This window comes from [Clostridium] aminophilum (genome assembly GCF_900101295.1).
Classification (GTDB): domain Bacteria; phylum Bacillota; class Clostridia; order Lachnospirales; family Lachnospiraceae; genus Clostridium_R; species Clostridium_R aminophilum_A.
In genome coordinates this window covers 1-48889 of record NZ_FOIL01000022.1, presented here as the reverse complement: position 1 = coordinate 48889, position 48889 = coordinate 1, and the positions used below count along the sequence as shown (strand labels likewise).

The 48889-nt window shown below is 52.7% G+C and carries 39 protein-coding genes, 2 tRNA genes, 1 rRNA gene and 1 pseudogene; 7 read left to right on the top strand and 36 right to left on the bottom strand.

Annotation, left to right across the window (positions count from 1 at the left end):
• From BMW41_RS07425 to secA, 12 genes are all read right to left on the bottom strand, one after another.
• A 16S ribosomal RNA gene (locus BMW41_RS07425) occupies nucleotides 1–173 on the bottom strand; the annotation flags it as partial.
• Nucleotides 174–351: 178 nt separating this feature from the next.
• A tRNA-Ser gene (locus BMW41_RS07420) sits at nucleotides 352–440 on the bottom strand.
• Between the two features lie 37 nt (nucleotides 441–477).
• Nucleotides 478–563, bottom strand: a tRNA-Ser gene (locus BMW41_RS07415).
• A 332-nt stretch (nucleotides 564–895) separates the two neighbouring features.
• On the bottom strand, nucleotides 896–1615 hold the full coding sequence (gene ispD / locus BMW41_RS07410) for a 2-C-methyl-D-erythritol 4-phosphate cytidylyltransferase (protein ID WP_074649543.1): 720 nt from the start codon (nucleotides 1613–1615) through the stop codon (nucleotides 896–898).
• Nucleotides 1616–1675: 60 nt separating this feature from the next.
• On the bottom strand, nucleotides 1676–2713 hold the full coding sequence (tsaD, locus tag BMW41_RS07405) for a tRNA (adenosine(37)-N6)-threonylcarbamoyltransferase complex transferase subunit TsaD (RefSeq protein ID WP_074649542.1): 1038 nt from the start codon (nucleotides 2711–2713) through the stop codon (nucleotides 1676–1678).
• A complete protein-coding gene (locus tag BMW41_RS07400) occupies nucleotides 2694–3635 on the bottom strand; it encodes a ribonuclease Z (protein WP_074649541.1) in 942 nt (313 codons plus the stop codon). Before BMW41_RS07400 ends, tsaD begins: the two co-directional genes overlap by 20 nt.
• A gap of 16 nt (nucleotides 3636–3651) precedes the next feature.
• Nucleotides 3652–4182: a ribosomal protein S18-alanine N-acetyltransferase gene (rimI, locus tag BMW41_RS07395; protein WP_074649540.1), complete on the bottom strand. Its 531-nt coding sequence runs from the start codon at nucleotides 4180–4182 to the stop codon at nucleotides 3652–3654.
• Between the two features lie 160 nt (nucleotides 4183–4342).
• A complete protein-coding gene (gene tsaB, locus BMW41_RS07390; RefSeq protein ID WP_074649539.1) occupies nucleotides 4343–5110 on the bottom strand; it encodes a tRNA (adenosine(37)-N6)-threonylcarbamoyltransferase complex dimerization subunit type 1 TsaB in 768 nt (255 codons plus the stop codon).
• Between the two features lie 6 nt (nucleotides 5111–5116).
• Complete coding sequence (tsaE, locus tag BMW41_RS07385; protein WP_074649548.1) at nucleotides 5117–5548, bottom strand: tRNA (adenosine(37)-N6)-threonylcarbamoyltransferase complex ATPase subunit type 1 TsaE; 432 nt, start codon at nucleotides 5546–5548, stop codon at nucleotides 5117–5119.
• Between the two features lie 78 nt (nucleotides 5549–5626).
• A complete protein-coding gene (locus BMW41_RS07380; RefSeq protein WP_074649538.1) occupies nucleotides 5627–6841 on the bottom strand; it encodes a homoserine dehydrogenase in 1215 nt (404 codons plus the stop codon).
• Between the two features lie 177 nt (nucleotides 6842–7018).
• Entirely contained in the window at nucleotides 7019–8131 is a 1113-nt protein-coding gene (gene prfB, locus BMW41_RS07375) for a peptide chain release factor 2 (RefSeq protein ID WP_074649537.1), read from the bottom strand.
• On the bottom strand, nucleotides 8124–10790 hold the full coding sequence (secA, locus tag BMW41_RS07370) for a preprotein translocase subunit SecA (protein WP_083378828.1): 2667 nt from the start codon (nucleotides 10788–10790) through the stop codon (nucleotides 8124–8126). Before secA ends, prfB begins: the two co-directional genes overlap by 8 nt.
• 899 nt (nucleotides 10791–11689) lie before the next feature.
• On the opposite strand from secA, the gene hpf reads away from it, so the two are divergent.
• Nucleotides 11690–12220 carry a ribosome hibernation-promoting factor, HPF/YfiA family gene (hpf, locus tag BMW41_RS07365; RefSeq protein ID WP_074649536.1) on the top strand — a complete coding sequence of 177 codons (531 nt, stop codon included), beginning with the start codon at nucleotides 11690–11692 and terminating at the stop codon, nucleotides 12218–12220.
• 290 nt (nucleotides 12221–12510) lie between these two features.
• On the opposite strand, the gene glpK is transcribed toward hpf, so the two are convergent.
• The 6 genes from glpK to BMW41_RS07335 all read right to left on the bottom strand — a co-directional run bounded on the left by glpK (nucleotide 12511) and on the right by BMW41_RS07335 (nucleotide 20910).
• Nucleotides 12511–14013: a glycerol kinase GlpK gene (glpK, locus tag BMW41_RS07360; protein ID WP_074649535.1), complete on the bottom strand. Its 1503-nt coding sequence runs from the start codon at nucleotides 14011–14013 to the stop codon at nucleotides 12511–12513.
• 195 nt (nucleotides 14014–14208) lie between these two features.
• Nucleotides 14209–15498, bottom strand: coding sequence for a TRAP transporter large permease (locus BMW41_RS07355; protein ID WP_074649534.1), 1290 nt, complete (start codon nucleotides 15496–15498; stop codon nucleotides 14209–14211).
• A gap of 2 nt (nucleotides 15499–15500) precedes the next feature.
• Nucleotides 15501–15971, bottom strand: a complete 471-nt coding sequence (locus BMW41_RS07350) for a TRAP transporter small permease (RefSeq protein ID WP_074649533.1) — start codon at nucleotides 15969–15971, stop codon at nucleotides 15501–15503.
• 263 nt (nucleotides 15972–16234) lie between these two features.
• Nucleotides 16235–17368, bottom strand: a complete 1134-nt coding sequence (locus BMW41_RS07345) for a C4-dicarboxylate TRAP transporter substrate-binding protein (RefSeq protein ID WP_074649532.1) — start codon at nucleotides 17366–17368, stop codon at nucleotides 16235–16237.
• Nucleotides 17369–17875: 507 nt separating this feature from the next.
• Complete coding sequence (locus BMW41_RS07340) at nucleotides 17876–19051, bottom strand: DUF819 family protein (RefSeq protein ID WP_074649531.1); 1176 nt, start codon at nucleotides 19049–19051, stop codon at nucleotides 17876–17878.
• Between the two features lie 446 nt (nucleotides 19052–19497).
• A complete protein-coding gene (locus BMW41_RS07335; protein WP_177171190.1) occupies nucleotides 19498–20910 on the bottom strand; it encodes a C40 family peptidase in 1413 nt (470 codons plus the stop codon).
• A gap of 313 nt (nucleotides 20911–21223) precedes the next feature.
• Here BMW41_RS07335 and ymfI point away from each other — a divergent pair, with 313 nt between their 5' ends.
• Complete coding sequence (gene ymfI, locus BMW41_RS07330) at nucleotides 21224–21958, top strand: elongation factor P 5-aminopentanone reductase (protein ID WP_074649547.1); 735 nt, start codon at nucleotides 21224–21226, stop codon at nucleotides 21956–21958.
• A gap of 166 nt (nucleotides 21959–22124) precedes the next feature.
• Here ymfI and BMW41_RS07325 read toward each other — a convergent pair whose 3' ends face one another.
• From BMW41_RS07325 to BMW41_RS07300, 6 genes are all read right to left on the bottom strand, one after another.
• On the bottom strand, nucleotides 22125–23180 hold the full coding sequence (locus tag BMW41_RS07325; RefSeq protein ID WP_074649529.1) for an electron transfer flavoprotein subunit alpha/FixB family protein: 1056 nt from the start codon (nucleotides 23178–23180) through the stop codon (nucleotides 22125–22127).
• Nucleotides 23181–23209: 29 nt separating this feature from the next.
• On the bottom strand, nucleotides 23210–24001 hold the full coding sequence (locus BMW41_RS07320) for an electron transfer flavoprotein subunit beta/FixA family protein (RefSeq protein WP_031472575.1): 792 nt from the start codon (nucleotides 23999–24001) through the stop codon (nucleotides 23210–23212).
• A gap of 65 nt (nucleotides 24002–24066) precedes the next feature.
• Nucleotides 24067–25221: an acyl-CoA dehydrogenase gene (locus tag BMW41_RS07315; protein WP_031472573.1), complete on the bottom strand. Its 1155-nt coding sequence runs from the start codon at nucleotides 25219–25221 to the stop codon at nucleotides 24067–24069.
• A 97-nt stretch (nucleotides 25222–25318) separates the two neighbouring features.
• The gene (locus BMW41_RS07310; RefSeq protein ID WP_074649528.1) at nucleotides 25319–26155 is read right to left on the bottom strand and encodes a 3-hydroxyacyl-CoA dehydrogenase NAD-binding domain-containing protein; all 837 of its coding nucleotides are present in this window, start codon (nucleotides 26153–26155) and stop codon (nucleotides 25319–25321) included.
• Nucleotides 26156–26351: 196 nt separating this feature from the next.
• A complete protein-coding gene (locus tag BMW41_RS07305) occupies nucleotides 26352–27128 on the bottom strand; it encodes an enoyl-CoA hydratase-related protein (protein WP_074649527.1) in 777 nt (258 codons plus the stop codon).
• Nucleotides 27129–27374: 246 nt separating this feature from the next.
• Nucleotides 27375–28556 (bottom strand): acetyl-CoA C-acetyltransferase, encoded by a 1182-nt coding sequence (locus BMW41_RS07300; protein WP_074649526.1) that lies wholly within the window; start codon nucleotides 28554–28556, stop codon nucleotides 27375–27377.
• Nucleotides 28557–28816: 260 nt separating this feature from the next.
• Between BMW41_RS07300 and BMW41_RS07295 the strand changes: the two genes are divergently transcribed.
• On the top strand, nucleotides 28817–30163 hold the full coding sequence (locus BMW41_RS07295; protein ID WP_074649546.1) for a butyryl-CoA:acetate CoA-transferase: 1347 nt from the start codon (nucleotides 28817–28819) through the stop codon (nucleotides 30161–30163).
• A 113-nt stretch (nucleotides 30164–30276) separates the two neighbouring features.
• On the opposite strand, the gene BMW41_RS07290 is transcribed toward BMW41_RS07295, so the two are convergent.
• A complete protein-coding gene (locus tag BMW41_RS07290) occupies nucleotides 30277–32304 on the bottom strand; it encodes a VanW family protein (protein ID WP_083378826.1) in 2028 nt (675 codons plus the stop codon).
• Between the two features lie 368 nt (nucleotides 32305–32672).
• Between BMW41_RS07290 and BMW41_RS07285 the strand changes: the two genes are divergently transcribed.
• Entirely contained in the window at nucleotides 32673–33689 is a 1017-nt protein-coding gene (locus tag BMW41_RS07285; RefSeq protein ID WP_074649525.1) for a 4Fe-4S binding protein, read from the top strand.
• 137 nt (nucleotides 33690–33826) lie between these two features.
• Here the strand turns inward: BMW41_RS07285 and BMW41_RS07280 are convergent, their stop codons facing one another.
• From BMW41_RS07280 to rho, 10 genes are all read right to left on the bottom strand, one after another.
• Nucleotides 33827–35095: a 2-hydroxycarboxylate transporter family protein gene (locus BMW41_RS07280; RefSeq protein ID WP_074649524.1), complete on the bottom strand. Its 1269-nt coding sequence runs from the start codon at nucleotides 35093–35095 to the stop codon at nucleotides 33827–33829.
• Nucleotides 35096–35211: 116 nt separating this feature from the next.
• Nucleotides 35212–35739, bottom strand: coding sequence for a transcription elongation factor GreA (gene greA, locus BMW41_RS07275; RefSeq protein ID WP_031472557.1), 528 nt, complete (start codon nucleotides 35737–35739; stop codon nucleotides 35212–35214).
• A gap of 156 nt (nucleotides 35740–35895) precedes the next feature.
• A complete protein-coding gene (gene glmM / locus BMW41_RS07270) occupies nucleotides 35896–37251 on the bottom strand; it encodes a phosphoglucosamine mutase (RefSeq protein WP_074649523.1) in 1356 nt (451 codons plus the stop codon).
• 201 nt (nucleotides 37252–37452) lie between these two features.
• On the bottom strand, nucleotides 37453–38367 hold the full coding sequence (rfbD, locus tag BMW41_RS07265; protein ID WP_074649522.1) for a dTDP-4-dehydrorhamnose reductase: 915 nt from the start codon (nucleotides 38365–38367) through the stop codon (nucleotides 37453–37455).
• Between the two features lie 30 nt (nucleotides 38368–38397).
• Nucleotides 38398–38898, bottom strand: coding sequence for a deoxycytidylate deaminase (locus tag BMW41_RS07260; RefSeq protein ID WP_031472551.1), 501 nt, complete (start codon nucleotides 38896–38898; stop codon nucleotides 38398–38400).
• A gap of 54 nt (nucleotides 38899–38952) precedes the next feature.
• On the bottom strand, nucleotides 38953–40032 hold the full coding sequence (gene prfA / locus BMW41_RS07255) for a peptide chain release factor 1 (protein ID WP_074649521.1): 1080 nt from the start codon (nucleotides 40030–40032) through the stop codon (nucleotides 38953–38955).
• A gap of 165 nt (nucleotides 40033–40197) precedes the next feature.
• On the bottom strand, nucleotides 40198–41205 hold the full coding sequence (locus BMW41_RS07250; protein WP_074649520.1) for a N5-glutamine methyltransferase family protein: 1008 nt from the start codon (nucleotides 41203–41205) through the stop codon (nucleotides 40198–40200).
• Between the two features lie 133 nt (nucleotides 41206–41338).
• A complete protein-coding gene (locus BMW41_RS07245; RefSeq protein WP_074649519.1) occupies nucleotides 41339–42370 on the bottom strand; it encodes a DUF1385 domain-containing protein in 1032 nt (343 codons plus the stop codon).
• A 300-nt stretch (nucleotides 42371–42670) separates the two neighbouring features.
• On the bottom strand, nucleotides 42671–42877 hold the full coding sequence (gene rpmE / locus BMW41_RS07240) for a 50S ribosomal protein L31 (RefSeq protein ID WP_031472543.1): 207 nt from the start codon (nucleotides 42875–42877) through the stop codon (nucleotides 42671–42673).
• 174 nt (nucleotides 42878–43051) lie between these two features.
• Nucleotides 43052–44992 (bottom strand): transcription termination factor Rho, encoded by a 1941-nt coding sequence (rho, locus tag BMW41_RS07235; RefSeq protein ID WP_074649518.1) that lies wholly within the window; start codon nucleotides 44990–44992, stop codon nucleotides 43052–43054.
• Nucleotides 44993–45575: 583 nt separating this feature from the next.
• On the opposite strand from rho, the gene BMW41_RS07230 reads away from it, so the two are divergent.
• From BMW41_RS07230 to BMW41_RS07220, 3 genes are all read left to right on the top strand, one after another.
• On the top strand, nucleotides 45576–46250 hold the full coding sequence (locus tag BMW41_RS07230) for a uracil-DNA glycosylase (RefSeq protein WP_074649517.1): 675 nt from the start codon (nucleotides 45576–45578) through the stop codon (nucleotides 46248–46250).
• Between the two features lie 26 nt (nucleotides 46251–46276).
• Nucleotides 46277–47113, top strand: coding sequence for an undecaprenyl-diphosphate phosphatase (locus tag BMW41_RS07225; RefSeq protein WP_074649516.1), 837 nt, complete (start codon nucleotides 46277–46279; stop codon nucleotides 47111–47113).
• 126 nt (nucleotides 47114–47239) lie between these two features.
• Nucleotides 47240–48568: a replication-associated recombination protein A gene (locus BMW41_RS07220; RefSeq protein WP_074649544.1), complete on the top strand. Its 1329-nt coding sequence runs from the start codon at nucleotides 47240–47242 to the stop codon at nucleotides 48566–48568.
• A 79-nt stretch (nucleotides 48569–48647) separates the two neighbouring features.
• On the opposite strand, the pseudogene BMW41_RS14755 reads toward BMW41_RS07220, so the two are convergent.
• Nucleotides 48648–48889 (bottom strand): annotated as a pseudogene (locus BMW41_RS14755) (group II intron reverse transcriptase/maturase); the annotation flags it as partial.

Genomic DNA, 48889 nt, shown 5'->3' with positions numbered 1-48889 from the left:
TTTCCAACTGTTATCCCCCGGTACAGGGCAGGTTACCCACGTGTTACTCACCCGTCCGCCACTAAAATTACAAAATTCCATCCGAAAACTTCCTTCTGTAATTTCCGTTCGACTTGCATGTGTTAGGCACGCCGCCAGCGTTCATCCTGAGCCAGGATCGAACTCTCTCGTTAAAAGTTGGATCCGGTTTAGACTTAAGCTTGGCTTATTCTTAACCGTTATTACTGTTTAAGGTTTTGTTCTTGAAAATCTCTCGAACTTCAGGCCTCTACCTTATCGGCCTTTGTTCTTGGAATTTTCAGGGTTTTATATACTGTTCAGTTTTCAATGTTCCGACCTCCGAAGAGGTCACGCAGAAGGAGGGATTTGAACCCTCGCGCCGCTACTAACGACCTACTCCCTTTCCAGGGGAGCCCCTTCAACCACTTGGGTACTTCTGCAGTGCTTGAATCGATTGGAATATTCGATTATGTAAAGCGGAGAGAGTGGGATTCGAACCCACGCGCCCTTTCGGACAAACGGTTTTCAAGACCGCCTCGTTATGACCGCTTCGATATCTCTCCAAACGTGCTTTGCCATTATACAAGGCAGTGAACCTTTTGTCAAGGACTTTTTTAAGTTTCCTGGGCGTTAGAGCTCACACTCTGTTCACTTTCGTCCTGCAGCCCCCGGGCCGTTTGGCCTGTGGTTTTCAGCGACGTCCCTTATATTATCACTGTCGGTTCATCGTGTCAACGACTATTTTGATTTTTTTGAGGATTATTTTGCAATTGTTTTCACAACCACAACAATTTGTGCAAGAATGCGTCTCACCTCTATATATAGTCCTCCCGATTGTCTTCCATCGTCCTGGTGCTCTTATTCCGCTTCTCTTATTATCTTCCTGTCTCACGGATCATTCCTCAGCGCGCAGAAAAGCCGCGGCGATCATCAGATCCTCTGGCGTGGTCACTTTTATATTCCGATAGGAACCTTCGGTCAGACGGCATTTCACGCCCAGTACCCGTTCCATGACCATGGCATCATCCGTCACGCCGGCCTGCAGCTCCGGATCGGCATAGATCCCGTCATACGCTTTTTTGATCCGTTCGAAGCAAAATGTCTGCGGTGTCTGAATCACCCAGCAGGTGCTCCGGTCCGGCGTGCTGACCGCCTCATACGTGCCGTCTTCCAGTTTCCGGGAGATCTTTATGGTATCCTTTGACGGCATGGCGGCAATGGACGTTCCGCAGTTTCTTGCGTCCGCAAATGTTCTCCTGATGATCTCCGCATCGGCAAACGGTCGGGCACCGTCATGAATCGCAGCGATATCTTTTCCTCCGTAGCCCTGCTCTTCCAGCGCGCAGAGACCGCGGTAGACGGAATCATACCGCTCCTTACCGCCTGCCGTCACTTTGCGGACCCGGTCAAATCCAAAGTCCGACACCATTTTACGGCAGTATTCAATGTCATCCTCCCCCGTCACAAGGATAATGTCATCGGCTCCCGCTTCCGTAAAATGCTGCAGCGAATACCAGATTAGCGGCTTCCCGCCCACCGGTATAAACTGTTTTTTGACATCCGATTTCATCCGGCTTCCGGTTCCTGCCGCCAGAATTATTGCTCCAGTCCTCATTCTTACGCCTCCCGTTATGAGTGAGGAACAGTCCGCCCTCTCTTTTCAGCTCCGTCTTTCTCAGCGCTCGCCGAATTTCAGGTTCGGAATCGCGTTCAGATCCCAGCCTGCGCGAACGCCGTTGATATATTCATAGTAACCCGCCGCGCCGATCATGGCTGCATTGTCGGTGCAGAGAATCGGAGACGGACGGTAGAACCGGATATGGTTCTCCCGGCATGCCTCTTCCATCCCCGCCCGGAGTGCAGAGTTGCTGGCAACGCCGCCGGCGATGGCAAGCTGATCATAATGATATTCTTTGCATGCGGCAATCGCCCGGCTGACCAGAGCCTCAACCACCGCATTCTGGAAGGAAGCCGCAAGATCCGGCACGCAGATCTCCTCTCCGGTCATCTTCGCGCGGTTGATGTCATTCAGCACCGCGCTCTTGAGTCCGCTGAAGCTGAAATCATACGGATTCTCTCCGACTTTCGCCCGCGGGAACTCATAGGCATGCGGATCTCCGTCCTTTGCCGCCTTGTCAACCTTCGGGCCGCCCGGGTATCCGAGACCGACGGCGCGGGCCACTTTATCAAATGCCTCACCTGCCGCATCGTCTCTGGTCCGTCCGATGATCTCGAACTCACCGTAATCCTTGACAATGACAAGATGGGTGTGTCCGCCGGAAATGATCTCGCACACAAACGGCGGCTCCAGTTCTTTGTTCTCGATGAAGTTTGCCGACACGTGCCCCTCGATGTGATGCACCGGCACAAGCGGCTTCTTTGCCGCCCAGGCGATGGCCTTCGCCGCAGCGACGCCGACCAAAAGCGCGCCGACCAGACCCGGACCGTACGTCACCGCAACCGCTGTAATCCCGTCCAGTGTCATGTGCGCTTCTTCCAGCGCCTCTTCCACAACCTGATTTACTTTTTCAATATGTTTTCTCGACGCAATCTCCGGCACAACGCCTCCAAACTGCGTATGCAGGGCAATCTGCGAGGAGATGACATTCGAAAGAACTTCTCTTCCGTTTTTTACAACAGCCGCTGCGGTCTCGTCGCAGGAGCTCTCGATCGCAAGAATGTATACATCCTCATCAACACTGTGTTTTCTCATGATCTTCCGTTTCCTCTTCTTCAAAGTCGATGGTCTTTGTCCATCCGTCGCGCGCAGTCTTTGCCTGCGGGAAAATTTCCTTAATTTCATCCGCAAATTCTTCCGGATGAATGAGGGACGGACTGTAATGCGTCAGCCACATTTCCGCCGGTTGCGCCGTTTTTGCCAGATTTGCCGCCTCCTGCATGGTCATATGCTTCTTTTCCCGGGCGCTCTGTGCCTTTTCCTTCTCGCCGTACATGCCCTCACAGATAAAGAGATCCGCGCCCTCGGCAAACTCTGCGATCACCGGAACCGGGCGGGTGTCAGTGCAGTAGGTGATGTGAATGCCCTTGCGGTCCGGCCCCATAACCATATCCGGGGTGTAGGTCCTATCCCCTTCGGTCATCGTCTGTCCCTTCTGCAGCGGATTCCAGAATTTCAGCGGAATATCCAGTGCTTTCGCCCGCTCGGCGTCAAATCTTCCCTTCCTCAGAATCCGGATGGAATACCCGTAGCAGACTACATTGTGGTTGACACGGAAGGCATCAATCTCATAGGGACCGATGGAAAAATGTTCCCGTTGTTCATTTAATTCAATGTATTTGATCTTAAACGGCAATTCCGGTGTAATGACGCGCAGCGCACTGACCACCCGCTCCAAACCGCGGGGGCCGATCATGGTCAGCGGCTCGGTTCGGTCGCTGTTTGCCATCGAAAGCAAAAAGCCCGGAAGGCCGCTGATGTGATCCGCGTGATAATGCGTGAACAAAATGACATCCACCGGTTTCGGTGTCCATCCCCGCTTGCGCATTGCAATCTGGGTTCCCTCGCCGCAGTCTATCAGAAGGCTGCTGCCGTTGCACCGGCAGACAAGGGATGTCAGCCAGCGGTACGGCAGCGGCATCATTCCGCCCGTTCCGAGCAGACAAAGATCTAACATATTGATTTCTCCAATTCTATTCGTGTTTCCACATGATCAGCGCATCCTCCGTCGGATGCGTGTAATAATTTTTCCGGACGCCCTCGGTCCGGAAACCGTATTTTTCGTACAATCCCTTCGCCGGCTCATTGCCCGCGCGGACTTCCAGCGTGATATCGCCCACGCCGCGGTCTTTCGCGTATTCCAGCATGACGACGAGAAGCTTTTCTCCGAGCCTCTGCCCGCGGTATTCCGGCAGGACGCAGACGCGGTCGAGTTCTCCCTCACCCGCAATTTCACGGTAATTGAGATATCCGATGATCTGCGGTGCCGGTGCATTATCCGATGCGTCACCGATTCGGCCGTCCGCCGCAGAATCCGGATCCGTCCCGGTACAGGGTGACAGCAGCACCCAAAGGGTATCGAGCCTGCTCTCCAGAATACTCCGAAGCGTCGCATCGCTCCAGGGCTCCGTGAAGCAGGTTTTCTCTAAAGCCGAAACAGAGGGCAGATCCTCTGCCCTCATCCTGCGGATTTCATATTCCGGTCCGGTGCTGTTCTGGTCCATTTTTCTGTCCTTTCCATGGTTATCCGCCCGCAGCTTCTCTGTTCCGTCTGCGATCGGCCAAACTCCCCCGCAGTTGACACCATGCGGCTGTCTTTTCCGCCGGTCAGGAGCCGATCAGGGGTTTTGCCGCATAATCGCATCTCTGCTTCTTTTCCCGTCCTCACGCATCGGTGCCGTCCGGGTTGCGGACAACGATGCCGGCGGCAAGCTGATCCATGACGCCGAGTTTTTCCGCGACGTCGCGCTCACGCTCCGCCTGAGATTTGCGGAGGTAATCCGGTGCAAATTCCGCAGCGGATACGGTCTTTCCTTCCAGAAGGAGCTGTTCTCCCAGTGCAGCCACAGATGCGGCTCTCTGGCGGTTGGACGGTGCCGGCGCAAAGGCAAACGGAACCTTCACCGTCTCCTCAATCAGAGCACGGTTTGCATCCGCGCCGTCTCCGAAGAAAATAACTCTCTTCCCTTCCGACGAGGCGTTCAGTTCCGCGATCAGGTCTTTGACACTGCTCAGACACTGTTTTTTCAGCACGCGGAATTCATCGCGGTACTCATACAGCCCGGTGTATACATTTCCTCTCCGGGCATCCAGCATCGGGCAGAGAATTCCATCTGCTCCAAAGAGCCCAAACGCCATCGCGTCCATTGTCGGAACGCTGATGAGCGGTTTTTTTATCACAAGACCGATGCCCTTGGCCGTCGCCGCGCCGATCCGGAGTCCGGTAAAGGATCCCGGCCCGGCTGCTACCGCAATGCCGTCCAGATCCGCGGCTTCCATCTCCAGAAGTCCCAGCATCTGGTCAATCATCGGCAGAATAGTCTGCGAATGTGTTTTTTTCTGATTCAGTGTGTACTCCGCCGCCATCTCGCCGTCGACGCTTACGGCAACGGACGCGGTCAGCGAAGAGCACTCAATCCCAAGAACTTTCATACTGCTTTATTCTTCCTCACTTATCGTAATTTTCCGGTAGTCAAACCCTTTTTCCAGATTTTTTTCTATGGTCACGCGGTGAAGATGATCCGGCAGAATCTCCCGGACCTGATCCGCCCATTCGATCAGGCAGACACCATCTCCAAAGAAGTAATCGTCATATCCGATTTCCTCCATCTCATCCGGATCCTCGATGCGATACACATCAAAATGGTAGAGCGGGATCCGACCGTCGTGGTATTCCTGGACAATGGTGAAGGTCGGGCTGCTGACCGGCTCGGTGACACCGATCCCGGCCGCAAATCCCTGCGTGAAAACAGTCTTTCCAACACCGAGATCTCCGTCCAGCGTCCATACATCTCCGGCATGAGCCTCTTCTCCCAGTTTTTTTCCGAGCTCGTAGGTCTCTTCCGGGCTGTTTGTTTCTATTATTTTCATATTATATTCTCCCGGTTCAGACATGAGGCAGAATGTTCTGCCCGCGTATCCGATCCTCCGTATCGTTTTTGGAGTTTCTCAGCGCACGCGGATCGATGAGATCAGGCCGCGTACCGCCGGGGACACTCTCTGAAACCGCTCTTCTTCCATCTCGCCGGTCAGAACCGCAAATTCGCCGGTAAGTTCCGGAACCTCGATCACTTTCACCGAACCGAAGGCTGCTCTCACGCCGTCGATGTCTTCGGTCGGATCCCCCGAGATGCGGATATAATAACGGAATTTTTCCGTCTCGAAACTCTTCAGCGGGAATTTTCCTTCCTTCCATCCGAAGGCCGCATTTTCCGTCAAATGGCCTGCGATGTCCACAAGATCGCTGACAACCGCATTGGCCGTCGGAAGTTTTCCGGCGCCGGAACCGTAGAACATGATTTTTCCCACGGTCTTTCCGTCCACCACAACACCGTTGTAGACATCATTTACCCCGTACAGCGGGTTGTCGGCATCTACCATCACCGGGCAGACATACACGCAGGCCTTTCCTTTTTCAATATGGCTGGTGCCCACAAGTTTCACCGAAAAGCCGAGTTTTTTCGCATAGAGGAAGTCCTCCGCGGTGATATGGGTGATTCCTTCCACGTGAAGGTCTTCGAACTTTACTTCCTGTCCTGTTGCAAGAGCCGTCAGAATGGCAATTTTCCGGCCGGTATCATGGCCTTCCACGTCTGCCTCCGGATTCTTTTCGGCATAGCCGAGTTCCTGCGCCGTCAGAAGCGCCCGGGCAAAACTCTGGCCCTCGCGGCTCATTTTCGTCAGAATATAGTTGGTCGTTCCGTTCAGGATGCCGCTGATTTCCTGAATCGTCTCCCCCTTCAGCGATGTGGTGAGCGGTCGGATCAGCGGAATTCCGCCGCCGACAGCCGCCTCAAAGAGATAGTTCACGTGGTGCTCGCGGGCAATGGCCAGCAGTTCGGTGCCCTTCGCATCCACCACTGCCTTGTTGGAGGAGACAACATGTTTTCCGGCCTCCAGACAGCGTTTGGTAAAGTCGAACGCCGGATGAACGCCGCCCATTGTCTCGACGACGATCTGAACCTCCGGATCTTTGAGGATCACTTCAATATCATGGATGATCCTGTCACCGTAGGGGCTGTCCGGAAATTCCCGAAGATCCAGGATATATTTCACACCGATCTCCTGACCGGTCGCCTGAATAATGCCGTCTCTGTTGATGTCAAGTACTTCCGCCACACCGGATCCGATCGTGCCAAAGCCCATTACTGCCGCCTGAATCATGGGATATCCTCCTTTTTTCGACTAAGTTCAGTTTACATCAGCCGCTCTTTTTCGGACTGATGTAAATACGACAAAATCCCGCGCGCCATCGCCCGGGACTTGTCACTTATAAAATACCACTGATATGCGTTCCGCCATGGTTCCGCAGAAACCACAGCTCTCCCGCATATTATCTCATTATCGATTGATCCACTTCAGATATTCGCTGATGAACAGATCCAGATCCCCGTCCAGCACGGCCGAAATGTTTCCGGTCTCGGCATTGGTGCGGAGATCCTTAACCATCTGATACGGCTGCATAACGTAAGAGCGGATCTGGCTTCCGAAGTTGATGTCCGTTACTTCGCCGCGAATATCGGAAAGCTTGTCTTCATTTTCCTGCTGTTTCAGCATCAGGAGCTTTGCCTTCAGCATCTGCATCGCCTTGTCCTTGTTCTGGAACTGGGAACGCTCATTCTGACAGGTAACAACGATACCGGTCGGATAATGCGTGATTCGGATGGCGGACGATGTCTTGTTGATATGCTGACCGCCGGCACCGGATGAACGATAGGTGTCGATACGGATATCCTCCGGGCGAACCTCGATGTCGATATCCTCCTCGATGTCAGGCATGACATCACAGGATACGAAGGACGTCTGTCTCTTCGCATTTGCGTTGAACGGGGAAATGCGGACGAGACGGTGTACGCCTTTCTCGGACTTCATGAAGCCATAGGCATTTTCACCGTTGATCTGCATGGTGACAGACTTAAGACCCGCCTCATCGCCGTCCAGAGAATCCAGAATGTCGACGGAGAAACCGCGTTTTTCCGCCCATCTCTGATACATACGGAACAGCATGGAACACCAGTCCATCGCCTCCGTGCCGCCGGCACCGGCATTCAGCTTCACGATCGCATTCTCATGATCGTACTCGCCGGTGAGCAGTGTGGACAGACGGACAGATTCGATGGTCGATGTATAATCATCGAGCATCTCACTGATCTCATCCAGAAGGGACGGATCATCTTCCTCCGCGCCCATGTCGATCATCAGCTCAATGTCCTCGTGCTGCTGCTCCAGCTTAGCATATGTATCAACGGAGTCTTTCAGGCTCTTGTTCTCGCGAACATATTTCGCAGATTTCTCCGGATCATCCCAGAACCCCGGCTCCTCCATCATTTTGTCAAGCTCCGCGATTCTCTTCTTCTTAACATCCAGATTCAGGGAATCTTTTACCTCTGCAAGCGTGCTGTCGTATGATCCGAGGGTAGACTTAAATCCATCCAGTACAACGGGATCAAGCATTCGCGCTGCCTCCTTTCTCCTGAGACGCAGCCATCGCTGCGTTCTGCAGTGCCTCCGGCGACGGTTTCTCGCCTCTTGCGATGCTCTCAAAAATCGCTTTTCCGTGGCACTGTTTAAACTTCTTGCCGCTGCCGCACGGGCACAGGTCGTTCGGATAGATCTTTCTCGCTTTTCTCTTGACCGGTGTGTGCATCGTCTCACCGTCACGGTTGGTTCCGGTGATCTTCGCAGCCTGTTCTCTCTCTACTTTCTGTTCTACACGGATGTGCATCAAAACACGGACAGTGTCCTCTCGAACCGCTGCCATCATGTTGTCAAACATATCATAGCCGGCCATCTTGTATTCAACAAGCGGGTCTCTCTGTCCGTATGCCTGAAGGCCGATACCTTCCCGCAGCTGATCCATGTCGTCGATGTGGTCCATCCACTTTGCGTCGATGACCTTCAGCAGAACGACTCTCTCCACCTCGCGCAGACGGTCGACCGGATTGAACTCGGTCTCCTTCTCCTCGTAAAGGCGGGTTGCCTGCTCTTTGAGCATGTGCTTGAGCTCTTCGCGGGTCATATTCTGCTGATCCTCTGTGAGACGGATCGGCGGAAGCGGAATGATCGGCAACAGCAGGGTGGACAGCTCGGTGAGATTCCAGTCCTCCGGGCCCTGCTCGTCGGAAATGGACATGTCGACCGCATTTTCCACCACGCCGTTGATCATGCTCATGACAACGTCGCGCATGTTGTCGCCGTTCAGAACCTTGCGGCGCTCCGCATAGATCGCTTCACGCTGCTCATTCATAACCTCATCGTACTTGAGGAGGTTCTCACGGATTCCGTAGTTGTTGGTCTCGATCTTCTTCTGTGCGTTCTCGATGGCCTTGGACAGCATCTTGTGCTGGATCTGCTCGCCTTCCGGCACGCCCATGGCGGTGAACATGCTCATCAGCTTCTCGGAGCCGAACAGTCTCATCAGGTCATCTTCCAGGGAGAGGTAGAAAATGGACTCACCCGGGTCGCCCTGACGTCCCGCACGTCCGCGGAGCTGGTTATCGATACGTCTGGACTCATGTCTCTCGGTACCGATGATCTTCAGACCGCCGAGCTTCAGCGACTCGTCGTCCAGCTTGATATCGGTTCCTCGGCCGGCCATGTTGGTCGCGATGGTAACCGCGCCATGGATTCCGGCATCGGCGACGATCTGCGCCTCCAGCTCATGATACTTCGCATTCAGAACTTTATGGGCAATGCCTCTCTTCTTCAGCATTCTGGAGAGAAGCTCGGATGTCTCGATGGTGATGGTGCCGACCAGAACCGGCTGACCAGTCTCGTGGGTGCGGACAACATCGTCGACAACCGCCTCAAATTTTTCTTTCTTGGACTTGTATACCGCATCCTCGTGGTCGATACGCTGTACCGGACGGTTGGTCGGAATCTGGATAACGTCCATGCCGTAAATGTTCCGGAACTCTTTTTCCTCGGTCTGCGCCGTACCGGTCATACCGCCCTTCTTGTCGAACTTGTTGAAGAAGTTCTGGAAGGTGATGGTTGCCAGTGTCTTGGACTCACGACGAACCTTTACATGCTCTTTCGCCTCGATCGCCTGATGGAGGCCGTCGCTGTAGCGGCGTCCCGGCATGATACGACCGGTGAACTCGTCGACAATCAGGATCTCGTCGTCTTTTACCACGTAATCCTTGTCGCGCTCCATGAGGTAGTTTGCGCGCAGCGCCAGAATCATGTTGTGCTCGATCTCAAGATTTTCCGGATCGGCAAGGTTATTGATATGGAAATACTGCTCCACCTTGTGCACACCCTGTTCGGTCAGGTTTGCAACCTTGTCCTTTTCATTGATGATGAAGTCACCGGTCTCGGTAATCTCCTCACCCATGATGGCCGCCATCTTGGAGAACTCCGCAGATTCCTCACCTCTCTGAAGGGTGCGGGCAAATGCGTCGCATACCTCATAGAGCTTGGTGGACTTTCCGCTCTGTCCGGAAATGATAAGCGGGGTTCTCGCCTCATCGATCAGAACCGAATCGACCTCATCGATGATGCAGTAATGGAGATCTCTCAGAACAAGCTGCTCCTTGTAGATCGCCATATTGTCTCTCAGATAGTCAAATCCAAGCTCATTGTTTGTTACATACGTAATGTCGCAGTTATAAGCCGCCCGTCTCTCCTCCGGCTTCATCTCATTCAGAACGACGCCGACGGTCAGGCCCAGCCACTGATGGATCTGTCCCATCCACTCCGCGTCACGCTTCGCCAGGTAATCGTTGACCGTTACGATGAAGACGCCCTTTCCTTCCAGCGCATTCAGGTACGCCGGACAGGTGGATACCAGAGTCTTACCTTCACCGGTTCTCATCTCCGCGATACGGCCCTGATGAAGAACCATACCACCGATCAGCTGTACCGGGAAATGTTCCATTCCGACCGAACGCTTTGCGGCTTCTCTGACCGTGGCAAATGCTTCCGGAAGAATATCATCCAATGTCTCGCCCTGCGCCAGTCTCTCCTTAAACTTCGGAGTCTGCGCCTTCAGTTCTTCGTCGGACATCGCCTGCATGGTCGGCTGCAGATCAAGGATCTGCCGGATGACCGGCTGGATCAGCTTCAGCTCGCGCTCGCTGTGTGTTCCAAACAGTTTTTCTACCAGATTCATATTTTTAACCTCCAGGCTCTGGCCCGAGCCAGATTTATCCGGGCTCGTATCAGAGCCGCAAGTATAGTTTAAAAGTCTGCCTTCAAACCTTATCCCGCTGATTCTACAGGCAGGTCTCCCTGTCTCATGGAACCGCCGGTCAGGGTCTGAACATCTCCCTTCAAACGTATTCTTTCAATCCACAGAAACGCACACGTTTCCAATATAGTGACAGTTACACAATCTTAGTAATTTTAGCACTCGAAGCCGCGGTAATCAATGGATTCATAAAAAGTTTACATATATGCGGTCTTTTCCGGTACCGTTGCGGACGCGCGCGGGTAACGCAACCACCGCCATTTCGTCAAGAGTTTTTTTTCTCCGGCATCATTTTCTGCAAAATGTACAAAATCCACGATGCGTTTCAGAGTTATCCACTTTATCCACAGTATAGAACGCATTTTCGGTGGATAACCATCCTTTTCCCCAAATCGCGTATTTACAACATTTTTGACTTATGCACAAAGTTATCCACTTTATCCACACTTTTGTTACGCACCGCCCCCCTTTTGTGGAGGGAATACTCATTTCTAAAAATTTTGTGAATTTCTCATAAACTTCCGTTTATTGTGCTTATAAACGTGATCTCCCCTTGACAAATCCCATCTTTTTTACCTTGCACCGTGAAAGAAAAAAGTGCCGCAAATCCTTATTTTTACAGTGTTTCCGCGGTAACGACAGTCGAGTTTGTTCAATAATATTAAGTTTTTTGACAATTTACATTTTCTATTGTCTTTTTTCTATAAATGTGATAAACTACAGATACCAAACGAAGCGGAACCGGAAGGGATTCCCGATCCGTCCTCGTTAAAGATGATTAAATGATGTGAATCACATCATAAAGTAAAGGAGCGATGTCTATGCGTTATACCATCACCGGAAAAAACATCAATGTCACACCTGGACTCAGAGCTGATGTAATCAAAAAGATCGGCAAGCTCGAAAAGTATTTCAACGAAGACACTGAGGCAGTCGTTACCTTAAGTGTTGAGAAAGATCGCCAGAAGATCGAGGTTACCATCCCGGTTAAGGGAACCATCATCCGTGCCGAGCAGGTCAGCGATGATATGTATGTTTCCATCGATCTTGTAGAAGAGATCATTGAGCGCCAGCTCAAGAGATATAAATCGAAGATCGTCGATAAGAAGCAGTCCGCAGTTTCCTTCTCCGACCTGTACATCAATGAAGAGGAGACCGGCGAGGAAGAGGTTCACATCGAGAAGATGAAGAAATTCGCGATCAAGCCCATGGACCCGGAGGAGGCATGTGTACAGATGGAACTCCTCGGACACAACTTCTTCGTATTCCTGAATGCGGACACAGATGAGGTAAATGTCGTATATAAGAGAAAGAACGGCTCCTACGGACTCATCGAGCCGGAGCTCGCATAAGACATCCAGATTGCAAATCCATCATAATCATATGACCGCGCAAGCGGAAAGGGACAGCCGCACCGACACAAGTTGGTGTGGCTGTCCCTTTTGGTATGACTGTCCCTTTTTATAATGCCGCAGATCCTTTTTCTGAAATCCGAAAATGTGCCGCGCACCGGTTGATGGAGCAACGGATGCGACAGCACATTGATTATAAATCCATTTTTTATTACACAATTATATCATTCAGTCGTCATGCGGCTGCCCTTTCCGGATGAGCAGCCGCTTCCGCCGTTTTTCCGGATCTCTCAGTCCTCTTTGGCCCAGCCATAGGCATACTTGACCGCTTTATTCCACATACGGATCTTTTCCGAGCACACATCTTCGGTAATCTCCGGTTCAAAGGTCTTATCAATACTCCAGTTGCGGACCACATCGTCCATGCTCTTCCAGTATCCGACCGCAAGACCGGCAAGATAGGAAGCGCCCAGCGCCGTGGTCTCCACGCACTGCGGACGGTTGACCGGAACACGGATGAGATCTGCCTGCATCTGCATCAGAAGGTTGTTCAGGGATGCACCGCCGTCCACTTTCAGTGCTTTGAGGTCGATGCCGGAATCCTGCTTCATCGCCTGAAGGACATCATTGACCTGAAATGCCAGAGATTCCAGCGTCGCGCGGATGATATGGTATTTGTTGACGCCGCGGGTGATGCCGACAATGGTTCCCCTCGCGTACTGATCCCAGTGCGGCGCGCCAAGACCCGTAAACGCCGGGACAACATAGCAGCCGTTGGTATCATTTACTTTCTTCGCCATGTACTCGGAATCTGCAGAGGACTCAATCAGGTGCATCTCATCCCTAAGCCACTGAATGGCCGCGCCGGCAATGAAGATGGATCCTTCCAGCGCATAGGTGACTTTGCCGTCGATGCCCCACGCGATGGTCGTGACCAGACCGTTCTTCGAGAATACGGGCTTCTCTCCGGTATTCATCAGAAGGAAACCGCCGGTTCCGTAGGTGGATTTCGCCTCGCCCGGCTTAAAGCAAGTCTGTCCGAACAGTGCCGCCTGCTGGTCTCCCGCCGCGCCGGCGATCGGAATCTCTCCCCCGAGCACGCTCGGATCGGTCATGCCGTAAACGCAGCTGGACGGCTTGACTTCCGGAAGCATACATTTCGGAATGCCGAGAATCTTTAAGATCTCATCGTCCCACTCCAGAGTGTTGATATTGAACAGCATAGTACGGCTCGCATTGGAGTAATCTGTCACATGCACTTTCCCCTTGGTCAGTTTCCAGATCAGCCAGGTCTCGACCGTTCCGAAGAGGAGTTCTCCCCGCTCTGCGCTCTCCCGCGCCCCCGGCACATTGTCCAGAATCCATTTGAGTTTTGTGCCGGAAAAATACGCGTCGATGACGAGTCCGGTCTTCTCCCGGATCATGTCCGTCAGGCCCTGTGCCTTCAGCTGATCGCAGTATTCCGCGGTTCGGCGGCACTGCCATACAATCGCGCGGCAGATCGGTTCGCCGGTCTCTTTTTCCCACACGATGGTGGTCTCTCGCTGGTTGGTAATGCCGATGCCTGCGATCTCGTCCGCATTGATTCCAACTTTAGCCATTGCCTGGACACAGACACCGAGCATCGTGGACCAGATCGCATTCGCATTGTGCTCCACCCAGCCCGGCTTCGGGAAATGCTGCTGAAATTCCTGCTGCGCGACGCTGACCATCTCGCCTCGCTTGTTGAAAATGATACAGCGGTTGCTTGTCGTTCCGGCGTCAAGCGCCATGATGTACTCACCTTTTGCCATTTCGTTTTCCCCCTGAAGTGTATTTTTCCCTTCTTTTATTGTATCCGAATCCCCCGGATGTTCACCGGTAAAATCCAGACTATATTTGCGCAGGAAACAAGCCAAAATTCGTGTAATACCTCGCTAAGTGCTCTGCGCAAAAGTCCGCTCCGCGAAACCGCGGAACGGACTCATTTTCTCATATCCGTATCCGCCTTACGCTCCGAAGACAAGGTTCGGAATCAGCAGTGTCAGCGGCGGGAAGTAGGTAACAATCAGCAGCGCCACGATCAGTGCCGCGATAAACGGCAGAGCTTCTTTGACGAAATCCGGAATCGGACAGTCGATGATGCTGCAGACCGTAAACATCATCGATCCGAACGGCGGCGTCAGACCGCCGATCATAATATTGACAATAATAATCAGACCGAAATGAACCAGATCGACGCCCATGGTGCGGACAACCGGAATCAGGAGCGGCGCCAGAATAATCATGGCCGCACCGCCTTCCATGAACATGCCGACTACCAGAAGAATGGCGTTGATGATCAGGAGCATTGCGTACTTGTTGGAGGTTACACCGAGAAGGGCCTTGGAGATCATGCCCGGAATGCCCTGCCATGTCATGTACTGGCCGAATACATTGGCCGCGACAATGATCAGAACAACGCCGGCAGTACCTTCAACGGTTTCCTGAAGAATCGGGGCGATGTGCGCCGGCTTCAGCTCGCGGTAGATGAACGCGCCAACCACGATACAGTAGAGAACGGCGATGGCGCCGCACTCCGACGGAGTGAAGATACCGATTCTCATGCCGCCGATGATGCCGATGGGGAAGAAGATCGCCCAGATAGAGTCAAGTGCCTGTTTTCCCATCTCCAGCGGAGAAGCAATTTTATCCCTTGTCGGCATATATCCTCTCTTTTTGGAGATGAAGTGAACCACCACCATCAGGCAGAGCGCCATGAAGATGCCCGGAATATATCCGGCCATAAACATTTTGCCGACGGATACATTTGCGATCAGCGCATAGATGATCAGGTTGATGCCCGGCGGGATGACCGGTGTGACGGCAGAGGACGCCGCCGTGATCGCAGCGGAAAAACCTCTGTCATAACCGCGGCGCTCCATCTCCGGGACGAGCATTTTCGCCTCCATCGCCGCGTCGGCGTTCGCAGAACCGGAAACGCCGCCCATCAGCATGGACAGAAGAACATTGACCTGCGCCAGCGCTCCCGGCATGTGTCCGGTGAGCACATCGGCAAAAGCCATCAGTTTATTGGAAATACCGGCGTAGTTCATGATGGATCCGGCCATAACGAAGAACGGAATCGCCAGAAGGGAAAATGACTGCGCGCTGGTGATAAATTTCTGAAGAATGAGATACGCCGGCGAGCCGGTGTTCATGAAACCGAAATAAACCATGGTTGCGCCGAACAGTGCGTACGCAATCGGAATTCCGGTAAAGTACAGGAGCAGTACAATAAAAAGAGGTGCAAATCCCATACTTATGCCTCCTTTCCCGTGCGGCGGAACATGTTGACAAGGTGCATCAGCGAATAGACCGTTGTCAGTCCGAATCCGACAATCAGAGAAGAGCTGACCCATGCGCTCGACACGGCAAGAACCGACGTCGCGATGGTGTAAGTGCGCTGCACGTAGGTGATCGAAAGATACAGAACATATGCATTGATCAGAAGCAGTATGCACTGAACGATCAGTTTTACCGCTCTGGATGCGGAAGCCGGAAGCTTATTGACCAGGAGGTCGATGCCGAGCTGCGCACCGTTGCGGTAGGCTCCGGCCGCTCCGACGAACACGCTCCACACGAAGCACGTCGTCGCGACTTCTTCACTCCAGTAGATACCGGAGTTCAGGAAATACCGGAAGAAGACATTTAACAGAACGAGGCTTGTCGTCACGACGATCAGGATCGCCGCGATAAACTCCTCGGGATTTTCGCGAATAAATTTTTTCATACCCGTTGCTCTCCAAACTGGAAGTGCTTAATTCACTTAATTCATAAATTTCAAACCGGACAGCGGAATTTCCGTTCTGCCCAATACCGCAGTTTCCGTCAAATAAACGCCAAAATCGGTGGCGCGCACATCGCCGGACATATTGCAGTAAAAGAATGGGAGGAGGGGACACCTCCTCCCCGTGCCAGGCCGGCACATACATGGGAATTTCTAAGCTTTGCCGTTTTCAAAATTCCGTATTGTATTACATTTCATCAGGGCGATTACTTTACGTCCTTGATGTACTCCTGGAACTTGTCATACAGACCCGGAGTTGTGCCCTTCTTGGTCTCCATCTCTTTGTAGATCGGAGCAAGAGTTGCCTTGAATGCATCGACGTCAACATCGTTGAACTCGATACCGTACTTCTCGGAAAGGTTCTTCTTCTGAGCCTCTTCGTTCTCGGATACCTGCTTAACCATGTTCTTTGCGCCTGCATCGAACTCATCCTGAACCAGCTTCTGCAGCGGCTCCGGCATACCGTTGAATACGTTCGGGTTGATGTAAGCACCGCATACGCCCAGGAGATGCTTTGTGAGTGCCATCTTCTTTGCTACTTCCGCGGAACCGTTGGAACCGTATGCATCGATGGTACCCTCAAGACCGTCAACAACGCCCTGCTGTACTGCCGCGATGGTGTCAGCAAATCCCATCGGAGTTGCGGTAGCACCCATAGCATTCAGAGTGTTAACATAGAGCTCGGACTTCGGAGTTCTGATCTTCATGCCCTTCAGATCGTCCGGGGTCTTGATCACCTTGTTGGTCATCATGGAACGGAAACCGAAGATGTAATCCATGTTCAGGATCTTGATTCCCTTCTCCTCTGCCTTCTTGAACATATCCTTTACTTCGTCTGTCTCAAGAAGAGCGCCGAACTGATCATAGGATGTAACCAGCATCGGTCCTGCAAGTACGTTGAAGTCTGCAACGTAATCGCCGAGGTAGGACGGATCCTCTACGGAAATGAAGTTCGCACCGGCAACAACCTGTGCTACGCCATCCTGATATACCGGCAGCTGAGACTGCGGGAAGCACTGGATGTCAACCATTCCGTTGGACTTGTCCTTGATGGAGTCCGCAATTGCCTGCATGTTCTTTGTAAGGGCCTCATCCGGAGCAAATACATGGCTGAGCTTGAGCTCCAGTTTGTAGTTTGCATCCACACCGCTGAGATCAACCGCACCGTCAGCCTTGGACTCTGCTGTGTCCGCCTTGGATTCCTCTGCCTTTGACTCCGCAGCCGCTGCTGTGGTCGCTGCTGCAGTTGTCGTCTGTGCGGAGCTGCCGCCGCATGCTGCGAGGGATGCTGCCATTGCTGCTGTTGCAACAAGGCTTGCTGCCTTTACCATTTTCTTCATTTTTTTCTCCTCCTTTATATTCGATCGGGATGCGGTCATTCGCATGTCCCGGGTCGATTCACTAAAAAATCTTTCTTGACACAAAAAATAACAGCGGTCCGAAAAAAGAGCCTTTTCTTGCCGGCCTTGGTTTTTTCTGACGCTGCTCTCTGTCTCTGCATCACATATTTTGTTTATTCACGGTAGTATTTTATCATTATTTCCTGTTTAGTTCAAGCAAAACGATCAGTTTTCCCATCATTTTCACCAACTCATCGGCGCAAATCCTCTTTTCCTTTTGGTAAATATCGTTATTGTTTTAACGCAGGAAGTTTTTTGTCTCTTTGATCCCTCAGACAGCTCGTTACGTTCTCCGCGCAAAAACTCCGCAAGCAGATACCGCCGTTTTCCGGTCCTGCTTACGGAGCCTGATCAAATTTCGGAATTAAATTGTTATCTGAAACGCAGCATGAACTCCAGCGAGTTCCACATATCATGCAATCCCCATGAGTTCAGTGCTCGATCACGTTATCCAAATATACTCATCGCATTGGCGACAACCAATCCTCCTCCGGTACCGATGACATATCCCAGAAGGGCCATGACGATACCTACCGGAACAAGAGCGTCATTGTAGGATCCGGCGATAACCGGCGTTGTCGCCGTTCCTCCGATATTCGCCACCGAGGCAACCGCGCAGGTGAAGATATCCAGGCGAAGGAGTTTTGCCATCACAACCATAACCACAACATGGATCGCCATGGTCATAAATCCGGTGAGAATCCAGAGGTGTCCGTTGGTCACGCCGCCGAGGTCTGCTCTGGATGCAATCAGCGCGATAACCGTATAAAGAAGAAGATTGGAGAGTTCCTCAATCCCCTTCATACTGCCGAGCGGAGTCACCGCAAGTGCAGTTCCGAGAACCGTGACAAAAAGAACCGTCCATGTCGCTTTGTCAAAAAACGGGATCATCGAATTCAGATATACACCGACATACTGCGCCAGTGCAGACACTGCAAATCCAAGGCCGAGCAAAAATGCGAGGTTCTGCCATACGAGCGGTTTCTTGTTCGCCTCCGTCGCCTTGCGGAGAGACTCACCAACCTCATCGATCAGATGAGTGTCGGACTTTGTCCAGCGGTTAAAGGCTTCATTTCTCGTCAGCGCCCACAGAAGGAACGGAATGTAAATGTTGCAGCAGATGGTGTCCATGATCAGGGCGTATACCATGTTGCCCTCATCGACATGCAGCGCCGCCTGAATTGCCAGCATGTTGCCGGTTCCGCCCATCCAGCTTCCGCAGAGAGCGCCCAGCGGCCGCCATGCTTCGAGCCCCAGGAAATTATGCATCACCGCATAGCTGACAACAAAACCGATTCCGATGGAAATGCTTGCGCAGAAGAACGCGACCAGCATTCTCGGCCCGAGGCGTACAATTTTCTTCATGTCGCACCGGAGTAACATCAGAAATACCATCGCATAGAGAATCGGATTTTTCATGCTGCTGTAAAGTCCGGACGTGGATTCCAGATCCCAGAGTTTCACGGAACACAACAACATAAAGCCCACGTAGATGATGACGACAGGCGGTATGATACCGAAAAACTTCTGTGCGCCCTTGCCCTTGCATAGTTTGGGCAGCATCACGATTATCCCCATAAAAAGGACAAGAATTGAAAAGTAAACAAAGCCGTCTTTAATCATACTGTTTCCTCCCAAGTATTTTATACAAAAATTTTACCGTATTGAGAGGATTTTCTCAAGCTATTTAATGAATTATTTTCAATAAAAGGAATTATTTTTCATTAATTTTCAACAAGTTTCCATTTTCCTCTTTATCCGAAGCATCAAAAATCACCGAAAAAGATAAGATGCCGCCCGGCGTCCTATATCAAAGTCCGCAAGCGGACTTCGGCCCCCATCCCCTCAATCTTGCAGGGAGCGCCACGGACGATGTGCAACGCCGCTGGTCACCGAAAGGTGACATTTTCTATTTCAGCGGCATGCGCACCCCCGCGGAGCGTTTTTTTCACAGGAAATGCGGAGCACTTTCCTGTGAAATATAAAAAACGACAGATGCTTCCGGCTTTTTCGTTCAAAAGTATCTGTCGTTCGTTTTCATATTCTTCTGTATTACGGATATGTTTTACTTAATTCAGGAAAGTAACTGCCTTTACCGGTGTCTTGTAGTTATAGTTGGAAATCTTGATTCCGGTAGACGCCGTGCTCGCGTGGATAATCTCACCACCACCGATATACAGTGCAACGTGATTGATGTACCCCTTCGATCCGTAGAAGATCAGGTCGCCCGGCTGAAGATCCGAAATGGAGATTGTCTTGCCGTTTGCCGCCTGATCACGGGAGCTTCTTCCAATGGAAATACCGAAATGCTTATATATGCTCATGGTAAATCCGGAGCAGTCCGCGCCATTGGTCAGGCTGGTTCCGCCGTAAACATACGGATTTCCTTCAAACTGTTTCGCATAGGCGACAATCTCTGCTCTGGTTCCGGTTGCCTTCCCGGAATCGGTCGGCTTTGCAGCATTGTCCGATGCCTCATCGTTCGTTTCTGATCCGGTTCCAAAAGAACTTCCGCCGGTTCCCGGACCGTTTGCTGTGCCGTTCTCAGCCGTGGTCTTTTCACTGTTCTTTGCGGTGTCGCTGCCGGTCTTCTCCGAATTCGAAGAATCCGGTGCCGTCCCGGAAGAGGTATTCTCCGCCGTATTGTTTGCCGGAGCAGCTTCCTCCGCGTCAGCAAGCGTGATATACTCGGTTGCCACATATCCGATCACGGAATCGCTGATTCTGACCTTGGTAAATTCATTCTCTTCACCGAGAATCTCATAGGTCTCTCCCCGTTCCACCGAAGTCAGTTTCTCACTGTCGATGGAAGCGCTCTTGCGGACATTGAGGACGGCGACATCGACTTTCGCCACCTTCTTTTTTCCGTCATTCACCTTCGCTGTATCGGACGTTTCGGAAACAGCTGCCGGTTTTTCTGCCTTTGCCGTTTCTTCTTTTTTCTCCGTATCCGCAGTAGCCGCCGGCTTCGAGGTCTGCTCCGCCGGAGCTGTCACAGCAGGATTTGAGGTCTGTTCCGCTACCGGTTTTTCCGTCTCGGCTGCAGCGGCCGGTTTCGACGTCTGCGCATTGTCCGCCGGCTTTTCTGACAACGCTGAGTCCGTATTCGCTTCTGTCTTCGATTCTGTCTTACACAGTGATGCTTTCACATATCCGATGATGTCACCGGTCTGAATCTTATACCATTCTCCATCCTCGCCCTCTACAGTTTCAAGGATGTCCGCTTTCATATCGTTGTTCATTTTTCCCACAACAGAGCTGCTCGTATTCGCTTCTGCGCGGACATTTACATTATTGCGAACCTGCGGAACCGCTACGCTTCCGACACTCACCGTCGGTGCTGCAGTCTGCAGGGTATTGGTTTCAGTCTGTACGGTCTCCGGAAGAGGCTGCACCTTCTGCGCCGCCGCGGCACTGAAACTTGCCGGCATCAGCGTCAGAATCGCACCTGTCGCCACTACTAATTTCAAGAATTTCTTCATCCAGTCTTTTCCTCCGGTCAAACGTTTCCTTTTCATACTGTCCTTATTATACTACTCATAAGCCTTCACTTACACCGCTTTGTGTCAAATTTGTCTTACGGATTTATTACACAAATGTTATGGCAGGATCCCGGTTCCGAACAGATACAAGATTTGTCCTTTCATTTCATCGGCCGCAGGTTTGCGGCCTCATGTTACAATAGAATCGGTTGCCGTTTTCTTCGGCATATGTATCAATTCCTATGTTTATCCTTTTGAATGAACAATCCCAACGTTTATGCCGCAGTCTCAAAGCGGCGGAATGGAGTTTTTTATGAATAGAACCGTACTCATCACCGGCGCATCCCGCGGAATCGGGAGAGCCGCGGCCCTGAAATTCGCCCATGAAGGATATCAGTGTGTCATCACCTGCCTTCGGAGTACAGACCGTCTTGTGCAGGTACAGTCTGAGATTGAAGCCATGGGCGTTCCGTGCCTGTCGTTTACCGGCGATATCGGAAACTTTGAAGACTGCGAGCGCCTGTTCGGGGAGATACACTCCCGGTTCGGTCATATCGACGTTCTGGTCAATAATGCCGGCATCGCTTGGATCGGACTTTTTCAGGATATGTCTCCGTCGGAATGGGACCGGATGATGCACACGAATCTTTACTCGGTCTATAATACCTGCCAACAGGCGGTGCCTTCCATGGTGTCGCAGCATTCGGGCCGGATCATCAATGTTTCTTCCGTGTGGGGGATCAGCGGCGCATCCTGTGAGGTCGCCTACTCCGCGGCAAAAGGTGCTGTCAATTCATTCACAAAAGCATTGGCAAAGGAGCTTGCCCCGAGCAATATCCAGGTAAATGCCGTCGCCTTCGGCTGTGTTGACACCGAGATGAACTCCGAACTTCTGGACGGCGATGCGCTTCATGAGCTGGAGGAGGAGATCCCGGCCGGCCGTCTTGCCACTGCGGATGAAGCGGGGGAATTCATATATCATATCGCAACGGCGGGTTCCTATCTGACCGGCCAGATCATTCCCTTCACCGGCGGATGGATTGTATAAGAAGCCAGCAAAAGGGCCGTCCCGATAATTCGGGGCGACCCTTTTTATATACCCGTTCCGGTGACCGTCCGCAGGTGTGTGGTCCGCTTTCGATCCGCCGGAATCATTCTTCAATTGATACCGGATTCACAGCGCCGGTCTCGACTTGAAATACAGGTTTTCGCTATTAGTTGTTGTTTGCAGCCATAGCCTCTTTGAGCTTCTGAGTAAGCATCGGAACTACCTTGTTCAGGTCGCCTACGATACCAACGTCAGCAACGTCGAAGATCGGAGCTGTATCATCCTTGTTGATTGCGATGATGAGGTCAGACTCCTCCATACCAGCAAGATGCTGGATCGCACCGGAGATACCGATTGCAAAGTAAACCTGCGGACGAACTGTCTTACCGGTCTGTCCAACCTGAAGATCCTTCGGCTTCCAGCCAGCATCTACTACTGCACGGGAGCAGGAAACAGTTCCGCCAAGAACCTCTGCAAGCTCGTCAAGGATCTTGAAGTTCTCCGGAGTACCCATACCACGACCGCCGGATACAAGGATCTTTGCGTCCTGAATATCAACAGTCTCAGATACCTTCTTAACAACTTCCATGATCTGAACATACATGTTGTTCTCTGTGAAGCCCGGGTTGAACTCCTCAACCTCGCACTTGCGGCCAGCTTCCTTCGGAAGCTTCTGCATAACACCCGGACGAACGGTTGCCATCTGCGGACGGAAATCCGGGCAAGCGATGGTTGCGATGGTGTTACCGCCGAATGCCGGACGAGTCATAAGAAGCTGGTTGTGCTTCTGCTCATTCTCTTTGCCCGGGATAGCGTTGATCGGGAAATCACCGATATCGAGCTTTGTGCAGTCTGCGGTAAGACCTGTGTGGATACGTGCGCAAACACGCGGGCCAAGGTCACGGCCGATTGCTGTAGCGCCGATGAGGAAGATCTCCGGCTTGAAGTGATTGATTACTTCAGAAACAGCGTGTGTGTACGGCTCGGTTCTGTACTCTTTGAGTGCCGGATCGTCAACAACGATAACCTTGTCTGCGCCGTACTCTGCGAGCTGATCTGCAAGTCCCTTAACGCCGGAACCTACAACAACAGCTGTAACAGTCTCGCCGAGGTCATTTGCCAGGGATTTGCCCTTTCCAACGAGCTCGAAAGCGATGTTGCTGAGTTTGTTGTCTACCTGCTGTGCGAAGACGAATACGCCTTTATATTCTTTGATATCCATTCTATTCACCACTCTCTTCTATAGTCTGATCAGATAATATGCTTCTGTGCCAGTGTCTCAACGATCTTGTCAGCTGCAGCAGCCGGATCAAGCTCGAACTTCTGTCCAGCGCCCTTTCTAACCTTATCGGAAGCCTTCGCGATCTTTGTCGGAGAGCCTGCAAGTCCGAGGTTGGAATCAAGAACGTCCTTCAGATCTGCTCTGTGCCATACAGTGATGTCCTTTGCATAAGCATCGAAGATGCCGCCCGGAGTCATGTATCTCGGCTCGTTAAGCTCTGCGAGAGCTGTTACAAGGCACGGAAGCTGTGCCTTTACAACGTGATATCTGTCGTCGTACTGACGCTCAACAACGATGTACTTCTCAGCCTCGTTAACCTCTACGATCTTCTGAGCGTAGGAGATTACCGGGATCTGAAGATGCTCGGAGATCTGCGGACCTACCTGAGCGGTATCGCCATCGATCGCCTGACGGCCTGTGATGATCAGATCATATTCAAGATTTCTCAGTGCACCTGCGATAGTCTGGGATGTTGCCCATGTATCAGCACCGCCGAGAACACGGTCGGTAACAAGGATACCCTCGTCAGCGCCCATTGCCATAGCCTCACGAAGAACTTCCTCAGCCTTCGGAAGACCCATGGTTACAACGGTAACGTGTGCGCCGTACTGATCTTTCAGTCTAAGTGCTGCCTCAAGTCCTGCCTTGTCATCCGGGTTCATGATGGCAAGCATTGCGCCTCTGTTAAGAGTGCCATCCGGGTTAAACTTAACTCCGCCTTTGGTATCCGGAACCTGCTTAATGCATACTACAATTTTCACGGTATATTCACTCCTTATTCTTATGATTACATATCATTCGATACGTCGTCTTGTCGCTTGTTTTATCAGTCTTTCAGAATGTTACCGGAGATAACCATTCTCTGAACCTCAGATGTTCCCTCGTAGATCTCGGTGATCTTCGCATCACGCATCATACGCTCAACATCGTACTCCTTCATGTAGCCGTAACCACCGTGGAGCTGAACAGCCTTTGTTGTAACTTCCATAGCGGTCTCTGCTGCATAAAGCTTCGCCATAGCTGCCTCAACGGAGAATACCTTCTGAGTATCCTTCGCCATAGCTGCTCTGTAAACAAGCATCTGAGCTGCCTTTGTCTTTGTAGCCATGTCAGCAAGCTGGAACTGAGTGTTCTGGAACTGTGCCAGAGTTCGTCCGAACTGCTTTCTCTCCTTAACGTACTCGATGGTTCTCTCGAGTGCGCCCTCTGCAAGACCAAGCGCCTGAGAAGCGATACCGATACGTCCGCCGTCCAGAGTGTGCATTGCGATCTTGAATCCCTGTCCAAGAGATCCAAGGAGGTTCTCCTTCGGAATACGGCAGTCTGTGAAGATCAGCTCGTATGTCGCGGAAGCGTGGATACCCATCTTGTTCTCTTTTGTTCCGAATGTGAAGCCCGGAGTTCCCTTCTCAACGATAAATGCAGAGATTTCCTTCATCATTCTTCCGTGCTTCTCTACCTTACCGGTAACAGCGATAACGATGTAGATATCAGCCTCTTTACCGTTTGTGATGAAGCACTTGGAACCGTTCAGAACCCACTCATCACCGTCAAGAACAGCCTTTGTCTGCTGACCCTGAGCATCCGTACCAGCACCCGGCTCAGTAAGTCCGAAAGCGCCAAGCTTCTCGCCGGAAGCCAGCGGTCTGAGGAACTTCTGCTTCTGCTCTTCTGTACCGAACTCCCAGATCGGGTCGCCGCACAGAGAAGTGTGTGCAGATACGATAACTCCTGTGGTACCACAAACCTTGGAAAGCTCCTCTACACACATAGCGTAGGTAAGCTCATCAGCTCCCTGGCCGCCGTACTCCTTCGGGAACGGAATTCCCAGGAATCCGTATTTCTGCATCTTTGCTACTGTCTCTCTCGGGAATTCTTCTGTCTCATCGATTTCCTGAGCGAGCGGTTTTACCTCAGTCTCGGCGAAGTCATGGAATAACTTTCTCGCCATTTCATGCTGTTTGTCCAGTGTAAAATCCATGTTTCTTGTCCTCCATCATAAAATATATACCTTTTAAAGGGCGGCTGTAAAAACCGCCCCAGCGGCCACATTCAGAACTCGCATGCGAGTCCGCGGATCAATACTTGTAGAAACCTTCTCCGGTCTTGCGTCCGAGCTTTCCGCCGCGAACCATCTTTCTCAGAAGCGGTTCCGGACGATACTTCGGATCACCAGTCTCAGCCTGCATTACTTCCATAATAGCAAGTACAACATCCAGACCGATCAGATCGCCGAGTGCCAGCGGGCCCATCGGGTGGTTTGCGCCAAGTTTCATAGCGGTATCGATACCCTCAACAGAAGCGATTCCCTGTGCATAGATACCGATTGCTTCATTGATCATCGGAATCAGGATACGGTTGACAACAAAGCCCGGTCCCTCGTTGACCTGAACCGGAGTCTTGCCGATCGCTTCACTGATCTCTACAATCTTATCGACAATTTCCTGCGGAGTATTAAGGCCTGCGATAACTTCAATTAATTTCATTACCGGAGCCGGGTTAAAGAAGTGCATACCGATAACCGGTCTGTTAACGCCCTTGGAAACCGCAGTTACGGAAAGAGAAGATGTGTTAGTCGCAAAAATGGTCTCCGGCTTGCAGATCTTGTCCAGTTCCTGGAATGTCTGCTGCTTAATGGCAAGGTTCTCGATTGCAGCTTCTACAACGAGATCCGCATCTCCGCAGATATCCTTCAGTCCTGTCTTGATCTTTGCGATGATCGCATCAGCCTGTGCCTGCTCCATCTTGCCCTTGGAAACCAGTTTCTCCAGGTTCTTCTGGATCTTAGCCTTGCCGCCGTCAGCAAATTCCTGCTTGATATCGCAGAGATATACGGTATCGCAGCCTTCATACTGTGCAAATGCCTGTCCGATTCCTGAACCCATAGTTCCAGCGCCAATAACAGCAACCTTCATTTTGAAATCCTCCTACTTAATTAAACCGGATACTCACGATGAATCATCAGATCGTGAGAGGATCCGTAACACACAACTGTCATTTCTGTTAGTTAAATCTGTGTCAATAGATCCGCCAATAACTATAATAATAGAAACAATGTTAATTTGCAAACAATATCTGTAAAAATGTCATAAGAAGAATGAATACCATACATTAGTTGTTTGTAAATTTCTTCTCTTTTCTCTTCTCGAGGAATGCGCCCATTCCTTCCTGCTGATCGTGTGTCTCGAAGCAGATACCGAATGCTCTCTCCTCAACCAGCTTTCCGCCTTCGATCGGAAGAAGACGTCCTCTGTGGATTGCCTCCTTGGAAGCGCGAACCGCGATCGGCGCATTTGCCGCGATCTGCTTTGCGATCTTTTTCGCAGCATTCAGAACTTCGCCAACCGGATGTACGCTGTTTACCAGTCCGATGCGATATGCCTCGTCGGACTTGATGTTGCGGGCGGTATAGATCATCTGCTTTGCCATACCTTCGCCGACCATACGGATCAGTCTCTGTGTTCCGCCGAATCCCGGTGTGATTCCGAGGCCTGTCTCCGGCTGACCGAATACCGCATTCTCGGAACAGATACGGATATCGCAGGAAAGGCAGAGCTCACATCCGCCGCCAAGTGCATATCCGTTTACTGCTGCGATAACCGGAATCGGGAACTTTGCAAGGTTTTCAAAAACATTGTTTCCCTTAACGCTGAATTCCATCGCCTCTCTGGAGTTGAGATTCTTCATCTCAGCGATGTCTGCACCGGCAACAAAGGACTTATCGCCCGCACCGGTTACAATCAGACAGCGAACGGTATTGATATCAACTTTTCTGAGAACATCCCGCAGTTCATCCAGAACCGCAGAGTTCAGTGCATTCAGCACTTCCGGTCTGTTGATTGTGATGATTCCGACCGAATCTTCGACTTCATAAAGAACAAGACTCATTTCCTTTTTCTCCTCTTTGTCCTATCGCCATACCATACTTGTCGGCTCTGAGTCCGATCATACCTCACAAGGTTTATCAAAATTCAGAAACCTACGGATTCTGCCTTGCTGGAACACACAATCCGCCGCTCACAGCCCGGATCGGCTGATAGGCCCCGTTCCGTGCAAATGCTTTACTGTGTTAAAGTTCCATAAAGCAGAAAGGGCAGGTTCTGCGATACTCTGCAGAACCTGCACCGAATTATATTAGTCGCGCTCTACGATTGTAGCGCATCCCATGCCACCGCCGATGCACAGAGTAGCAAGGCCTCTCTTCAGATCCTTAGCTTCCATCTCGTGAAGAAGTGTAACAAGGATACGGCAGCCGGAAGCACCAACCGGATGGCCGATTGCGATTGCACCGCCGTTCGGGTTCAGCTTCTCGAGATCAAAACCGAGTTCCTTGCCTACTGCAACGGACTGTGCAGCAAATGCTTCATTTGCCTCGTATACATCAAGATCAGATACCTTAAGGCCTGTCTTTGCAAGAACTTTCTTTGTTGCAGCAACCGGACCGATACCCATGATGGTCGGATCAACGCCTGCAAGCGCACCGCCTACCCATGTTGCCATCGGCTTGATGCCGAGTTCTTTTGCCTTCTCTTCGCTCATAACAACAACTGCTGCTGCGCCGTCGTTGATACCGGAAGCGTTTCCTGCTGTGGTAACACCGTCTGCGTTGATCGGCTTAAGCTTTGCAACGGAATCGTATGTGCAGCCTACGCGGATGCCTTCATCGGAATCTACGACCGTAACAGCACCCTTCTTGCCCTTTACCTCAACCGGAACGATCTCCTTCTTGAATGCGCCCGCAGCCTGAGCAGCCTCAGCCTTGTTCTGGCTCTTTACTGCGAACTCGTCAAGCTCTTCGCGTGTAAGATTCCACTTTGCAGCAACATTGTCCGCTGTGCGGATCATGTGATAATCGTTAAATGCATCCCAAAGAGCATCCTTGATCATGGTATCTACCAGAACACCATTGTTCATTCTGTAACCGAAACGTGCCTTCATCAGCGCGAACGGTGCCAGAGACATGCTCTCCATACCGCCTGCAACCACGATATCAGCATCGCCTGCAAGGATCATGTCTGCTGCCATATTTACACAGTTAAGACCGGAACCGCAAACAACGTTGATGGTAACTGCCGGAACCTCGATCGGAAGTCCAGCCTTCAGTGTTGCCTGTCTTGCAACGTTCTGTCCCTGACCTGCCTGGATTACGCAACCCATAAGAACTTCGTCAACCATCTCCGGTTTTACGCCTGCACGGTTGAGTGCCTCCTTGATAACAACAGCACCAAGTTCTGCTGCCGGTACTGTGCTGAGCGCACCGCCCATCTTACCAACTGCTGTACGGCAAGCGCTTGCAATTACGACTTTCTTTGCCATAGTGTAGAATCCTCCTTAAGATACGTCCGCCGATCCCCTACCGGAATCGACACTTATTCATCATAGCTTCCTCATTATATCGCAATGCATAAAACGTGTCAAAGCATTCGGCGGATTATTATAGTTATTTTACAATTTATTATGTCGGTTTCTTTCCCTTCCATTGTGTTTAATTGACAATGTTTTTTCGCGATGTTACACTTGAACAGGCTATCTATAATAATTTGCCTACTATAATAAAGAAAGACAAGGTGAACAGAATGGATTTTCAGAAAATGTACCAGGAAAAGCTGGTTTCTGCCGCACAGGCTGCTTCTGTTGTAAAATCCGGTGACTGGGTAGATTACGGATGGACAACCGGAACTCCGGTGGCAGTAGACCGTGAAATTGCCAAGAGAATGCCGGAACTTCACGATGTGAACTTCCGCGGCGGTATCCTCTGCTGGGTACCGGAGATCTTCAAGATCGAGAATCCGGGTGAGCATCTGGCATGGAACTCCTGGCATCTGAGCGGTATCGAGAGAAAGGCTGTCAAGGCAGGCTATGCTTATTATGCTCCGATCCGCTACTGCGAACTCCCGAGATACTACCGTGACGGAAATGTTCCGACGCCGGATGTCGCCGTATTCCAGGTTGCTCCGATGGATGAGCACGGCTACTTCAACTTCGGTCCGAACGCCTCCCACCTGGCCGCTGTATGCGAGACAGCAAAAAAGGTCATCGTTGAGGTCAACACCAATATGCCGTACTGCTTCGGCGGAACCGAGTCCGAGATTCACATCTCCGACGTCGACATGATCGTGGAAGGTGAAAACCCGGCCATCGCAGAACTCGGCGGAGGTGGAGAGCCGACCGATGTGGACCGTGCCGTGGCAAACCTCATCGTTCCGGAGATTCCGAACGGTGCCTGCCTGCAGCTCGGCATCGGCGGAATGCCGAATACCGTCGGTGCCATGATCGCAGAGTCCGATCTGAAGGACCTCGGCGTTCACACCGAAATGTATGTTGACGCGTTCGTCGATATTTACAATGCCGGAAAGATCACCGGCGCCAAGAAGAACATCGACAAGGGCCGTCAGGCTTATGCGTTCGGTGCCGGCACCAAGAAGCTCTATGACTTCCTGGATCACAACCCGGGCTGCATGAGCTCCTGTGTCAACTACACCAACGATCCGTACGTTGTCGCTCAGCTTGACAACTTCATCTCCATCAACAATGCGGTTGACATCGACCTCTTCGGTCAGGTCAACGCCGAGTCCAACGGCTTCCATCAGATCTCCGGAACCGGCGGTCAGCTCGACTTCGTCATGGGCGCATACATGTCCAAGGGCGGAAAGAGCTTTATCTGCATGTCCTCCACCTTCCAGCCGAAGGGCGGCGAGCTGCAGTCCCGTATCCGTCCGACACTGGCGGAAGGTGCGACAGCCACCGATCCGAGAACCGCTACCATGTACGTGGTAACCGAATACGGCATGGTCAACCTGAAGGGCTGCTCCATGTGGCAGAGAGCCGAGCGTCTCATCAGCATCGCGCATCCGCAGTTCCGCGATCAGCTGATCAAGGATGCCGAAAAGATGGGCATCTGGAGAAACTCCAACAAGAGATAATTTTCATCTTAGCGAAGAAAGTCCCGGGGCATCGGATATCACCGACGCCCCGGGGCTTTTTTCGCTTTTTTTCTTATTTTTCTTTTTCCGGTTGATCCGGACGGTCCCGGCAATCAGTTCGCCGCGGTCGGCGCGCCGGCATGCTGTACCACCGCATGAGCGGTAGTTTCATCCGCCGGATGCTTGGCTTCCGCTTCCGTGGTAGCCGCTGCCGTCGTCTTGTGCTCACTCTCTGTGGAATGTGCAGCGGACGCAGCCGTTGTCTCGCTGCCCGGCGCCGTCGGCTCTGCCGTCTCTCCTGCCGATCCGGACTCGTTCTCAGCCGACTCACTCTCGGAAGAAGATTCCCCGGTTCCCTTCAGGAACGTCGGCGTATGGCCCTTATAATTGGTTGTGTGATCCAGCTTGCGGGACGACTCTTTTCCGTCTTTTGTCACCACTTTGTATACTTCCCAGACGCTTCCGGCGGTTCCCTTGGTCGGGGTTCCGGTTGTGATCTCCTGCGGCTCCGCCATCGGAAGATCCTTGACCTTTTTGGATTCCAGAGACCATTTTTCTCCGTCTTCCAGAACCGGCACTCCATAGATGGATACGGTGCAGGTGCGGTCCGAATAAGATGCGCGGATACCGATTGCATGGTCGGAATTGTTGACAAACCGGTAATCCGGCCCGCCCCAGGAAACGGTTGCGTCCATACCCGGTGTTACATAGCTCGGCTCAAAGGTGTGGGATCTGCGGTAGGTCGTGGTAAGACCTGCGCGGAATACTGCATTGAAGAGAGTCGAGGAAACCTGGCATACGCCACCTCCGATCTCCTGTACAACCTCACCGTTGTTATACGCGCCTGCCGCGCCGAAGCCCTTTGCCTCGGTCCGCTCACCGACCGTCGTGTTGAACGAGAATTCCTCACCCGGACGGAGCACGGTTCCGTCGATGGCCTGCGCAGCCAGCTTGACATTCTTGTTGCGGACTTCATTGGCCGTAGTGTGCGTAGTGAATGTCGCCATGGTCTTATACTTATCTTTGGAGGATGCAGCCGATCCGGAAACCACTTCTCCGTCCGCCTTGATCTCCGCGGAATAATCACCGTCCTTCATCGCTTTCGCAAGTTTTTCGGCGATCTTGTCGCTGTTGAATCTGTATCCGTCCTCAAATCCGCCGAACACCCACTTACCGGTCTCTTTGTTCAGGGAAGCGATGTCGCCGTTCTTTGGCTTGTCCTCCCAGATCACAGCCAGCTGGGAAGCATATTCCTTGGCCAGCTTATTAAATTCCGGAAGTTCCAGTGTATAGTCCGCTTCCTGCGCAGCAGTCTCCGCGCCGCTCTGCAGTTCTGCGGTCGCAAGAGCCGCATCGGTGGTGCGGTTGATCCGGATGCCGAGTTTTTCTTCATAGATTTTATCGAGAAGAAGATCGATCTCCTCTCCGATCACATCCGGAACTTCAAACTGTTCCTTCTCCGGCATGATGGTGACATTTGCCAGCGGATCATCGACTTCCACCTCGTAGACGGTACCCTCGGAATCCGCACCGGTCTCTTTCTCGGCTTCCGCCTTCCGGGAAATGGTCGGCATCTTGAAGTTATCCAGATCCGGGTTGGTGTTCAGAACCTTCATGGACCAGCTGTAAGTCTCTTTCAGTTTCTTTCCGGCTGTCTCCCGGTCGAGTCCCTTCAGGTTGAGAACCGCCTTATCGCCGCTTCCCTTGATCGCAGAATAATCGACGAGAACATCCACAGCCATCTTCTCTTTGGAAATCGTCTCCTCCGCACTGGTCTCCGAAGTCTCGCCGCCTCCGTGTCCCTTGACTGCCGCGATGGCAATGGCCACAATAATGAGAGCCGCCAGAACACCTGCCAGAATGAAAATACCTCTGTCGTTTCTGCGTCCCTTTCTTCCGCCGGATCTTCTGCCGGAGCCGCCTCTTCCGCCGCGGTAATGCTCACCGGATGTTCTGCGATCATAATTCCGGGTGGAATGGCTCATTCCGACTCCGTTTCTTGACGATGACCGTCCGGAGGACCTTGCGCCTCTCGTCTCTCCGTTCGCGTTTCTTCTCGCCCCGCTGCCGGCTCTGCCTTCTGATCCTGCATGTCTGTAATTTCTCTCTGATGAATCCCTGCGCTCGCTGTAATTAGACATTATTCTCCCTTAAATCCGCTCCGCATCCGACCCGAATGCAATCCCATACGGTTCATTTTTCCGGTTAGCGGATTAAAAACTACATATTTATATTATCGGGTCTTTTTTAAGCCCGTAAATAAAATAATAATCTTTTTAATCGTCCCGTGCAACCTGTTTTCAGCATGAAATCCATGACAAAAAAATGAACATGCGCAGGGCGAAAACGGTCATTATCCCCAAAAAGGCGAAGCGCCCTTGACTTTGCATTTTCCCCATAATAGAATCACTGCGTGGCTGTCCTAAAATATGTCACGTAATGAGCCACATTTAAGATTTTTTACTGATTTTTACGTTTTCGTAAGCTTTACTCTGTTTCTGAGGTAGACATGCAGGCAAATATTTTCCGGATTCACTCCGTTCCGCTGCCTGACGGCGGTCTGAATACCATTATATCCTTCCACGGGTGTCCGCTTCGCTGCTCATGGTGCAGCCGCACCGCACCGGCAAAACCCACCTCGATCCTCTGGGATGACAAGAATTGTCTTTACTGCGGTCTGTGTGAGCAGCTTTGCCCGACCGGAGCGATCCGTTTTCAAAAAGGAAACGGAAAGGGGAATTTTTCCTTTGATGCATCGAAATGCTGTCTTTGCCTTGCCTGTGTCAACAACTGTCCGACACGCCGTCTCGGCTTTGCCGAGGAGATGATCGATTCCGAAGAAATCATCGCGGCGATCCGGTCGCATGCGGTCGAATATCAGCGCGGCGGCGAGATCAGCTTCCAGAATGTCAACACCGACAATCAGGTGCTTTTCACCGTGGAAGTTCTGAAAAAATGCCGTGAAATGAATCTCCGCACGTCCGTCTATACGACCGGTTTCCTCCACTCGCTGCCCTTCACGACACTGGCGCGGTGGGCAGATTCCGTCTCCATCGACCTCAAACACTACGACGAGAAAAAACATATTCAGTACACCGGCGTCTCCACCCACACCATTCTGGCCAATCTGGATGCGGCGGTGATGATGGATCAGCTCTATGAAGTCCGCATCTCCATCATCAAAGGCGTCAACGACACGCTTTTCGATGCCAAACAGTTTGGAACGCTTCTGACCGAACACGGCGTCCGGAATGTCTGTCTGGTGGATTTTGTCATGATGAACACCCATCAGTTCACTCTGGAAAATGCGGCAAGCGAGCGCGCGATCCATGCAAGCGCATCGTTTCAGGACGGTGAGTCCAAGCCAAACGATTCCGATTTTACCGCCGCGCATATCCGGCTTCTTCGATATGCCGCCTTCCTCCGCGGCTACGGCCTGAACGTCCGGGTCGCAACCCCGCTTCCGAACCGGGAAACCAAATGTACCGAAGAACTGAAGATCACGCCCCGTCGAGAACACGCCTGATCAGGCGGAGCGTTTTATGTCCCGGGAGATTTCCTAATGAAATAAAAAACTTCCCGCAGAAAGACCATTCCTTGCGAATCCTCTTTCTGCGGGATTTTTTCTTTGCTCTTCTATTCTCTTCTTTTTCCCGGAATTTCTCACGGCATCATCTGGATGAGCACACCGCCGATCGTCAGCATAAGCGCACCGCAGGACCGGGTTACGATCTGCGCAAAGGGCAGAAGCTCCATGCGTCCCGAGCTGCTGAGAACGGCGACATTGCCCGAACCGCCCATGTTCGTCGTGCACATGCCGGCAGCAATCGCGGATTCAATGGGATAAAATCCCACCATTTTCCCGACGGCGGCTGCGGTAAGCGTAATCACCGTCTCCACCAGAATAATGATCACCAGATAGAGCGGCGTGATCGTGGAAAGAATGGTCCTGAGATCAATGAGTGTAAAACCGATGCCGGTGAGCGCCGCTGCGGTCCATGCTTTGATCGCAAACTGCCCCCATTCCCGGGTTGCATCCTCAATCTTCTCGCTCAGAAGACCGGTTCCCTTAACGAGAACCACCAGAATGATCATCCAGGCATAAGTGGGAATGATGGTCACAAACCGGTGGAGCACCGCACCGAGCTGATAGAATGCCAGCGCGATGAAAAGTCCGGTCAGAAGATTCTGAAAGGTCGGCTTCATCGGCGGTCTCTCCGGAACCGGCTTTCCGTCATTGACAAGATTCCCTCCGCCGGAAAGTTCCGGGCGCTTTTTCCCGAGGCGGTCCGCCAGCGCACCGTAGATAATCGCAATGACATTGCCGAGGACCGTCGCCGGAGCAATTCTGGTGAGAATCTGTCCCGCATCCGCGCCGGTCGCCTGCGCATACATCCCAGAGAGCGGGACCGCCCCTGCCGTCATGCCGCCGCTCGTCATGGGAATGCCGATATAGAGAAGACTCTCCAGAAAAGAATTGCCGAGAAACAGTCCCAGAATGCAGACAGCCGCCATGCCTGCGGCAATGGCGGTCACCGCGGTGGGGAGAATCTTTACCGTTGCCCGGAGAAGAAGCCCCCGGTCGATGTTAAAGAGGCTCCCCGTGATCAAGGCTGCGATATAGAATACCAGAAATCCCTGACGGTTGACGAACTCATCCATGATGGCCAGCGACGAATCCGGAATCAGACCGCACGCGCGGACCACCGCCGCGCCGAGAATGCAGATGACGGATCCTCCGAGATACGTCCGCACAACCGGAGCATGATTTCCGATGTAATTGAACGCCTCACCGAAAACCATCAGGGCGATCATGCCGCCCACCATTCCCTCCGGGAGCGCATCGGTATACATCGCGGCCACCGTCAGCCCCAGAATGATCAGATAGAGTCTGACCGGAAAGCCCGCAATTTCAGCCGGTCCTTTTTCCATACGTTTGTCCCTCCGGGATCAGAAAGGCTCCCGGTTCGTCCGGGTTCCCGTCTGATCCGCCAGTAAAGTCTGAATGTCACCCTTCAGACTTCATTCCTGTGATTTCCGTCAAATATTCAGTAGGTGCCGATCTCATCCGTCGGAAGATTTCCCGTCTTTTCGATCTTTGTGATCTCCACATCATAATCGTAAATGTGTTCTCTGCCCACGTTGTCCTTCGAGTGAACATGAACCGTCACGGTATCACCGACTTTGTGGCCTAACAGCGCACTTCCGATCGGAGAACCGATGGAGACGAGATGCTTGAGCGCATTGGCGCGGATACTGGTCACAATGCGGTAGGTCTCGTCTTCCTCTTCGTCGAGATTGTAGACGGTAACCGTGTCGTTCATGCCGACCTCATCCGGTTTGGACTCGTCCGAGATCACTTTGGCGAATTTCAGAACGTTCTTCAGATATTTGATCCGTCCCTCGTTCTTACCTCTCGCCTGTTTTGCGGCATGATACTCGAAATTCTCGCTCAGATCTCCCTGGGCTCTCGCCTCTTTCACTTCCTGAAGAATCTGCGGACGGACTTCCAGCTCGCGGTGACGGATCTCCGCCTCGATCTTGTCAACATCCGCCTGAATCAGTATTTCTCCCATAATCCAACCTCTTCCATTGATACAACGGGTAGGGAAGATACACTCTCCCCTACCCGATTTATTTATACAGCTAACTCGCCAAAGCCCACGCCCCGGTGAGCCCCCGACGACTGCCGCCAAACGCTCGAAACTCGCAGAGCGTGTTGCATCCCGATCTTATTCGATGGTCAGTCCGCGCTCTTTCAGCACCCTGATCACACTGTCCACATGCATATGGCAGATCTCATCCGTCTCCGCTTCCACCATGACACGGATCACCGGCTCGGTGCCGCTGGGGCGAAGAAGAATTCTTCCGGTATCACCGAGGGCTGCGGTTACATTTTCCACCGCTTTCTGCACTTCCGGATCCGCCTGTGCCTCATTCTTGTCCTTCACGCGGACATTTTTCAGAACCTGCGGGTAAATGGTGACTTCCGCCGCCATCTTCCCAAGGCTTTCTTTCTTCTCCAGCATCGCCTCCATCACCTTCAGGCTCGTCACGATACCGTCGCCGGTGGTCTCATACTTGCTGAAAATGATGTGGCCGGACTGCTCGCCGCCGAGAACATATCCGTTCTTCGACATATTCTCGTATACATATTTGTCGCCGACCGCCGTCTTCTCATAGCGGATGCCTTCCCGGTCCAGCGCCTTGTACAGGCCGAAGTTGGACATGACCGTGGTCACAATGGTGTTGCCCACGAGCATTCCGTTTTCTTTCATGTATTTGCCGCACACATAGAGAATGCGGTCGCCGTCAACCACCTCGCCGTTTTCATCCACCGCAAGGCAGCGGTCCGCATCGCCGTCGTAGGCAAAACCGACGTCCATGTGATGTTCCACGACGTATTTCTGAAGTCCCTCGATGTGGGTGGAACCGCAGTCGGTGTTGATGTTGAAGCCGTCCGGCTGATCGTTGATCGCATAAGTTTCTGCGCCGAGAGCGTCAAACACGTTCTTGGCAACCGAGAATGCGCTTCCGTTGGAGCAGTCGAGGGCAACGCGTTTTCCCTTGAAGGAGCGGGTTGCCAGAGAGATCAGATAGCCGATGTAACGGTTTCTGCCCGCCGCATAGTCAACCGTACGACCGATGCGGTCGCGCTCCGCCAGCGGAATCTCGCCGGACTCTCCGTCGAGATATGCCTCGATCTTCTCGATCACGGACTCCTCCAGCTTTTCGCCGCTGCCGTTGATCACCTTGATTCCGTTATCGTAATACGGATTGTGGCTTGCGGAGATCATGATTCCGCAGTCAAACTGCTCGGTTCGGACCACGTAGGACACGCTGGGCGTCGTCGTGACGTGAAGAAGATACGCGTCCGCACCGGATGCGGTCAGCCCCGCCACCAGTGCATATTCAAACATATAACTGCTTCGTCTGGTATCCTTGCCGATGACAATGCGGCACACCTCGCCGCGTGCCTGCTGTCCGTAATACCAGCCGAGAAAACGTCCGACCTGGAAGGCTTTGTCCACGGTCAGTGTGACATTGGCTTCGCCCCGAAATCCATCCGTACCAAAATACTTACCCATTTTTTCTCCTCCGGGATCAGGCACCCGCCGGACTGATCCGGCTGCGTGTCCGATCCGCCTGTATCGTCTGAAAAACCACTTTCAGCCCTGATCTTCCGCTCCGCCGTTTCCGGACCTGCGCGGAATATCTTCTATTATTCTTATTTTTTTTAAATTTTATTCCTTGAATCTTATTCTTTGATTCTTATTCCCTGATCCTTCTCATTCCCCGATCTGCTCCAGATAGCGCTTCAGCGCATCCTTCCAGTCCGGAAGCGGTTTGAATCCCTCCCGCACCAGCTTGGAACGGTCGAGACGGCTGTTGAACGGACGGGCCGCCTTGGACAGACCATATTCCGCAGTGGTAACCGGCGTCACCCGGGTAGTCATGCCGGCCTGACGGTAGATCTCACAGGTAAAATCATACCAGGAAATGTATCCGCCCTCGTTGGTCGCATGATAATATCCGTATTTCTCGGTCTCCGCCATATCCACCAGAAGTCTGGAGAGATCAAGCGTGTAGGTCGGTGTGCCGATCTGATCGTTGACAACACGGACCTCATCGTGAGTCTTTCCGACATTCAGCATGGTCTTGATGAAATTCTTGCCGTTCAGACCGAATACCCATGCGATGCGGACGATAAAATAGCGCTCCAGCGTCTCACTCACGGCAAGCTCACCGCCGAGTTTTGACTTTCCGTATTCATTGAGCGGCGCGTAGTCTCTGCAGTCCGGATCCCACGGCTCGGTTCCCTGTCCGTTGAAGACGTAGTCGGTGGAAATGTAGATCATCTTGCTTCCGATCTTCTTTGCCGCCCCGGCAATATTCTTTGTACCGTCCACATTGATGGCCCGCACCTTCGCCTTCTTGTCCTCATCCTCCGCCAGATCCACGGCAGTCCATGCCGCACAGTGCACAATCACATCCGGCTTCGCCTCGGTGATGGCTTTCTCCACCGCCTCGCGGTCCGTGATATCCACCGATACATACGGCATCCCGGTCACGGCGCTTCCGTCCGCAATCCCGGCGTATTCCGGAGCAATGTCGCTTCCGACGCCCTCATATCCTCTCGCAGCAAGTTCATTCATCACATCGTGGCCGAGCTGGCCGCCGACTCCCGTCACAAAAAATTTCATGTCATTTCCTCAATTCTATCTCTCAATATCTTAATATCCGAATTCGCCGTCCACGGTCTCGTCATTCTGAACCCAGTCTTTTTCCACGTCCACAACGCGGTACTGGTCCTTGGAATCACGGATGTACACTTTTTCAATGCCGGCGTTGATGATCATGCGCTTGCACATACTGCAGCTGTTCGACTCCCGGATATACTCGCCTGTCTTTGCGTCCTTTCCGCAGAGATAGAGGGCCGCCCCCAGCATACGGTTCCGCGGCGCGGAAATAATCGCATTTGCCTCGGCATGGACGCTGCGGCAGATCTCATAGCGCTGTCCCCTTGGAACGTGCAGTTTTTCCCGCATACAGGTTCCGATATCCGTACAGTTGGCTCTGCCGCGCGGTGCGCCGACATATCCGGTCGAGACCACTTCATCCTCATTCACGATCACGGCGCCGTATAGTCTTCTGAGGCAGGTTCCTCTCTGCAGAACCATCTCGGCAAGATCCAGATAATAATTGATCTTGTCGCGTCGCTGCGTAGCTTCCATCGTTTATCCTCCATGTCTTCGCCGGGCATCCCGGCTTTCTTCATACTGTCTCCGTCACATCGATTCCGAATTCATCTGCGCAAGCTTTTCCGCCTGATCCGCCGCGATCAGACTGTCCAGAATCTCATCCAGATCCCCGTTCATAAACTGATCAATCTTGTAGATGGTCTTCTTGATCCTGTGATCCGTGATTCTTCCCTGCGGGAAATTGTAGGTACGGATTTTCTCCGAGCGGTCCCCCGTTCCGATCTGGCTGCGGCGGTTCGCCGCCTCCTCGCTCTGTTTTTTCTGCAGCTCCAGATCATAGAGTTTGGAGCGCAGGAGCGCAAATGCCTTCGCGCGGTTCTGAATCTGTGACTTCTCCGTCTGGCTGTAGATCACGATCCCGGTCGGGAAATGGGTCAGTCTCACCGCGGAATCCGTGGTATTGACGCACTGGCCGCCGTTTCCGGAGGCACGCATCACATCGATCCGAATGTCCTTCTCATCGATTTTGACATCGACTTCCTCCGCCTCCGGCATGATCGCCACCGTCGCGGTGGATGTGTGAATCCGTCCGCCGGACTCGGTCACCGGAACGCGCTGCACGCGGTGCACGCCGCTCTCATAGCGCAGACGGGAATAGGCACCTTTTCCCCTGATCATAAAGTCCACTTCTTTAAACCCGCCGAGTCCGTTCTCGCTGAGGTTCACCATCTCGGATTTCCATCCGCGGCTGTCCGCATAATGGATATACATGCGGTAGAGTTCCGCGGCAAACAGCGCCGCCTCGTCGCCGCCGGCGCCGGCACGGATCTCCACGATGACATTTCTCTCGTCGTTCGGGTCCTTCGGCAAAAGCAGGATCTTCAGTTTTCCGGCAAGTCTCTCCGTGCGCTCTCTGGCATCAGAGAGTTCTTCCTTCGCCATCTCGCGCATCTCTTCATCTTTTTCTTCTTCGAGGATCTGAAGGCTCGCCGCCTCATCCTCGCAGGCCTGTCTGTATTCCCGGTAAGTATCCACGATCGGTGCCAGATCGGCCTGATCCTTCATCAGTTTCTGAAACCGCTGCGGATCCATGGCTGCATCCGGGCTGGAGATCAGTTTCATCAGCTCTTCGTAACGCTTTACGAGATCGTCCAGTCTGTCAAACATCCATTTCCTCCTCAATATCATCCTTCCGCGTTCCCATCGGTGCTGCGGCTGTCTTCACAGGTGCAGCCGCTCCACAGACGGCACCGTCTTCCACCGGCCGGACGCCGGAATTCTCCTCTTCATCGCAGTTCCTTTCGGACGTTCGCCCTTGTTTTTCCTGCGAAATTAACTATACTCTGCGGTCACGACACGGTCAAGTCCGCCCAGATCTTTCAGCACCCGGATATCGGAATATCCGGCCTTCTCCAGAAGCCCGGATACACTTTCCGCCTGATCGTAACCGATCTCATAATACACTCTTCCGCCGCGCTCCAGACAGCCCGCGGCTTTTTCCGCGAGAATCCGGTAAAAACGGAGTCCGTCCGCATCCCCGTCCAGTGCGATCCTCGGCTCGTGGTCTCTCACCTCCGGCATCAGCGTCTCACAGTCTGCCGACGGAATATACGGCGGATTGCTGACAATCACGCGGTATTTTTCGCCCTCCGGGACTGCGCCGAAAAGGTCCCCCTCCCGGAGAATAAATTCCCGCTCTTCCGTCCCGCCTCCTGCGGCGAGTTCCATCCTGCCGTTTTTCGAGAACAGCCCCGTGAGCCGCATCTCCAGCGGATCGGCCGTGACATTCCGAACCCGGCTTGTCAGTATTCCCTTCTGTACGGAAAGAATCTTTTTCGCGTTCGTCCGGGCGATGTTCAGCGCGTCTCTGGAGATATCCACCGCCTCGACTTTCCGGTATTTCCCGTGATATGCAAGACTGATGGCAATGCATCCCGATCCGGTACAGAGATCCAGAACGCCGGCCTCCGGATCCGGCACATCCGCCAGAACCGCTTCCACCAGCGTCTCGGTGTCCGGTCTCGGACAGAGCACATGCTCATTGACCGCAAATTCCAGTCCCATAAACCAGGCGCTTCCCAGAATCTGCTGAAGCGGAATCCGCTCCGCACGTTTTCTCAGGTTTTCCCGATACGTGCTGCCGCATTTTTCCAACAGTTCGCTTCTCACCGGCCGGTCCGCATCCAGATAAAAATGCGTCCGGCTGACGCCAAATGCCGCAGACAGAAGTTCGAACGCATCATGTTCCGCGTCCGGAACCCCGGCTGCCTCCAGAACCGCGATTCCGTCATTCAGAATCTCTCTCCATGCCGGTCCGCTTTCCTCCCGTTTCAGGATCAATGCCGTTCATCTCCTTCCTGTTTCTGCCGTTTTCCGATTGTTTGCCGCTGTTTATCGTTGACTTTTCCTCTCGGTGCAGCGCCTCTTCTTTCGGCATTCCTCCGGCGCCCTTTTCAGACAGTTTCCTGCCCGGTCAGCCCGCCTTTTTTTCGTCCGCTTCAATCTTCCACGGGCCGTCCGCCGCGTCCGTCACGCGGACCTCCGGCCGGGAAATCGTCTCCGGAATTACCGTGTCCGGAAAGTTTTCGCGGAGATACGCCTTCCAATCGAAGACCGCCTCGGTCGCCGCGATTGCAACTTCGATCATAGAATCATCCGGTTCCGTCGTGGTCAGGGCCTGCATGCAGAGTCCCGGCTTCGCAATGATGTCAGAAAGCTTTGAACTGCTTCGTCCCGCGGCCTGCAGAACCTCATAGGAGATTCCGGCGATGACCGGAACCAGAACGATCCGGCTGATGATCCGCGCGGCGATCCCGTCCACCCGGACCACCATGAAAACCAGAATGCTGATCATCATGACAATCAGCAGAAAACTTGTGCCGCAGCGCTTGTGTTCCTTGGAACTTGAGCGGACATTTTCCACCGTCAGCGGAAGTCCATGTTCAATGCAGTTGATGCATTTGTGCTCGCCGCCGTGGTACATGAAAGTACGCCGGATATCTTCCATGCGGGAGACCAGTTTGATGTACGTCACAAAAATCAGAACGCGGATCAGTCCTTCCAGAAATGCAATCAGCGTTTCCGACTCCGTCAGCTTCCGGAACACGCCGGCAAGAAGGAGCGGAAGCACCATGAAAATCCCGATCGCCGCCGCAAAGGAAAACACCATGACAGCCGCCATGATGACCTTTTCCAGCTTCTCTCCGAAGACACGGTCCAGAAACTTTTCAAACCGGGACGGCTCCTCTTCCTCTTCTTCCATGCCGTACACCTCGGCCGAAAAATTGAGTGCTTTCGTGCCGACGATCATGGAGTCCGCAAACCGGAACACTCCGCGGATAAACGGCAGCCGGAGAAGCTTCGACTTCTCCGTCATCGAATGATAGGTATCCTTTCTCACTTCGATCCCGCCGTCACTCCGCCGGGCCGCAACGGCGAAAGCGTTCCGGTTCATCATCATGATGCCCTCGAGAACCGCCTGTCCGCCGATTCCTGAATATTTCATATCCTTACTTTCCCTCTCTGTACGCCCCAAAACATGCTCTGCATATTCATGCGTTTCGCCTGCAAATCTTTGCGCACCGGGCGTATGGCCAAACGCATATTACATATGCATCGTCATTTTTTCTCTCCGACATGCTTCTTTCGAAGTCCCCCCATGTCCGGAAGAAACCGGTTTTTCCGCTTCAGCGGCGTGCGCTGCCCCGCGGAGCGTTTTGTTTCATAGGGAATTTCGGAGAAATTTCCCATGAAACAAAACAGGGGGCCGAGTTCTGAGAACTCAACCCCCCGGCAATTCTTTTGATTATGCGTTCTTGATTCCGTACTTACGGTTGAATGCATCGATACGTCCACGGATGGAAGATGCCTTCTGCTGTCCGGTATAGAACGGATGGCACTTGGAGCAGATCTCGACGTGGATTTCCGGCTTTGTGGAACCTACGGTAAACTCGTTGCCGCAGTTGCATACTACCTTAGCCTGCTGATACTCTGGATGGATTCCTTCTCTCATTTCTTTCACCTCATTTTGAAAAATATGTGCGATTTCCGACCGCTTGTGTCGTTGTTGTCAGGTCCTGCACATCCTTTTCCGTAAGACAACTCACGCAGATATCAGGCCCGCTGATGTCAGCTCAGTACAACAGCTCGAATAGTATATCATGACAAATGGCAAAATGCAAGCGTTTTAGAACATTCTCCTGCGTCTTGTGAGTGCCACAAATTCCGAATTGTTTTTGGTGTGGGCGAACAGATCCAGAATCTTCTCCACCGAGTCTTCCGGCCGCGTCGAGTTGGTCGCGCGGTGGATGATATCGGACGCCTCCTGTTCTCCCGGAGTGAGAAGAAGATCGTCTCTTCTCGTTCCGGTCGCCAGAATATCGATGGCCGGGAAGATGCGCTTTTCCGAGAGTTTGCGGTTCAGCACAATCTCCATGTTTCCGGTTCCCTTAAACTCCTCGTACACCACGTCGTCCATCCGGCTTCCGGTATCGATCAGAGCAGTCGCCAGAATCGTGAGACTTCCGCCCTCACGGATATTTCTCGCCGCGCCGAAGAACCGTTTCGGCATATAGAGTGCCGCCGGATCCAGACCGCCCGAAAGCGTTCTTCCGCTGGGCGGTACCGTCTGGTTGTAGGCTCTGGTCAGTCTCGTAATGCTGTCGAGAAGAATCATGACATCGCGGCCGTGCTCCACCAGTCTTCTCGCTCTCTCGATTACCATCTCGGATACGCGGCGATGATTGTCCGCCTGCTCATCGAAGGTGGAATAGATTACCTCCACCTGAGAGCCGGTCACCGATTCTTTCATATCGGTAACTTCCTCCGGACGCTCATCGATCAGAAGAATGATCAGATGCATTTCCGGATACTGCTCGGTCACACTCTTGGCCACCTGCTTTAAAAGGGTGGTCTTTCCGGCTTTCGGCGGAGACACGATCATGCCTCGCTGTCCCTTTCCGATGGGGCTTAAGAGATCCATCACGCGAAGCGCCACGGAGTTCTCTTCATTCGGGCGTTCCAGCCGGATACGCTCATTCGGGAAAATCGGCGTCAGGTCGGCAAACTTCGGTCTTCTGGCCAGTGTCGCCGCCGGATAGCCGTTGACATCATTGATATAGAGCAGTGCGCCGAACTTCTCGGTCGCGCTCTTAACCCGCTTTCTTCCGCGGATCATATCACCGGTCCGGAGTCCGAAGCGGCGGATCTGGGACGGTGCCACGTACACATCATCCTCGCCCGGCAGGAAGTTTTCGCATCGGATAAAACCAAAGCCCTCCTGCATGACCTCCAGAATGCCGTGTGCCTCCACGCCGCTGTCCAGCTCGTTGAAATCCGGTGCTTTGTTCTCCTGCGCACGGCCCGGCACGGAGTTCTCATATGTACGGCTGTCGTTCATACGGTTTTCCGGGGCCCGCTGCTCCGTTACGCGCATTTCACCCGCCCGGTTGTCTGTCCGATTCTCCGCCCGGTTGTCTGTCCGGTTCTCCGGCCGGTTGTCCATCCGGGTTTCCGGCCGGTTCTCCGGAAGTCCCGGCTCAGCGGTGCGGATCTCCACCGCTCTCTGCTCCGCCGGTGCATCCATCTCATTCCGGGCCGCCGGAGTCCGTTTCTCATAACTGCGCTCTGTCCGCTCATTTCTCGAATTGCGCACGATTCGGGCATTCCGGTTCAGCGCATTTTTTCCGTCCGGTCTTACCCTGCCACTGTCTCCCGTCTTCACACGGTTCGTCTGGGTGCGCGAACCGCCGGTTCTGGACGCATACTCCCTCCGCTCCGGCCGTCTTGCAGTGGGACCCGTCTCTGCGGAGTCCGGTTCGTTTCCCATCCGCGTAGCATCCTCCGGCGCCTTATATCCCGCGCGTACCCTTTCCGCGGCAGGCCGTGCAGACCGTGCCGGCACAGTCTCCGGGGCGTCGTTTGCAGCCGGAGCGGTATTCCGGACACGCTTTTGCGGGCGTTCTGCCGCCTTAGGCACAGATTCCGTTTTTTCCGCAGCCGGAGCGCTCTCCGCCGTCAGTTTCTCGATCAGTTCCGCTTTGCGGAGTCCGCTGGTGCCGGCAATCCCCCGGTCCTTCGCCAGTTTTCTCAGTTCGACCACGGAAAGATCTTTCAGTTTTTCTTCCATTCTCTGTACTCCTGTTTCCGAGCCGCCGTCGGGCGGCGTTTTCCGTCACTGAATCATTATCTTTATTGTCTCAAATATCTGATTTTCCGCCCGATCATCCGCATCTCCCGCATCCGCGGCAATTGCCGGGACATATCAGACAGGGTACTTACACCTTCACAGAAGTTCACTCTGTCCAAAAAGGGATTTTCTGAAACGATGCCGGATTGGGTTTTAGAAAACACAAAATTCATCTGATTGTGTCAGATTGTTCGAAAAGATATAAAGAAGGCAAATCCACCCGGCCCGAAAAAAGCCTCCGCGCGGTCTCACCATGACGGCATAACAGCCATGAGAATATGCGTCGATATGTGGATTTCCATGGTACGCACCAAATCCGAAATCACCTGCCTCTGCCTGTGATTTCGCCAGACGCTCCACCAATAAGAATTCATATGTCTTATTATATTCATTCCTTTCGCAATGTAAAGAAGTGAATTGTGATTTTTTTTGCAATATTGTTTCGTTTCGATTACAATTATAGAAGTATGCAGCTTTAAATCCGCAGAGTATTTTTTCATTTATTTTTTATCAGGAGTGCGCAATGGGTGCGATCGAAAATGACTGGCTGGAACCGCTGAAACCGGAGTTCTCCAAGCCATACTACAGGAATCTTTACTATACCGTCAAAAAAGCATATGAGACCGGAGCCGTATACCCGGCGGCCGGCGATATTTTCAACGCCTTCCAGTTTACCCCGCTTTCCAACGTAAAAGTGGTGATTCTGGGACAGGATCCGTATCACGAGCCGGGACAGGCGCACGGACTCTCGTTTTCGGTGAAACCGAATATCCAGATTCCGCCGTCTCTCGTCAACATTTATCAGGAACTTCACGACGATCTCGGATGCAGTATTCCGAACAACGGTTATCTCAAAAAATGGGCGGATCAGGGCGTCCTTCTTCTGAACACCGTCCTCACCGTGCAGGCGCACCGCGCCAACTCCCACAGGAATATCGGCTGGGAGGCCTTCACCGACGCGGCGATCCGTGTATTGAACGATGTGGACCGTCCGATTGTCTTCCTTCTTTGGGGACGTCCCGCCCAGGCGAAAAAGGCCATGCTGACGAACCCGAATCATCTGATCATCGAATCACCTCATCCGTCCCCGCTGTCCGCCTACCGCGGTTTCTTCGGAAGCCGTCCCTTCAGCCGGGCCAATGATTTCCTGAAATCACACGGAGTCGAGCCCATCGACTGGCAGATTGAGAATATCTGAAATAACCGCAAGGAGAATCTGTTCCTATGATCATTGAAATGTTAAAAGTTCTTCTCCTCGGCATTGTCGAGGGTTTTACCGAATGGCTCCCCATCAGCAGCACCGGACACATGATCCTTGTGGATGACCTGATCCGGCTCAATGTCAGCGCGCCATTCCGGGAACTGTTCATGGTTGTCATTCAGCTCGGCGCGATTCTCGCCGTCTGCGTGATCTATTTTCACCGGCTGAATCCGTTCTCGCCGAAAAAAACGAAAAAGCAGAAGGGTCTGACCATCCAGCTGTGGATCAAGATCATCTGTGCCTGTGTCCCGGCAGCCATCGTCGGTGTCTTTCTGGACGAAATTCTGGATCAGCTGATGAACGGTTTCGTGGTGGCTTCCATGCTGCTCCTCTACGGCGTCTTTTTCCTTCTTCTGGAAAAACGCAATGAAGATGCGGAATTCCCCATCGACCGGATCAGCCGCATGCCGCTGTCAACCGCCATGCTCATCGGATGCTCCCAGATTCTCGCCATGATTCCGGGAACCTCCCGTTCCGGCGCAACGATCCTCTGCGCCATGCTGCTGGGCTGTTCCAGAGAGCTCTCTGCAGAATTTTCCTTCTTTCTCGGCATTCCGATCATGTTCGGCGCCAGCGGTCTGAAGATTCTGAAGTTTTTCCTCAAGGGAAATATGTTCACCGGCGCGGAGTTCCTGTATCTGGTTGTCGGTATGGCTGTCGCATTCATCGTCTCGGTCCTCTCGATCCGTTTCCTGATGCGATACATCAAAAATCATGATTTCCGCTTCTTCGGATACTACCGGATCGTGCTCGGCGTCATTGTTCTCGTCTATTCGGGAATCACCGCCCTGATCGCCTGATCCGGGATGCGGGAAATGTTTCCGACAACATCCCGCGAAGTGTAACCGGTCAAACCGAATTGCCAGATCCGATACGGGCGCAGATTGATCTGTCCCGTATCCGGTCTTCGAGGATAACATATGGATATGAACTTATTTGATTATATGAGTCAGAAGACGATGGAAAATGATGCACCGCTGGCGTCCCGCATGCGGCCGCAGAATCTCGACGAAGTCGTCGGTCAACAGCACATCATCGGTCCGGGAAAACTTCTCTACCGCGCCATCAAAGCGGACAAACTCGGATCTCTCATCTTCTACGGCCCGCCCGGTACCGGAAAAACAACATTGGCACAGGTCATCGCCCACACGACCAAATCCCGTTTTGAGCAGATCAACGCCACCACCGCCGGAAAAAAAGATATGGAGGAGGTGGTCCGCCGGGCCAAAGATGAGCTGGGCATGTACCAGAAACGCACCATTCTCTTCATCGACGAAATCCATCGCTTCAACAAGGGACAGCAGGACTACCTTCTTCCTTATGTGGAGGACGGAACCGTCACGCTGATCGGCGCCACCACCGAAAATCCGTATTTTGAGGTAAACGGCGCTCTTCTGTCCCGCTCGCGGATCTTTGAGCTGAAGCCGCTGGAAAAAGAGGATATCGTCACTCTCCTGCAGCGGGCGGTCAAGGATACCGAAAAGGGAATGGGAAGCTACGGGGCGGTCCTTGCGGATGACGCCGCGGACTTTCTCGCCGACATGGCGGGCGGTGACGCCAGAGCCGCGCTGAACGCTTTGGAGCTGGGCGTTCTCACCACGGAAAAGAGCGGCGACGGCAATATCCACATCACACTGGAAGTGGCGGAACAGTGTATTCAGAAGCGGGCGGTCCGCTACGACAAGAACGGCGACAGCCACTATGACACCATCTCCGCATTCATCAAAAGTATGCGCGGATCGGATCCGGATGCGGCAATCTACTATCTCGCCCGGATGCTCTATGCCGGAGAAGACATCAAATTCATCGCGCGCCGCATGATGATCTGCGCCGCAGAGGATGTGGGACTTGCGGATCCCAATGCCCTGAACATCGCCGTCTCCGCCTCTCTCGCGGCGGAACGCGTCGGTCTTCCGGAATCCAATCTGATCCTCGCGGAAGCGGCAGCCTACATCGCATCCGCGCCGAAGAGCAACTCCACCACCAATGCGATCTTCGCGGCGCAGAACGCAGTGGCAAAGGGAAAACTCGGTCCGATCCCGCCCCATCTTCAGGACGCGCATTACAAAAGTTCCGGGAAACTGGGCCACGGCATCGGATACAAGTATTCCCACGATTTTCCGAACCACTATGTCACACAGCAGTATCTTCCGGACGATCTGGTGGGCACAGTCTTCTATGAGCCTTCCGGCAACGGATATGAAAAAAAAATTGCCGAATGGATGGATTTCATCCGAAAAGAAGCCGGCGAATAACGAGACGAATCGAGTAGGAGGGAGTGATTAGCTCCCGTCCTCTCACAGCACCGTACGTACCGTTCGGTATACGGCGCTTTCAATAGTTGACGTGCACAGACTGATAGGCTGTGGCTAAATCATAAAAGCCACTGTTTATCAGTCTTTCTTTTGATAAGGCACGGTTAACCGCACCCATACCAGACACAAACCAATAGCCTCTACGGCTGTTGGCTGTGATATGTGCATAGTATTCGGGTATCCCCAGTTTAATAAGATTCCTCTTCTTAGTCTTGGGAAGTTTCCACTGTTTCCATATGCACATGCGTATTCTGTGATAGA

What these genes read in the sequence shown, in the direction of transcription:
- ispD (WP_074649543.1), bottom strand. Translation starts at nt 1,615, where the DNA reads ATGAGGACTGGAGCAATAATTCTGGCGGCAGGAACCGGAAGCCGGATG.
- tsaD (WP_074649542.1), bottom strand. Translation starts at nt 2,713, where the DNA reads ATGAGAAAACACAGTGTTGATGAGGATGTATACATTCTTGCGATCGAG.
- BMW41_RS07400 (WP_074649541.1), bottom strand. Translation starts at nt 3,635, where the DNA reads ATGTTAGATCTTTGTCTGCTCGGAACGGGCGGAATGATGCCGCTGCCG.
- rimI (WP_074649540.1), bottom strand. Translation starts at nt 4,182, where the DNA reads ATGGACCAGAACAGCACCGGACCGGAATATGAAATCCGCAGGATGAGG.
- tsaB (WP_074649539.1), bottom strand. Translation starts at nt 5,110, where the DNA reads ATGAAAGTTCTTGGGATTGAGTGCTCTTCGCTGACCGCGTCCGTTGCC.
- tsaE (WP_074649548.1), bottom strand. Translation starts at nt 5,548, where the DNA reads ATGAAAATAATAGAAACAAACAGCCCGGAAGAGACCTACGAGCTCGGA.
- BMW41_RS07380 (WP_074649538.1), bottom strand. Translation starts at nt 6,841, where the DNA reads ATGATTCAGGCGGCAGTAATGGGCTTTGGCACGATCGGATCCGGTGTG.
- prfB (WP_074649537.1), bottom strand. Translation starts at nt 8,131, where the DNA reads ATGCTTGATCCCGTTGTACTGGATGGATTTAAGTCTACCCTCGGATCA.
- secA (WP_083378828.1), bottom strand. Translation starts at nt 10,790, where the DNA reads ATGAATCTGGTAGAAAAACTGTTTGGAACACACAGCGAGCGCGAGCTG.
- hpf (WP_074649536.1), top strand. Translation starts at nt 11,690, where the DNA reads ATGCGTTATACCATCACCGGAAAAAACATCAATGTCACACCTGGACTC.
- glpK (WP_074649535.1), bottom strand. Translation starts at nt 14,013, where the DNA reads ATGGCAAAAGGTGAGTACATCATGGCGCTTGACGCCGGAACGACAAGC.
- BMW41_RS07355 (WP_074649534.1), bottom strand. Translation starts at nt 15,498, where the DNA reads ATGGGATTTGCACCTCTTTTTATTGTACTGCTCCTGTACTTTACCGGA.
- BMW41_RS07350 (WP_074649533.1), bottom strand. Translation starts at nt 15,971, where the DNA reads ATGAAAAAATTTATTCGCGAAAATCCCGAGGAGTTTATCGCGGCGATC.
- BMW41_RS07345 (WP_074649532.1), bottom strand. Translation starts at nt 17,368, where the DNA reads ATGAAGAAAATGGTAAAGGCAGCAAGCCTTGTTGCAACAGCAGCAATG.
- BMW41_RS07340 (WP_074649531.1), bottom strand. Translation starts at nt 19,051, where the DNA reads ATGATTAAAGACGGCTTTGTTTACTTTTCAATTCTTGTCCTTTTTATG.
- BMW41_RS07335 (WP_177171190.1), bottom strand. Translation starts at nt 20,910, where the DNA reads ATGAAGAAATTCTTGAAATTAGTAGTGGCGACAGGTGCGATTCTGACG.
- ymfI (WP_074649547.1), top strand. Translation starts at nt 21,224, where the DNA reads ATGAATAGAACCGTACTCATCACCGGCGCATCCCGCGGAATCGGGAGA.
- BMW41_RS07325 (WP_074649529.1), bottom strand. Translation starts at nt 23,180, where the DNA reads ATGGATATCAAAGAATATAAAGGCGTATTCGTCTTCGCACAGCAGGTA.
- BMW41_RS07315 (WP_031472573.1), bottom strand. Translation starts at nt 25,221, where the DNA reads ATGGATTTTACACTGGACAAACAGCATGAAATGGCGAGAAAGTTATTC.
- BMW41_RS07310 (WP_074649528.1), bottom strand. Translation starts at nt 26,155, where the DNA reads ATGAAGGTTGCTGTTATTGGCGCTGGAACTATGGGTTCAGGAATCGGA.
- BMW41_RS07305 (WP_074649527.1), bottom strand. Translation starts at nt 27,128, where the DNA reads ATGAGTCTTGTTCTTTATGAAGTCGAAGATTCGGTCGGAATCATCACA.
- BMW41_RS07300 (WP_074649526.1), bottom strand. Translation starts at nt 28,556, where the DNA reads ATGGCAAAGAAAGTCGTAATTGCAAGCGCTTGCCGTACAGCAGTTGGT.
- BMW41_RS07295 (WP_074649546.1), top strand. Translation starts at nt 28,817, where the DNA reads ATGGATTTTCAGAAAATGTACCAGGAAAAGCTGGTTTCTGCCGCACAG.
- BMW41_RS07290 (WP_083378826.1), bottom strand. Translation starts at nt 32,304, where the DNA reads ATGTCTAATTACAGCGAGCGCAGGGATTCATCAGAGAGAAATTACAGA.
- BMW41_RS07285 (WP_074649525.1), top strand. Translation starts at nt 32,673, where the DNA reads ATGCAGGCAAATATTTTCCGGATTCACTCCGTTCCGCTGCCTGACGGC.
- BMW41_RS07280 (WP_074649524.1), bottom strand. Translation starts at nt 35,095, where the DNA reads ATGGAAAAAGGACCGGCTGAAATTGCGGGCTTTCCGGTCAGACTCTAT.
- greA (WP_031472557.1), bottom strand. Translation starts at nt 35,739, where the DNA reads ATGGGAGAAATACTGATTCAGGCGGATGTTGACAAGATCGAGGCGGAG.
- glmM (WP_074649523.1), bottom strand. Translation starts at nt 37,251, where the DNA reads ATGGGTAAGTATTTTGGTACGGATGGATTTCGGGGCGAAGCCAATGTC.
- rfbD (WP_074649522.1), bottom strand. Translation starts at nt 38,367, where the DNA reads ATGAAATTTTTTGTGACGGGAGTCGGCGGCCAGCTCGGCCACGATGTG.
- BMW41_RS07260 (WP_031472551.1), bottom strand. Translation starts at nt 38,898, where the DNA reads ATGGAAGCTACGCAGCGACGCGACAAGATCAATTATTATCTGGATCTT.
- prfA (WP_074649521.1), bottom strand. Translation starts at nt 40,032, where the DNA reads ATGTTTGACAGACTGGACGATCTCGTAAAGCGTTACGAAGAGCTGATG.
- BMW41_RS07245 (WP_074649519.1), bottom strand. Translation starts at nt 42,370, where the DNA reads ATGAAATATTCAGGAATCGGCGGACAGGCGGTTCTCGAGGGCATCATG.
- rpmE (WP_031472543.1), bottom strand. Translation starts at nt 42,877, where the DNA reads ATGAGAGAAGGAATCCATCCAGAGTATCAGCAGGCTAAGGTAGTATGC.
- rho (WP_074649518.1), bottom strand. Translation starts at nt 44,992, where the DNA reads ATGGAAGAAAAACTGAAAGATCTTTCCGTGGTCGAACTGAGAAAACTG.
- BMW41_RS07230 (WP_074649517.1), top strand. Translation starts at nt 45,576, where the DNA reads ATGGGTGCGATCGAAAATGACTGGCTGGAACCGCTGAAACCGGAGTTC.
- BMW41_RS07225 (WP_074649516.1), top strand. Translation starts at nt 46,277, where the DNA reads ATGATCATTGAAATGTTAAAAGTTCTTCTCCTCGGCATTGTCGAGGGT.
- BMW41_RS07220 (WP_074649544.1), top strand. Translation starts at nt 47,240, where the DNA reads ATGAACTTATTTGATTATATGAGTCAGAAGACGATGGAAAATGATGCA.